The sequence below is a fragment of the Pseudomonas sp. NPDC089408 genome, assembly GCF_044749445.1.
In the GTDB taxonomy this organism is placed as follows: Bacteria; Pseudomonadota; Gammaproteobacteria; order Pseudomonadales; family Pseudomonadaceae; genus Aquipseudomonas.
This window is the reverse complement of record NZ_JBIVHY010000027.1, coordinates 1-56,851: the sequence shown is the minus strand read 5'-3', so window position 1 is coordinate 56,851 and position 56,851 is coordinate 1. Positions and strand designations below refer to the sequence as shown.

52 protein-coding genes and 2 pseudogenes (1 of these 54 cut by a window edge) are annotated in these 56,851 nt (G+C 63.2%); 42 read left to right on the top strand and 12 right to left on the bottom strand.

The genetic code is table 11. From position 1 onward, the window contains the following. The 26 genes from ACIP02_RS26195 to ACIP02_RS26070 form a co-directional block, all read left to right on the top strand. On the top strand, positions 1–3 hold the end of the coding sequence (locus ACIP02_RS26195; protein WP_400622563.1) for an alkene reductase. Its footprint begins 1,059 nt before the window's first position; only the last 3 of its 1,062 coding nucleotides appear in the window; the start codon falls outside the window, past its left edge; it ends in the stop codon at positions 1–3. Between the two features lie 35 nt (positions 4–38). Next, positions 39–1,901, top strand: coding sequence for a long-chain-acyl-CoA synthetase (locus ACIP02_RS26190; protein WP_400622561.1), 1,863 nt, complete (start codon positions 39–41; stop codon positions 1,899–1,901). After that, complete coding sequence (locus ACIP02_RS26185) at positions 1,894–2,982, top strand: MBL fold metallo-hydrolase (protein WP_400622560.1); 1,089 nt, start codon at positions 1,894–1,896, stop codon at positions 2,980–2,982. The genes ACIP02_RS26190 and ACIP02_RS26185 overlap by 8 nt, the downstream gene beginning before the upstream one ends. Positions 2,983–3,053: 71 nt before the next feature. Next, positions 3,054–4,730, top strand: coding sequence for a DUF1302 domain-containing protein (locus ACIP02_RS26180; RefSeq protein WP_400622576.1), 1,677 nt, complete (start codon positions 3,054–3,056; stop codon positions 4,728–4,730). 113 nt (positions 4,731–4,843) lie between these two features. Then, the gene (locus ACIP02_RS26175) at positions 4,844–6,055 is read left to right on the top strand and encodes a thiolase family protein (RefSeq protein ID WP_400622558.1); all 1,212 of its coding nucleotides are present in this window, start codon (positions 4,844–4,846) and stop codon (positions 6,053–6,055) included. A 5-nt stretch (positions 6,056–6,060) separates the two neighbouring features. After that, complete coding sequence (locus ACIP02_RS26170) at positions 6,061–7,008, top strand: OB-fold domain-containing protein (RefSeq protein WP_400622556.1); 948 nt, start codon at positions 6,061–6,063, stop codon at positions 7,006–7,008. A 218-nt stretch (positions 7,009–7,226) separates the two neighbouring features. Then, positions 7,227–8,132, top strand: a complete 906-nt coding sequence (locus ACIP02_RS26165; protein WP_400622554.1) for a VOC family protein — start codon at positions 7,227–7,229, stop codon at positions 8,130–8,132. Next, the gene (locus ACIP02_RS26160; protein WP_400622552.1) at positions 8,129–9,004 is read left to right on the top strand and encodes a CoA transferase subunit A; all 876 of its coding nucleotides are present in this window, start codon (positions 8,129–8,131) and stop codon (positions 9,002–9,004) included. Before ACIP02_RS26165 ends, ACIP02_RS26160 begins: the two co-directional genes overlap by 4 nt. An 11-nt stretch (positions 9,005–9,015) precedes the next feature. Further along, positions 9,016–9,813 carry a CoA-transferase subunit beta gene (locus ACIP02_RS26155; RefSeq protein WP_400622550.1) on the top strand — a complete coding sequence of 266 codons (798 nt, stop codon included), beginning with the start codon at positions 9,016–9,018 and terminating at the stop codon, positions 9,811–9,813. 15 nt (positions 9,814–9,828) lie between these two features. Then, positions 9,829–10,740 carry an enoyl-CoA hydratase gene (locus ACIP02_RS26150; RefSeq protein ID WP_400622548.1) on the top strand — a complete coding sequence of 304 codons (912 nt, stop codon included), beginning with the start codon at positions 9,829–9,831 and terminating at the stop codon, positions 10,738–10,740. Further along, complete coding sequence (locus tag ACIP02_RS26145) at positions 10,737–11,831, top strand: NAD(P)H-dependent flavin oxidoreductase (RefSeq protein ID WP_400622546.1); 1,095 nt, start codon at positions 10,737–10,739, stop codon at positions 11,829–11,831. The genes ACIP02_RS26150 and ACIP02_RS26145 overlap by 4 nt, the downstream gene beginning before the upstream one ends. Beyond that, positions 11,828–12,580, top strand: a complete 753-nt coding sequence (locus ACIP02_RS26140; RefSeq protein WP_400622544.1) for an enoyl-CoA hydratase family protein — start codon at positions 11,828–11,830, stop codon at positions 12,578–12,580. The genes ACIP02_RS26145 and ACIP02_RS26140 overlap by 4 nt, the downstream gene beginning before the upstream one ends. 9 nt (positions 12,581–12,589) lie before the next feature. Next, complete coding sequence (locus ACIP02_RS26135) at positions 12,590–13,750, top strand: acyl-CoA dehydrogenase family protein (protein WP_400622542.1); 1,161 nt, start codon at positions 12,590–12,592, stop codon at positions 13,748–13,750. Between the two features lie 9 nt (positions 13,751–13,759). Next, positions 13,760–14,818: an acyl-CoA dehydrogenase family protein gene (locus tag ACIP02_RS26130; RefSeq protein WP_400622540.1), complete on the top strand. Its 1,059-nt coding sequence runs from the start codon at positions 13,760–13,762 to the stop codon at positions 14,816–14,818. 3 nt (positions 14,819–14,821) lie between these two features. Next, complete coding sequence (locus tag ACIP02_RS26125; RefSeq protein WP_400622538.1) at positions 14,822–15,973, top strand: acetyl-CoA C-acetyltransferase; 1,152 nt, start codon at positions 14,822–14,824, stop codon at positions 15,971–15,973. Positions 15,974–16,005: 32 nt separating this feature from the next. Further along, positions 16,006–16,884 (top strand): SDR family oxidoreductase, encoded by an 879-nt coding sequence (locus ACIP02_RS26120; RefSeq protein ID WP_400622536.1) that lies wholly within the window; start codon positions 16,006–16,008, stop codon positions 16,882–16,884. Between the two features lie 393 nt (positions 16,885–17,277). Next, positions 17,278–18,063, top strand: a complete 786-nt coding sequence (locus ACIP02_RS26115) for an SDR family oxidoreductase (protein ID WP_400622534.1) — start codon at positions 17,278–17,280, stop codon at positions 18,061–18,063. A gap of 9 nt (positions 18,064–18,072) precedes the next feature. Then, positions 18,073–18,543, top strand: a complete 471-nt coding sequence (locus ACIP02_RS26110) for a MaoC family dehydratase (protein ID WP_400622533.1) — start codon at positions 18,073–18,075, stop codon at positions 18,541–18,543. Positions 18,544–18,551: 8 nt separating this feature from the next. Beyond that, on the top strand, positions 18,552–19,760 hold the full coding sequence (locus tag ACIP02_RS26105; RefSeq protein ID WP_400622531.1) for an acetyl-CoA C-acyltransferase: 1,209 nt from the start codon (positions 18,552–18,554) through the stop codon (positions 19,758–19,760). A 199-nt stretch (positions 19,761–19,959) separates the two neighbouring features. Then, positions 19,960–20,958 carry a WD40/YVTN/BNR-like repeat-containing protein gene (locus ACIP02_RS26100; RefSeq protein ID WP_400622529.1) on the top strand — a complete coding sequence of 333 codons (999 nt, stop codon included), beginning with the start codon at positions 19,960–19,962 and terminating at the stop codon, positions 20,956–20,958. Beyond that, the gene (locus ACIP02_RS26095; RefSeq protein WP_400622527.1) at positions 20,945–23,329 is read left to right on the top strand and encodes an RND family transporter; all 2,385 of its coding nucleotides are present in this window, start codon (positions 20,945–20,947) and stop codon (positions 23,327–23,329) included. Before ACIP02_RS26100 ends, ACIP02_RS26095 begins: the two co-directional genes overlap by 14 nt. A 47-nt stretch (positions 23,330–23,376) precedes the next feature. Next, entirely contained in the window at positions 23,377–24,627 is a 1,251-nt protein-coding gene (locus tag ACIP02_RS26090; protein WP_400622525.1) for a helix-turn-helix transcriptional regulator, read from the top strand. 132 nt (positions 24,628–24,759) lie between these two features. Then, positions 24,760–25,524 carry an SDR family oxidoreductase gene (locus ACIP02_RS26085; protein WP_400622523.1) on the top strand — a complete coding sequence of 255 codons (765 nt, stop codon included), beginning with the start codon at positions 24,760–24,762 and terminating at the stop codon, positions 25,522–25,524. Positions 25,525–25,547: 23 nt separating this feature from the next. Then, on the top strand, positions 25,548–26,381 hold the full coding sequence (locus ACIP02_RS26080; RefSeq protein ID WP_400622521.1) for an SDR family NAD(P)-dependent oxidoreductase: 834 nt from the start codon (positions 25,548–25,550) through the stop codon (positions 26,379–26,381). A gap of 118 nt (positions 26,382–26,499) precedes the next feature. After that, entirely contained in the window at positions 26,500–27,537 is a 1,038-nt protein-coding gene (locus ACIP02_RS26075) for a Rieske 2Fe-2S domain-containing protein (protein ID WP_400622519.1), read from the top strand. 24 nt (positions 27,538–27,561) lie between these two features. After that, positions 27,562–28,770 carry an MFS transporter gene (locus tag ACIP02_RS26070; protein WP_400622518.1) on the top strand — a complete coding sequence of 403 codons (1,209 nt, stop codon included), beginning with the start codon at positions 27,562–27,564 and terminating at the stop codon, positions 28,768–28,770. Between the two features lie 47 nt (positions 28,771–28,817). On the opposite strand, the pseudogene ACIP02_RS26065 reads toward ACIP02_RS26070, so the two are convergent. Continuing rightward, a pseudogene (locus tag ACIP02_RS26065) lies at positions 28,818–29,513 on the bottom strand (transcriptional regulator); the annotation flags it as partial. Between ACIP02_RS26065 and ACIP02_RS26060 the strand changes: the two are divergent. Together ACIP02_RS26060 and ACIP02_RS26055 are read left to right on the top strand one after the other, a co-directional pair. Beyond that, positions 29,504–29,704: pseudogene (locus tag ACIP02_RS26060) on the top strand (MAPEG family protein); the annotation flags it as partial. The pseudogenes ACIP02_RS26065 and ACIP02_RS26060 sit on opposite strands and share 10 nt — an antisense overlap. Before the next feature lie 72 nt (positions 29,705–29,776). Further along, entirely contained in the window at positions 29,777–30,010 is a 234-nt protein-coding gene (locus tag ACIP02_RS26055) for a hypothetical protein (RefSeq protein WP_400622516.1), read from the top strand. Between the two features lie 21 nt (positions 30,011–30,031). Here the strand turns inward: ACIP02_RS26055 and uvsE are convergent, their stop codons facing one another. From uvsE to ACIP02_RS26030, 5 genes are all read right to left on the bottom strand, one after another. Continuing rightward, on the bottom strand, positions 30,032–31,045 hold the full coding sequence (gene uvsE / locus ACIP02_RS26050) for a UV DNA damage repair endonuclease UvsE (protein ID WP_400622514.1): 1,014 nt from the start codon (positions 31,043–31,045) through the stop codon (positions 30,032–30,034). A gap of 18 nt (positions 31,046–31,063) precedes the next feature. Further along, positions 31,064–33,256, bottom strand: coding sequence for a xanthine dehydrogenase family protein molybdopterin-binding subunit (locus ACIP02_RS26045; protein WP_400622512.1), 2,193 nt, complete (start codon positions 33,254–33,256; stop codon positions 31,064–31,066). Next, positions 33,253–34,254 carry an FAD binding domain-containing protein gene (locus ACIP02_RS26040; RefSeq protein ID WP_400622510.1) on the bottom strand — a complete coding sequence of 334 codons (1,002 nt, stop codon included), beginning with the start codon at positions 34,252–34,254 and terminating at the stop codon, positions 33,253–33,255. The genes ACIP02_RS26045 and ACIP02_RS26040 overlap by 4 nt, the downstream gene beginning before the upstream one ends. Next, positions 34,251–34,757, bottom strand: coding sequence for a (2Fe-2S)-binding protein (locus tag ACIP02_RS26035; protein WP_400622508.1), 507 nt, complete (start codon positions 34,755–34,757; stop codon positions 34,251–34,253). The genes ACIP02_RS26040 and ACIP02_RS26035 overlap by 4 nt, the downstream gene beginning before the upstream one ends. A gap of 93 nt (positions 34,758–34,850) precedes the next feature. After that, complete coding sequence (locus tag ACIP02_RS26030; protein ID WP_400622506.1) at positions 34,851–35,231, bottom strand: termination factor Rho; 381 nt, start codon at positions 35,229–35,231, stop codon at positions 34,851–34,853. Positions 35,232–35,775: 544 nt separating this feature from the next. On the opposite strand from ACIP02_RS26030, the gene pstS reads away from it, so the two are divergent. From pstS to ACIP02_RS25985, 9 genes are all read left to right on the top strand, one after another. Continuing rightward, positions 35,776–36,807: a phosphate ABC transporter substrate-binding protein PstS gene (pstS, locus tag ACIP02_RS26025; protein WP_400622504.1), complete on the top strand. Its 1,032-nt coding sequence runs from the start codon at positions 35,776–35,778 to the stop codon at positions 36,805–36,807. A gap of 70 nt (positions 36,808–36,877) precedes the next feature. Beyond that, a complete protein-coding gene (pstC, locus tag ACIP02_RS26020; protein ID WP_201207020.1) occupies positions 36,878–37,843 on the top strand; it encodes a phosphate ABC transporter permease subunit PstC in 966 nt (321 codons plus the stop codon). Next, entirely contained in the window at positions 37,843–38,736 is an 894-nt protein-coding gene (gene pstA, locus ACIP02_RS26015; RefSeq protein ID WP_400622502.1) for a phosphate ABC transporter permease PstA, read from the top strand. The genes pstC and pstA overlap by 1 nt, the downstream gene beginning before the upstream one ends. A gap of 50 nt (positions 38,737–38,786) precedes the next feature. Further along, a complete protein-coding gene (gene pstB, locus ACIP02_RS26010; protein ID WP_016500238.1) occupies positions 38,787–39,575 on the top strand; it encodes a phosphate ABC transporter ATP-binding protein PstB in 789 nt (262 codons plus the stop codon). A gap of 94 nt (positions 39,576–39,669) precedes the next feature. Next, complete coding sequence (locus tag ACIP02_RS26005; RefSeq protein ID WP_400622499.1) at positions 39,670–40,368, top strand: hypothetical protein; 699 nt, start codon at positions 39,670–39,672, stop codon at positions 40,366–40,368. Next, a complete protein-coding gene (locus ACIP02_RS26000) occupies positions 40,368–40,967 on the top strand; it encodes a hypothetical protein (RefSeq protein WP_400622497.1) in 600 nt (199 codons plus the stop codon). The genes ACIP02_RS26005 and ACIP02_RS26000 overlap by 1 nt, the downstream gene beginning before the upstream one ends. A gap of 392 nt (positions 40,968–41,359) precedes the next feature. Then, positions 41,360–42,547 (top strand): porin, encoded by a 1,188-nt coding sequence (locus tag ACIP02_RS25995; RefSeq protein WP_400622495.1) that lies wholly within the window; start codon positions 41,360–41,362, stop codon positions 42,545–42,547. Positions 42,548–42,782: 235 nt separating this feature from the next. Continuing rightward, positions 42,783–43,946, top strand: a complete 1,164-nt coding sequence (gene nosP, locus ACIP02_RS25990) for a nitric oxide-sensing protein NosP (protein ID WP_400622493.1) — start codon at positions 42,783–42,785, stop codon at positions 43,944–43,946. Next, a complete protein-coding gene (locus ACIP02_RS25985; RefSeq protein WP_400622491.1) occupies positions 43,915–45,813 on the top strand; it encodes a NahK/ErcS family hybrid sensor histidine kinase/response regulator in 1,899 nt (632 codons plus the stop codon). The genes nosP and ACIP02_RS25985 overlap by 32 nt, the downstream gene beginning before the upstream one ends. Positions 45,814–45,901: 88 nt before the next feature. Here ACIP02_RS25985 and ACIP02_RS25980 read toward each other — a convergent pair whose 3' ends face one another. The 6 genes from ACIP02_RS25980 to ACIP02_RS25955 all read right to left on the bottom strand — a co-directional run bounded on the left by ACIP02_RS25980 (position 45,902) and on the right by ACIP02_RS25955 (position 51,205). Next, complete coding sequence (locus tag ACIP02_RS25980; protein ID WP_400622489.1) at positions 45,902–46,567, bottom strand: response regulator; 666 nt, start codon at positions 46,565–46,567, stop codon at positions 45,902–45,904. 58 nt (positions 46,568–46,625) lie between these two features. Further along, the gene (locus ACIP02_RS25975; protein WP_400622487.1) at positions 46,626–47,186 is read right to left on the bottom strand and encodes a PQQ-dependent catabolism-associated CXXCW motif protein; all 561 of its coding nucleotides are present in this window, start codon (positions 47,184–47,186) and stop codon (positions 46,626–46,628) included. 280 nt (positions 47,187–47,466) lie between these two features. Further along, on the bottom strand, positions 47,467–48,258 hold the full coding sequence (locus ACIP02_RS25970) for an ABC transporter permease (RefSeq protein WP_400622485.1): 792 nt from the start codon (positions 48,256–48,258) through the stop codon (positions 47,467–47,469). Beyond that, positions 48,255–48,995 carry an ABC transporter ATP-binding protein gene (locus ACIP02_RS25965; protein ID WP_400622484.1) on the bottom strand — a complete coding sequence of 247 codons (741 nt, stop codon included), beginning with the start codon at positions 48,993–48,995 and terminating at the stop codon, positions 48,255–48,257. Before ACIP02_RS25965 ends, ACIP02_RS25970 begins: the two co-directional genes overlap by 4 nt. Beyond that, on the bottom strand, positions 48,992–49,981 hold the full coding sequence (locus tag ACIP02_RS25960; RefSeq protein ID WP_400622482.1) for a YVTN family beta-propeller repeat protein: 990 nt from the start codon (positions 49,979–49,981) through the stop codon (positions 48,992–48,994). Before ACIP02_RS25960 ends, ACIP02_RS25965 begins: the two co-directional genes overlap by 4 nt. 30 nt (positions 49,982–50,011) lie before the next feature. Further along, positions 50,012–51,205 carry an ABC transporter substrate-binding protein gene (locus ACIP02_RS25955; RefSeq protein WP_400622480.1) on the bottom strand — a complete coding sequence of 398 codons (1,194 nt, stop codon included), beginning with the start codon at positions 51,203–51,205 and terminating at the stop codon, positions 50,012–50,014. A gap of 150 nt (positions 51,206–51,355) precedes the next feature. Here ACIP02_RS25955 and ACIP02_RS25950 point away from each other — a divergent pair, with 150 nt between their 5' ends. From ACIP02_RS25950 to ACIP02_RS25930, 5 genes are all read left to right on the top strand, one after another. Further along, positions 51,356–52,630 (top strand): histidine kinase, encoded by a 1,275-nt coding sequence (locus tag ACIP02_RS25950; protein ID WP_400622479.1) that lies wholly within the window; start codon positions 51,356–51,358, stop codon positions 52,628–52,630. Then, positions 52,630–53,268 carry a response regulator gene (locus tag ACIP02_RS25945; RefSeq protein WP_400622477.1) on the top strand — a complete coding sequence of 213 codons (639 nt, stop codon included), beginning with the start codon at positions 52,630–52,632 and terminating at the stop codon, positions 53,266–53,268. The genes ACIP02_RS25950 and ACIP02_RS25945 overlap by 1 nt, the downstream gene beginning before the upstream one ends. A 162-nt stretch (positions 53,269–53,430) precedes the next feature. Further along, entirely contained in the window at positions 53,431–53,904 is a 474-nt protein-coding gene (locus ACIP02_RS25940) for a MarR family winged helix-turn-helix transcriptional regulator (RefSeq protein WP_400622475.1), read from the top strand. A 30-nt stretch (positions 53,905–53,934) separates the two neighbouring features. Continuing rightward, a complete protein-coding gene (locus ACIP02_RS25935; RefSeq protein WP_400622473.1) occupies positions 53,935–55,128 on the top strand; it encodes an efflux RND transporter periplasmic adaptor subunit in 1,194 nt (397 codons plus the stop codon). Beyond that, positions 55,125–56,660, top strand: a complete 1,536-nt coding sequence (locus ACIP02_RS25930; RefSeq protein WP_400622471.1) for a DHA2 family efflux MFS transporter permease subunit — start codon at positions 55,125–55,127, stop codon at positions 56,658–56,660. The genes ACIP02_RS25935 and ACIP02_RS25930 overlap by 4 nt, the downstream gene beginning before the upstream one ends. The last annotated feature ends 191 nt before the right edge of the window (positions 56,661–56,851 follow it).

Sequence of the window (56,851 nt, the reverse complement as noted above, 5' to 3'; positions counted from 1 at the left end):
TGAGCGGTCCATGAACAGCCGGTTATTCGGAGAACGGGATGAACAATTTCAGTAACCTCAACCTGCGGCCCGCCGACGCGCTCGGCCCGGTACCGCGCGAGCACACGCAGGCCATTCTGGATCGCCGGGCCGAGGCCAGTGCGCGCATCAAACCGGCAGACCGCTACACCTTGGCTGACCGTGTGGAAGAGCAGGCACGCCGGCATGGCGAGCGGCCTTTCATCATTTATGGCGACCAGCGCCTGAGTTACGCCCAGGTCAATGCCCAGGCCGACCGCTTGGCCCATGTGTTCCACGCACGCGGCCTGCGCCCGGGCGATGTGTGCGCCCTGGCCATGGAAAATCGCCCTGCATTCTTCTGCTGCTGGTTTGCCCTGGCCAAGTTGGGCGTGGTGGCAGGCTTCGTCAACACCCAGGTCAGTGGCCGGCCGCTGGTGCACGCGTTGCAGTCCATCGCCGCCAACGCGGTGATCGTGGGCGAAGAGGTGCTCGGCAACTTCATTGCCACGCCAGGCTTGCCGAACGTGCCATTGTGGCTGGCGGCGGACAGCGAGCGGCCCTGGCCAGCCGCCATGCCCGATGAGCTCGATACCGGCCTGGACGCTGCCATGGCCCAGGCACCGGGTACGCCGTTTCCCCGCGATTTGCGTGCCGACCTGCCGGCAGAAACGCCAAGCCTGCTGATCTTCACCTCTGGCACCACCGGTTTGCCAAAGGCGGCCCGCTACAGCCACATGCGCTGGATGTCCACCGGCGACATCATGGAAGTGACCCTGCAAACCACGCCGCAAGACGTGTTCTATTGCTGCTTGCCGTTGTATCACGGCGCTGCCGCCACATCGGTCACCTCCACCGCACTGAAAACCGGTGCGGCCATCGTGGTGCGCCGCAAGTTCAGTGTGCGGGAGTTTTGGGGCGACGTGCGCCAGCACCGCATCAGCGTGTTCCAGTACATCGGCGAAATCTGCCGTTACCTGCTTAACCAGCCTGAAGTGCCCGGTGAGCAGGATCACGGGCTGCGCTGCATGCTGGGCGCCGGGTTGTCGCGCGAAACCTGGCAGCACTGGGTGCAGCGTTTTGGACCGATTCAGGTGTTCGAGGGCTGGGGCTCTACCGAATCCAATGCCAATCTGGTCAACGTCGACAATTATGTGGGTGCTTGCGGTCGTGTTCCGTACTGGGACAAAAGCAATTTGCGGCTGGTGCGCTATGACGTGGAAAGCGACAGCCACCCACGGGACGAACAGGGGTTCTACCAGCTGTGTGAAGCGGGTGAGGTGGGCGAAGCCCTGGGCTACATCATCAACCACCCTGACATTGGCGGCGGGCGTTTCGAGGGGTACACCTCGGCCGAGGCCACTGCCAGCAAGATACGCCGCAACGTGCTGGTTGAAGGTGATGCCTACTGGAGTTCGGGCGACCTGCTGCGCTATGACGAAGACGGCTACTTCTACTTCGTTGACCGCATGGGCGACACCTTCCGCTGGAAGAGCGAGAACGTTTCGACCCAGGAGGTGGCCGCCGCGCTGGGTGATTTCCCGGGCCTTGAACTGATCAACATCTACGGCGTGCAGGTGCCCGGCCAAGAGGGGCGCGCGGGTATGGCGGCGGTGCTGATGCAGCCGGGGCAGCGTTTCGATCCGGCGGCATTCTACGCCCTGACCGAGCAGCGCTTGCCGCGTTACGCCGCACCGGTGTTTGTCCGCGTGTCGGCCGCAGCCGACCTGACCAGCACCTTCAAGCTGCGCAAGGTTGACCTGCAACGCCAAGGCTACGCGCCCAGCGCATTCAGCGACCCGTTGTTCATTCGTGACGAAAGCAGCCGCAGCTACATGCCCTACAGCGCCGACGTGCTGGCCCGCGCCGGCCTGGCGGCCTTTGCCGGTGATGCCAGTGAGTAGCCTGGACGCGCAGGGCCATGAGTGGCGGGCGGGCCTGCGCTTCCCGTGGCCCGTGCCGCCGGCCAATGGCGAGGTGCAGGCGGTAGCCGAGGGGGTGTTGTGGTTGCGCATGCCGCTGCCATTCGGCCTCGATCACATCAACCTCTACCTGCTGCGCCACGGGCAGGGCTGGGTTGCCGTGGATACCGGCCTGAACAACCGGCAAACCCGCGAAATCTGGGAGCGGCTGTTCGAGCAGGCGCTGGGCGGCTTGCCGTTGCTGGCGGTGATCTGCACGCACTTTCACTCCGACCACGTGGGCGTGCTGGGCTGGTTGACCGAGCGCTTCCGCTGCCCGGTGTTCATGACGGCCAGCGAGTACCAGGCGATGCACCAGCTGGGTGGGCAGGGCGATGCCGGCAGCAGTTGGGCGTTCCGTGCGCATTACCAGAAAGCCGGGTTCAGCGCCGAGCAGACCGAAGCGCTGTTCCCGTTGTTGAACTCGGCACACTTTCGCCCCGAAGTGCCCACCAGTTTTCACCGCTTGCGCGAAGGCAGCGAGCTGCGCATCGGTGGCCGCCTTTGGCAGGTGCGAATTGGCCGTGGGCATTCGCCAGAGCATGCCTGCCTGTACTGCGTTGAAGACCAGTTGCTGATCGCAGGCGACCAGGTGCTGCCAAGGATCACCTCAAGCGTGTGCGTGCAGGTCACCGAACCGGATGCGAACCCCTTGCGTGAGTGGCTTGAGTCCCTGGAGCACTTGCGCAGCGTTGCGGATGACGTGTTGGTGCTGCCGGCCCATGAACGGCCGTTCTTCAACCTGCACCTGCGCCTTGACCAGTTGCGCGACCACCACCACGCGCACCTGCAGCAAGTGCTGGGCGCGTGCACCTTGCCGCGTAGCGCCGCAGAGCTGATGGCGGTGCTGTTCCCCAAGGTCAGCGGGCGGTTCGATGAGCTGATGGCCCTGGGCGAGACCCTGGCGCACATCAACTACCTGATTGCCCAGGGGCAATTGGGGCGTGAAGAAGTTGCCGGGGTATTGCGCTATAGCCGCACACCTGACGGTGTCGAGGCTAAGCCGGTACTCGGGCAGCTATGAGCGAACGGTGAAACAGAAGTGCTGTTTTGCACTCAAGCGCGGCCGTCGGGTCGTATAACGGGAGAGGCATGGTGACGTATAAAAACAACAACAAGTGTACTGGCCCAGCTGTTCAGGGCTTTGCGTTATCGGGGCTGATGGTGGCGATCGCGATGGTGTCGGCGCCTGCTTGGGCAGGGGAAACCATCGAGTTCGATAACGGCGCGACGCTCGACTGGACCGTGACCACCAGCTATGGCCTTGGCGTGCGCCTGGAAAGCCCGGACAAAAACCTGCTGACGCTCAACGGCGACGATGGCGACCGCAACTTCGACAAAGGCAGCCTGGTCACCAACCGCATCGGCGCGCTGGCCGAGATGATTCTGCGCAAGGACAATTACGGTGCGGTGCTGCGTGCCAGCACCTTCTATGACGATGTGTACCACCGCAGCAACGATAACGACTCACCGGGCACGGTCAACAAAGACGGTGACTTCAACGAGTTTACCAGCGACACCAAATACTACAGTGGTGGGCGCAGCAAGTTCCTCGATGCCTATGTATTCGGCGGCTGGCGTTTCGACAATGACTCGATGCTGGATGTCAAAGCCGGTCGGCACGTGGAGTCCTGGGGTGAAAGCCTGTTCTACCCGGGCGTCAGCGGCGTGCAGAGCCCGTCCGATGCGGTCAAGGCGGCGCAACCCGGGGTTGAGGTAAAGGAAGTGCTGTTGCCCGTCGGGCAGGTGTCGGCGTCTTATCGCCTTAACCCGCAGCTCAGTTTTGGCGCCTATGTGCAATATGAGTGGATGGGCACGGAGCTGCCACCGGTGGGCAGTTACCTGTCGACCACTGACGTGGTGGGGCCGGGGCGTGAGTTCATCCTGGGGGCCGACGGCTCGCGCATCAACTACCGCGGTACCGATGAGCCGCGTGACAGCGGCCAGTGGGGGGGGCAGGTGCGCGTGCGCCCGGTGCAGGCACTGGAGCTTTCGCTGTTCCATGTCAATTACCACGACAAGAACCCGGCAACCGCGTTGGTCGGCTATCGCGCCGTTCCGGCTGGCCCCGGTGCATTTTTTGGCGCCCCTGATGGCTATCGCATCACCTACTTCGAAGACATCAAGCTGACCGGTATGAGTGTGTCGACCAAGATCGGAGAAACCCAGGTGGGCGGCGAGTGGTCCTACCGCGATGGGGCGCCGGTCATGGTCAATACCGGCCTGGGCCCCACGCCGGCACGCGGCAAAGGGCAGCAGATGCAGCTGTCAGCCATCCGTATCCTCGGTGACCGGCCGTGGGCCAGCCAGACCACGCTTACCGCCGAAATTGTCCACGTACGTGTCGACAGCGTGGATGAGGCGTCCGCCGCACCCAACCTGTTGGGCCTGGGCAATGCTTTGATCCCGGCCATGCGCCCGTTGGTCCAGCCCTCGAATGACTACACCTACAAGACCGCTTCGGCCTGGCGCAGCAAGACCGCCAGCGCGTATACCGTGGGCGCATCATTCAGCTACCCCAACGTGTTCGAAGGCTGGGACCTGGAGGTGCCGGTGAACTTCTCCAACGTGTTCAGCGGTGCTACGCCGATGGCGGGGACCATTTCCGGGCTGCAGGGCGATCGGCGGCTGAGTGTGGGCACAACCTTCAAGTACCTGGGTAACCTCGAAGTGGCCCTGCGGGTAACCAGCTACCTGGGCGATGCCGACCCGGTCAAACGCTTGCTGGCCGACCGTGACTACGGTTCGCTTTCGGTGAAGTACAGCTTCTGAAGCGCCAGCGCCAACGGCCGATAGTCAAAACGGACGATTACGCCACCCGTTCAGGTGTGGCATCGTCAGCGTACAACAAAAACCTGATTCACAAGCCTTCAAGTGAGGGACACATGGGTCTGAAAGGTCATGCGGCGATTGTAGGCGCCGCCCAGTACAAACCGGAAAAATACGCTACCGCGCCACGCATGTTCCACCTTGAGCAAGTCGCCGACCTTGCCGCGCAAGCCTTGCACGACGCAGGCCTGCGCGCCGAAGACCTGGACGGCCTGGTGATCAACGGGCCGCATTTTCATGAAGCTTCGGTATTCGTGCCGGCCATGGCCGCCGAATACCTGGGCCTTAGCCTGAACTTCGCCGAAGTGGTCGACCTGGGCGGGTGCACGTCCGTGGGCATGGTATGGCGGGCCGCCGCCGCCATCGAGCTGGGCCAGTGCCAGGCGGTACTGTGCGTGCTGCCTGCGCGCCTGGCGCCCATGGGGCCGGATGAAGACCCGGGCGCCATGGCCCGGGCCATGCGTTACGGTGGCCACAGCACGGCCTTCGGCGCCCCCGAGGCCGAGTTCGACCTGCCGTACGGGCACATGGGGCAGAACACCGGCTATGCCATGATTGCCCAGCGTTATGCCGCGCAGTATGGCTACGACCCGGTGGCCCTGGCCAAGATCGCCGTGGACCAGCGAACCAACGCCCTGGCCAACCCCCAGGCGATGTTCCATGGCCAGCCACTGAGCATCGAGCAGGTACTGGCCAGCAAGCGCGTTGCCGACCCGCTGCACATACTCGAAATCGTCATGCCGGTGGCCGGTGGTGCGGCCATGATCATCGCCTCCAAAGAAGTGGCCGCGCGTGCGCGCAAGCGGCCGGCATTCATTACCGGCTTTGGCGAACACCTGGCGTTCAAGTCGCCTTCCTATGCGCAGGACATGCTCAATACCCCGATAGGGCCTGCCTCGCAACGTGCCTTTGCCATGGCCGGGCTCAAGCCTGCCGACGTGCATGCGGCACAGATCTATGACTGCTACACCATCACGGCCCTGCTGACGCTGGAAGATGCCGGGTTCTGCGCCAAGGGCGAGGGTATGCGTTTTGTTCGTGAGCATGACCTGACCTGGCGCGGCGACTTCCCGATGAACACCCACGGTGGCCAGCTCAGTTTCGGTCAGGCCGGTGCGGCGGGGGGGATGTCACAGGTGATCGAGGCCGTGACGCAAATCAGTGGCGAAGCCGGCGAGCGGCAGCTAAAACGCTGCGACAGTGTCTATGTCTCTGGCACCGGTGGCGTGATGAGCGAGCAGGCCGCATTGATACTTCAGGGAGCGTGACCAGCATGTCGAACAACAAGCCAATGCCGGTGCCCACGGAAATTTCGGCACCGTTCTGGGAGGGCCTGAAGGCCGAGCGGCTGTTGATCCAGCAGTGCGACGCCTGTCACCGCTGGGTGTTCTACCCGCGGCGTCATTGCCCTGGCTGCTTTGCCCATGCGCTGAGCTGGCGTGAAGCCAGCGGTGGCGCCAGCCTGTACAGCTTTACCGTGGCGCGCATCGCCACGTTGCCCGACTTCGCCGATGAGATGCCGCAGCTGCTGGCGGTGGTCGAACTCGACGAGGGCGTGCGTATCAACACAACGTTGGTGGGCCTCGACGAAGCGCAGATTCACATCGGCATGCGCCTGAAACCCGTGTTCGCCGAAGTCGACGCCAAGGGCACGCGCTTGCTGCGTTTTACCGGCCCGGACATCGACGTGGCAAGCCTGCAGCGTGTGGCCGGGCTGGCTACGGCACACGCTTCCCCCCCTGCGCAGGTTACGGCCGTGCGCAAGGTGGCCATGGACGACGAAGCGGCGCTGCAAAGCCTGGTCAGCGAAGCCTTTACCGACTGGAGCAATGAAATTGTCATCGATCAGGCCCTGATCGATGCCTTTGCCACCCTGTCGGGCGATGACTACTGGATCCACACGGACCCGGAGCGTGCGCGCAAGCAAAGCCCGTTTGGCGGCACTATCGCCCACGGTGCGCTGGTGCAGGTGCTGCAATCACGGTTGAAGTTGCCCTTGGGTTTCGAGATCACCGGGTTCAGCACCATGGTCAACTATGGTTCTGACCGCCTGCGTTTCCCCGCACCTGTGCCAGCCGGGTCGCGGGTGCATGCGCGGGCAAGGGTCAAGCAGGTGGTGCAGGGCAAACGTGGCACGCAGTTGACGCTGGAAGTGAATACCCATGTGGTTGGCAGCGACCGCCCTTCGGTCATCAATGACCTGGTGATTCTGTACCTGTAGCCGTCTGGCTCATTTAACCGTTGGCCCGGCATTGCCGGAGACCGGGGCGCATTGCGCCCCTTTTTTTGCCACCTGGGTCTGCCGGGTGCGCCTCGCTTATCCCGGGTATCAGCTGTTTTGCCACCAGATCAGAGGCTTAGTCTCAACGGACGATGAGGCGCTCGTCCGCGCTCCGCACAATGAACACCATCAAAGGTGCAGTCACTGGGGAGCATGGCATGATGGATATACGGGGTCTGAGCTACTTCGTTGCTCAAATCGAAAACCTCAGTCAATGGCAACGCTATGCCGAAGACGTGCTGGGCATGATGGTGACACCCGCGCCCGGCGGCGGCCTGTATGTGAAGATGGATGAGCGCCCGTTTCGCATGTTGATCGTTGAGGGCGCTGCTGCGGGTTATGTCGCTTCCGGCTGGGAACTGGCCAGCGAACGCGCCTTCAATGCCGCCATCCAGGCCCTGGACAAAGCCGGGGTGCACTGGGCCACCGGCACGGCAGCCGAGATTGAACAGCGCGGCGTACAGGCATTGGTCTGCGTCATCGACCCGTCCGGTAACCGCCACGAGCTGAGCTGGGGGCACCGCTCCGATTGCCTGCCGTTTGTCTCGCCGCAGGGCGTGCCGCGCTTTCTGACCGGCGACATGGGGCTGGGCCACACCGTGCTGCCGGCCCCTGACTTCGAGGCCACCCTGGCGTTCGCCAAGGATGTGCTGGGTTTTGAACTGTCGGACATCTTCAATTTCTGCCCGGACCCTGCCGCGCCGCCCATTCGCATTCATTTCCTGCACTGCCAGAACAGCCGTCACCACTCCCTGGCACTGGCCGAGTTCGCGGTGAGCTCGGGGTGCGTGCACGTCATGGTCGAAGTCGACTCGATGACCGAAGTCGGCCGTGCCCACGACCGGCGCCAGGCCCACCAGGTGCCGCTGTCGGCCACCCTCGGCCAGCACCTGAACGACTTGATGACCTCGTTTTACATGAAGACCCCGTCCGGCTTCGACCTGGAGTACGGCTACGGCGGCCTGCAAGTGGACTGGGCCGGGCACTCGGCCTTCGAATTCACCCGCGTAAGCCTGTGGGGGCATGACTTTTCGGTCGGCCAGCAGCAAGGAGATGTGCAATGAACAAGCAAATGACGGCGGCCGATGCGGTGGCCCAGCTGCGCGATGGCATGACCATCGGCTTTGGCGGATGGGGCCCGCGGCGCAAGCCGATGACCATCGTTCGGGAAATCCTGCGATCTACGGTCAAGGACCTGACCGTGGTGGCCTATGGCGGCCCCGAGGTGGGCATGCTGTGCGCGGCCGGCAAGGTCAGCAAGCTGGTATTCGGCTTTGCAACGCTGGATGCCATCCCGTTGGAACCCTATTACCGCAAGGCGCGCGAAGCCGGTGAGCTGGAACTGCTGGAGGTCGATGAAGGCATGTTCCAGTGGGGGTTGCGGGCAGCCGCCATGCGCTTGCCTTTTCTGCCAACCCGTTGTGGCCTGGCAACGGATGTGACGGCGCTCAACCCTGGGTTGAAAACCATTGAGTCGCCCTACGACGACCGCGAAGTGCTGCTGGCCATGCCAGCACTGAACCTGGATGTGGCATTTGTTCACGTCAACGTCGCCGACCGCCTGGGCAATACCCTGGTGACCGGGCCTGACCCGTATTTCGATCACCTGTTTGCCCGCGCCGCCCAGCAGTGCTTCGTGTCCTGCGAGACGCTGCATGAACGCCTGGAACTGAGTGCCGAGCAAGCGCGCAGCAACACCTTTGAGCGCTACCTGGTAAGCGGCGTGATTCACGCCCCGTTTGGTGCGCACCCGACGTCGTGCCCGCCTGCATACGGCTGGGACTTCAAGCACTTGAAAGAATATGCCGCCAGCGCCGCCGAAGCAGGCGGCTGGCAGGCCTACATCGATGCGTTCGTGGCGCCGGGCGAGCTGGCGTATCACGACAAGAATGGCGGTGCCGCACGCATGGGCACATTGCCCCTGCCGGTGTTCTGAGGAGGATGGACATGTCGAGCAACTGTGAATTTACCCTCGCCGAACTGCTGATCGTGGCCGCCAGCGAGGCCTGGCGGGGCAATGGCGAATGGCTGGCGTCGGGCCTGGGTGTGATTCCACGGCTTGGCGCAAGCCTGGCCAAACTCAGCCACAGCCCGCAACTGCTGATGACCGACAGTGAGGCGTTTCTGGTTGAAGAGCCTATCCCGCTGGGGCCGCGCGGTGACTACGTGCCCAGGTACTCGGGTTACCTGAGCTTCGAGCGGGTGTTCGAATGTGTCTGGGGTGGCCGTCGGCACGCCATGATCGGCCCAACCCAGATTGACCGCTGGGGCCAGAGCAACCTGTCCTGCGTAGGCGACTACCGGCAACCCAAGGCAGCCATGCTCGGCGTGCGGGGCTTGCCCGGTAACAGCATCAACCACATCAACTCGTTCTTCGTGCCCAACCACAGTACCCGCGTGTTCGTCGGTGGCGAAGTGGACATGGTGTCGGGCGTGGGGTTCAAGGCCGAGCGCTGGCCGCAAGGGGTTCGCCGTGACCTGATGGATATCCGTCTGGTTGTCACCGACCTGTGTGTCATGGACTTCGAGGGCCCGCAGCGAGCCGTGCAGGTGCGCACGTTGCACCCTGGGGTGAGCTTTGAGGAAGTGCAGGAAAAAACCGGCTTCCCGCTGCTCAGGTCGCCGTCGCTGGCAGAAACCGCGCACCCGACGGCAGAGCAACTGGCGCTGATCCGTCGGCTTGATCCTCACGATTACCGCAGCACGGCAATCAAGGGCAACCCTGCTGGCGTACGCCCGGCGTAAGGGGAAGGACAGAGCATGAACAGCACAGACAGCGAATTTGTCCAGCGTGAAGACCATGCGGTCTACGAAACACAGGAACCCGTGCTGTACAGCGTGGCCGAGGGGATCGCGACGCTGACCATGAACCGGCCAGGCTTCAATAACGCACAGAATTCGCAAATGACCTACGCACTGGATGCGGCGCTGCGCCAAGCCGTGAATGATGACGCGGTCAAGGTTATCGTGCTGCGCGGCGCGGGCAAGCACTTCTCTGCCGGCCATGACATCGGCACGCCAGGGCGCGACATCAACAAGCCATTCGAGCGCGCGCACTTGTGGTGGGACCACACCAACAAACCGGGCGGCGAGCAACTGTACGCCCGTGAGCAGGAAGTGTACCTGGGCATGTGCCGGCGCTGGCGCGAACTGCCCAAGCCAACCATAGCGATGGTGCAGGGCGCTTGTGTGGCCGGCGGCTTGATGCTGGCCTGGGTCTGCGACCTGATCGTGGCCAGCGATGACGCGTTCTTCCAGGACCCGGTGGTGCGCATGGGCATACCCGGGGTGGAATATTTTGCCCATCCCTACGAGCTGAACCCGCGCATTGCCAAGGAGTTCCTGTTCACCGGCGAGCGCATGGGCGCCGACCGTGCGTACCACATGGGCATGGTCAACCGCGTGCTGCCACGTGCCGAGCTGGAGCAAGGCACCTACGCACTGGCTGCGAACATCGCACGCCAGCCGCGCATGGGCCTGGCCTTGACCAAGCAGGCCATCAACCATGTAGAAGACCTGCAGGGCAAGCGCACGGCAATGGACGCTGCATTTGCCTGGCACCACTTTGCCCATGCCCACAACGAGCTGCTCAGCGGGGACAAGCTTGGCGGCTTTGATGCCAAGGCCATGGCCCAGGCCAACAAGCTGGCCGCCGGCGGAGAGCAAGCATGAGCCGCTGGCTGGCAACGCCACTGACAGAGGCGTTGGGGTGCCGCTACCCCATCGTGCAAACGGCCATGGGCTGGGTGGCAGACGCCAACCTGGTGATCGCCACTACCCGGGCCGGTGGCTTCGGCTTTCTGGCTGGGGCAACCATTGCAGCCCAGGCCCTGGAGGGTGAAATCAACAAGGTGATTGCCGCCACTGGTGGCAGCAATTTCGGCCTCAACTTCCACATGTTCCAGGACAACGCCGCGCAGTGCGTCGACCTGGCCATCCGCTACCGCTTGCGTGCGGTCAGCTATGGCCGTGGGCCGGACAAACAGACCATTGCCCGCTTCAAGGCTGCCGGGGTGCTGTGCATCCCCACCGTGGGCGCGCTCAAGCATGCGCTCAAGGCGGTAGAACTGGGTGCAGACATGATCACCATCCAGGGGGGCGAGGGCGGCGGCCACACCGGCGGTGTACCCAGTTCAATCCTGTTGCCGCAGGTGCTGGATGCCGTGTCGGTGCCGGTCATCGCTGCCGGGGGCTACTCCACCGGCCGGGGCCTGGCCGGCGCGCTGGCCGCGGGCGCGGCAGGCATTGCCATGGGCACGCGGTTCTTGATGAGCAAGGACTCACCGACGCCGCCGGCCACCCTGGTGCACTACCTGAAGGTCAACGACCCGCAGAGGGTGCGAGTGACCACGGCGGTCGACGGTATGCGCCACCGCATGATCGACAACCCGTTCATCCAGCGCCTGGAGCAGGCCGGGCCGCTAGGGCGCCTGCGCATTGCCTTGCGCAGTGCCTGGAAATGGAAGCAGCACACCGGCATGAGCCTGCTGCAGGTGGCGTCAATCCTGCGCCAGGCACTGAAAGACGACCCCGCTGCGTTGTCGCAAACGGTCATGGCTGCCAACCAGCCGGTGCTGCTGCAGCGCTCGATGGTCGATGGTGTTCCGGACGAAGGCATCTTGCCCAGTGGCCAAGTTGCAGCAGCCATCGGCGAACTGAAAAGTTGCCAGCAACTGATTGAAGAAATTGCCGAGCAGGCTGAGCAATGCCTGGAAGCCTTGCTGGCACGCCAACCCGCTGAACTTTGGAGAGAGCCATCGTGACTCACGCATTCATTACACAGATCGAAGCGGGCATCGCCGAACTGGTGCTCGCCAAACCGCCGGTCAACGCCTTGAACAGCCAGGAGTGGATGGACCTTGCCAACCACGTTGAGGCCCTGGGTGACGACCCGCGGGTGCGGGTGATTGTGATCCGTGCCGAGGGCCGCGGCTTTTGCGCCGGCGTCGACATCAAGGAACTGGATGCCCACCCCGAGCGGATCGTGGCGGTCAACGCCGGTAATTATGCCGCGTTCAAGGCCGTACATCGCACCCCGGTGCCGGTCATTGTTGCCGTGCATGGCTTTGTGCTGGGTGGGGGGATCGGCCTGACAGGGGCGGCCGATATCGTGGTCGCTGCCGACTGTGCCACGTTTGCCTTGCCGGAAGTCGACCGCGGCGCGATGGGCGGGGGCGCACACCTGCAACGGCTGTTCCCGGTGCAGAAGGTACGCTACCTGTTCTTGACTGGCGACAAGATTGGCGCCGCCGAGGCCGCCCGCTACGGCTTTATCGAGCGTGTGGTGCCCAAGGAACAGCTGCGCGAAACCGCCCTGGAAATCGCCGCCAAAATCGCCGCCAAGAGCCCGGCGATGATCCGCATTGCCAAGGAAGCCCTCAACGGCATCGAAGACGGCAACCTTGAAGACAAATACCGCTGGGAGCAGGGCTTTACCCTTCAGGCCTATACCAGCCCGGATTCCGCCGAAACCCGCCGCGCCTTCGTCGAAAAACGCGACGCGAAGTTCTGAGAGAGCGCCATGGAACTAGCCTATACCGCAAAGCAGAAGGCCTTCCGCCAGGAAGTCCGTGAATGGCTGGCCGCCAACCTGCCGACCAGCCCCCTGGGCAGCTACGACACCCGCGAAGGCTTCGAGCAGCATCGCGCCTGGGAGGCCAAGCTGTTCGAGCATCGCCTGTCGATGGTGATGTGGCCCAAGCACCTCGGTGGGCGCGGGTGCGACCTGATCGAATGGCTGATTTTCGAAGAAGAGTATTACAGCGCTGACGCCCCCATGCGCATCAACCAGAACGGCCAGCTGATGCTTGGCCCCACCTTGATGGAGTTCGGTACCGAGGCGCAGAAGCAACGGTTCTTGCCGCGGATGGCGTCGAGCGTCGACATGTGGGCGCAAGGCTGGTCCGAACCCAACGCGGGCTCGGACATGGCCGCAATCACCAGCAAGGCCATCCGGGAGGGTGACCACTACGTGCTCAACGGGCAAAAGACCTGGTCGAGCCGGGCGCTGTTCGCCGACTGGCTGTTTGGCTTGTTCCGCAGTGACCCGCATTCAAGCCGGCACCACGGCCTGTCGTTCATCATGGTGCCACTGGATGCGCCGGGCGTGACCATTCGGCCGATCAAGGCGCTGAATGGCAAAAATACCTTTGCTGAAGTGTTTTTCGACGATGTCCGCGTGCCGGTCGAAAACTGCATCGGTGCAGAAGGCCAGGGTTGGCAGGTGGCAATGGCTACCGCTGGCTTCGAGCGTGGCTTGCTGCTGCGCTCGCCAGCGCGCTTCCAGGCCACGGCGCGCAAGCTGGTACAGCTGTACCACGCCCACCGCGCCAGCGCAGACCGCGACCCGAGCATCCGCGAAGCAGTGGTCGACGCCTGGCTGGGTGCAGAAGGTTATGCCCTGTCCTCCTACCACACCGTTGGCCGCTTGAGCCGCGGTGCGCAGATTGGCGCCGAGTCGAGCATCAACAAGATCATCTGGTCCGAGCTGGACCTGCGCATGCATGACACCGCCATGCGCATCCTTGGGGCTCACGGCGAACTGCTCAGCAGTGCGCCGCAGGCGGTTGCCGGGGCCTGGCTCGAGGGCTTCCTGTTCGCCCAGGCCGGGCCGATCTATGCCGGTACCAACGAAATCCAGCGCAACATCATTGCCGAGCGCATGCTCGGCCTGCCGAAGTAGGAGCCGGCCATGGACTTTACCTTTACCGATGATCAGCTCACCTTCCGTGAAGCCATCAGCCGCTTTCTGATGACGGAGGCGGCGCCGGAAATGCTGCGCCAGATCTGGGAAACCGACGCCGGCCGGTCTGCCGATTTACGCGGCAAAATCGCCGAGCAAGGGCTTACCGCGTTGTCGGTGCCCGAGCAGTTTGGCGGTTTGGGCATGGACGATGTCGCCTGGTCGCTGATGACCCAGGAGCTGGGGTACTACGCCATCCCCGATTCACTGGCCGATACCGCCTATGTGGTAACGGGCCTGTTGAACGGCCTGCCTCCCGGCTGCCCGGTGAAAGCCAGCTTGTTGCCGCGCATTGCCGACGGCAGCGTGCGCATCGCCATTGGCCACCCGATCAACCCGCTGGTGCCCGATGCACCGTTGGCCGAGTGGTTGATTCTGGCCCATGGCGATGAGGTACACGCGGTGCCGCGTGCGCAGGTGGATGTGCAGCCCAACGCCAGTATCGATGCCTCGCGGCGGCTGGGCAAGGTCAGCTGGAACCCCAGCCCCGACACGCGCCTGGTCGGCGGCGAGCAGGGCCGCGCGCTGTGGGCCGAAACGCTGAACCGCGGTGCCTTGTCGGTAGCCGGCCAGCTGCTGGGCCTGGCCCAGCGGATACTCGACCTGTCGGTAGACTACGTGGCCCAGCGCAAGCAGTTCGGCAAGCCGATTGGCAGTTTCCAGGCGGTGAAGCACCACTTGGCCGATATTGCCAGCAAGATCGAATTTGCCAAGCCTGTGCTGTACCGGGCCGCTTACGCGCTGAGCAAGGGCGAGCAAGGCGCAGATGTGTATGTTTCGCAGGCCAGGCTGGCCTGCTGCGAGGCCAGTTGGCTGGCCGCCCGCCACGGTATCCAGGTGCACGGGGCGATGGGTTACACCTGGGAGGTCGACCTGCAGATGTTCATGAAACGGGTGTGGTCGCTCGACCCGTCCTGGGGTGACCGTGCCACGCACAAGTCCCGTGTCGCCGCCTACGTGCTCAGTGATCAGGCCCGGCTTGGGCCTGGCGCAACATTCGAGGATTGAGCCATGCCCGAAGCCTATATTGTCGACGCCCTGCGCAGCCCTACCGGCAAGCGTAAGGGCAGCCTTGCCCACGTGCATGCGATTGACCTGGGCGCACACGTCCTGAAGGCGCTGGTCGAGCGCAATGCCGTACCGGCCGAAGACTATGACGATGTCATTTTCGGCTGTGTCGACGCCATCGGCTCGCAGGCCGGCGACATCGCCCGGACCAGTTGGCTGGCCGCCGGCTTGCCGCTGAACGTGCCGGGCACCACGGTGGACCGCCAGTGCGGTTCTTCGCAGCAGGCGCTGCACTTTGCCGCCCAGGCGGTGATGAGTGGTACCCAGGATGTGGTGGCGGTGGGCGGGGTGCAGACCATGACGCAAATCCCCATTTCATCGGCCATGCTGGCCGGCCAGCCGCTGGGTTTCAGCGACCCGTTTTCCGGCAGCCTGGGTTGGCAGGCGCGCTTCGGCAACCAGCCGGTCAACCAGTTCTATGCGGCGCAGCGCATTGCCGATCACTGGCAGCTTAGCCGCCAGGCCATGGAAGCGTTCGCGTTACAAAGCCACGCGCGGGCATTGGCCGCAGCCGATGCGGGTTACTTCGCGCGGGAAATCGTGGCATGCCAGGGGCTGGCACACGATGAAACGCCGCGTGTCAGCAGCCTGGAAAAAATGGCCAGCCTGGAACCGGTAAGCCCGGAGTACCCGTCGATTACGGCGGCGGTATCGAGCCAGACCTGCGACGCCTCCGCGGCCTTGCTGGTGGTTTCGGCGGCAGCGCTGAAACGCTACAACCTGACCCCCAGGGCGCGTATTCACCATTTGTCGGTGCTGGGTGATGACCCGATCTGGCACCTCACCGCGCCGATTGCCGCAACCCGCGCGGCGCTGAAGAAGGCCGGCATGCGCATGGCCGACATCGACCTGGTGGAGATCAACGAAGCCTTCGCCTCGGTGGTAATGGCCTGGGCCAAGGAACTGGATTACGACCCTGCGCGCACCAACGTCCACGGTGGCGCCATCGCCCTCGGCCACCCGCTTGGGGCCACCGGGGCGCGCCTGATGACCACCTTGCTGCATGCGCTGGAGCGCACGGGCGGGCGATACGGGCTGCAAACCATGTGCGAGGGCGGTGGCCAGGCCAACGTCAGCATCATCGAACGGCTCTGAAGCCGCCTACACCCAACAACAGGAGCACCTCCATGGGTATTTGTGACGCCCGTACCGTGATCATCACCGGCGCTGGTGGCGGCCTGGGCCGTGCCTATGCACTGGCATTTGCCGCCGAAGGCGCCAATGTGGTGGTCAACGACATCCGTGCTGACGCCGCACAGGCGGTTGCCGCCGAGATCTGTGCCAAGGGTGGCCAGGCCATTGCCAACGATGGCGACATCACCACCCTGAACACGGCGCAGCAGATTGTGGATGCCGCGCTGGCAGCGTTTGGTGAAGTCCATGTGCTGGTCAATAACGCCGGGGTCTTGCGCGATCGCATGTTCATCAGCTTGTCCGAAGAAGACTGGGACCAAGTGATGCGCGTGCACCTCAAAGGCCATTATTGCCTGGCCAACATCCTTGGCCGGCGTTGGCGGGACCTTGCCAAGGCCGGTTCGCCTGTGGCTGCGCGCATCATCAATACCAGCTCTGGTGCGGGCCTGCAGGGCTCGATCGGGCAGTCCAACTATTCGGCTGCCAAAGGCGGTATTGCTTCACTGACGCTGGTACAGGCGGCAGAGCTGGGCCGCTACGGAGTCACTGCCAATGCCCTGGCGCCGGCGGCGCGTACCGCGATGACCGAGAGCGCGATGCCGGACATGGTCAAGAAACCCGAAGACGACAGCTTCGACGCCTGGGCGGCAGACAACGTTGCGCCTTTGGTGGTGTGGCTGGGCAGTGTCGAGTCCGGGCACGTCAGCGGCCAGCTGTTTGAAAGCCAGGGCGGGCGGATTTCCCTGGGCGACGGTTGGCGCACCGGTGTGACGCGTGACAAAGGCGCGCGCTGGGAGGTGGGCGAGGTGGGTGATGTGGTAGCAGCCATTCTCGACGAAGCGCCCAAGGCACAGAAAGTCTGGGGCAGCTGAGCGTATGCCTTGGGTATTGCAGCGCCTGTGAGACCGAGCGCCGCCCGCGCGGCGCTTCGCGGCACAAGGCCGCTCCCACAGTCTGTTTCGGGCCAATCACTCCTGTGATTTCACCGCTGGCCGCCTTGTTTGTTCCCTTCGATATTGAAGGGGGTGCCGCCGCTTTTCATCAATCTCCAGCCATGCACCCAGGGGGCGCGTGCCACAGGCACAGGTTTAATTGGCCCGAAACAGATGTGGGAGCGGCCTTGTGCCGCGAAGCGCCGCGCGGGCGGCGCTCGATTGCATTGGCGACGCTTAAGGCAGGGCGAACACCCCGTCCGTTTTGACGATGTGCCCGATGATCGCGAGCCTTATACCTGTCGGAAAGCTTATCCGTCAGAGGTATACATCGTGAAGCAAGCCCCTCCTTATGTGCCCGGCCACCAGTTGCTGGCGGGCAAGTCCGTACTCATTACAGCCGCTGCTGGCGCCGGCATCGGCTATGCCGCAGCCAAGCGCTGCGCCGAAGAAGGTTGCCGGGCATTGATGGTGTCCGATGTCCACCCGCGTCGCCTGGAACAGGCGGTTGAGCAGTTGAAGGCCGACACCGGCTTGCAGGCCGTGTACGGCCAGTTATGCGACGTCACCGTCGAGGCCGAGGTGCAGGCGCTGGTCAGTGCCGCTGAACAGGCACTGGGTGGCGTCGATGTGCTGATCAACAACGCAGGCCTCGGTGGCCAGAAGCGTGTGGTCGATATGAGCGACGAAGAATGGCTGCGGGTCATCGACGTCACCCTCTCCGGCACCTTCCGCATGACCCGGGCAATGTTGCCCCACATGCAGCGTCGCGGTAGCGGGGCAATCGTCAATAACGCCTCGGTGCTGGGCTGGCGCGCGCAGAAGGAGCAGGCGCATTACGCCGCGGCCAAGGCCGGGGTCATGGCGTTGACCCGCTGCAGTGCCCTGGAGGCCGCCGAGCATGGGGTGCGCATCAATGCGGTGTCGCCGTCGATCGCCTTGCACGACTTCCTGAAAAAGGCTGCCAGTGAGGAACTGCTGGGCCAGTTGGCCGGCCGTGAGGCCTTTGGCCGCGCAGCCGAGGTGTGGGAAGTCGCCAATGTGATGGTGTTCCTGGCCAGCGATTACGCCTCGTACATGGTCGGCGAAGTGCTGTCGGTCAGTTCCCAACAGGCGTGAGGGTAGGCAATGAGCACACGATTCAGCAGTGCAGCGCAGCTTTTGGCCGCCCAGGGCCTGGACCTGGGCGTGACCGAGTGGCTGGAAATGACCCAGGCGCGGGTCAACCTGTTCGCCGAGGCAACCGGCGACCGGCAATGGATTCACGTCGACCCGGCGCGTGCGGCCAGCGGCCCGTTCGGCGCGTGCATCGCCCACGGTTACCTGACCCTGGCCCTGGCCAACCTGTTCATGCCGCAACTGATGACCCTGGAGAACATGGCCATGGGCGTGAACTACGGCACTGACCGCGTGCGCTTTCCGGCGGCAGTGCGTGTAGGCAGCCGTGTGCGCGGCCACGGCCAGCTTGTCAGCGCCCAGGTGATCGATACCGCGGTGCAGGTGGTGGTGCGCATCACCGTACAGATCGAAGGCGCCGAGCGCCCCGGCTGCGTGGTCGACACCATCAGCCGCTACACCTTCAACCCCGTAACCGAGTGAGCCTGAACATGAGCATGAATGACGTTGTTATCGTTGCCACGGCGCGTACTGCGCTGACCAAATCCTTCCGCGGCTCGTTCAATGACACAGAGGCGCCGGTGCTGGGGGGGCATGTGGTGCGTGCCGTGGTGGCGCGTGCCGGCATCGAGCCGGCCTCGGTGGAGGATGTGATCATGGGCGCCGCCGTGCAGCAAGGTACCCAGGGCTACAACATCGGCAGGCTGTGTGCCTACACCGGCGGCTTGCCCGAGAGCGTGCCAGGCATGGCCCTGGACAGGATGTGCGCCTCTGGCCTGATGAGCATCGGCGTGGCGGCAAAGAACATTCTGGCCGGTGAAATGAACATTGTTGTCGCCGGTGGCGTCGAGTCGTTGTCGCTGACCCAGAACAAGCACAAGAACACCTACCGCAACCAGTCGCAGGCCGTGCTGGCGTGCACGCCTGCCGCCTATATCCCGATGATAGAAACCGCCGAGATCGTCGCGCGCCGCTACGGCATCAGCCGCGCGGCGCAGGATGACTACGCACTGCAAAGCCAGCAGCGTACGGCCGCAGCGCAACGCGATGGTTTGTTCGCTGACGAAATCGTGCCCCTGACTGCGCAGCAGCAACTGTTTGACAAAGAGGGCCAGCCGGCCGGGCACCAGCAGGTGCTGGCTGATCGCGACGAGTGCAACCGCCCCTCGACCCGGGCCGAAGACCTGGCGGCGTTGAACCCGGTGTGGAAGAACGGCCAATGGGTTACCCAGGGTGAGTTCATTACCGCCGGCAATGCCTCGCAATTTTCTGATGGTGCCTCGGCCAGCCTGCTGATGAGCCGTGCCCAGGCTGTTCAGCACGGCCTGCAGCCGTTAGGCGTCTACCGCGGTATCGCGGTGGCCGGTTGTGCGCCCGAGGAAATGGGCATTGGGCCCGTGCTGGCGGTACCCAAGCTGCTCAAGCGTTTCGGGCTGACGGTCGCCGACATCGGCCTGTGGGAAATCAACGAGGCTTTCGCATGCCAGGTACTGCACTGTCGCGATGCCCTGGGCATTGCCCCAGAGCGCCTGAACGTCAATGGCGGGGCCATTGCCATCGGCCACCCGTTTGGAATGTCGGGGGCACGCATGGTCGGCCATGCGCTGCTTGAAGGGCGCCGCCGGGGCGTGCGCTACGTGATAGTGGCCATGTGCATTGGCGGCGGCATGGGGGCCGCGGGGCTGTTTGAAATCAGCTGATCGGGAATCGGCATGCCAGTTGCCGGGTTAGGCCATTTGGACGATGCCCCGGCAGCCAGGCAGGCCGACTATCTACACACCTCAGTCAACACCGGTTGTAAGCGCTGCCCCGTGGGGGTAGCGATTCACTACTACAAGAACAAGAGGGTGGCCGTATGGAGATTGTCGAGCGCCTGGATGTTGCTGCAAGGAGTCGCCCATGCGCCAACTGATTGCTTATCTGGTGTGCATCACGGTCGCCGGGGTGGTTGCACTGGCATTTACGCCTCGTGAGCCAAAGCCTGTTGCCGATACCGAGCTGAACACCGCTCGCATGCAGGTCAACGGCCTGCTCAACCTGGGCAAGCGCCAGGTTGCTGTCGGCGAGCGGGGCACCATCCTCATCAGCGAAAACCGCGGGCAAACCTGGCAGCAAGCCACGGTTCAACCGCAACGTCATATCTCACTCACCGGCCTGGCCGCACTTGATGGCGAACACCTGGTTGCGGTGGGCCAGGACGGCTGGATCCTGCGCTCACAGGATGCCGGCGCCAGCTGGCAGGAAGTTCATCTGGAAGCTGACACCGGCGAGCCGCTGCTTGGTGCCTGGGCCGCGAGCGGGCAACAGGTGTTTGCGTTCGGCAGCTACGGCAAGTTCTACCAGTCTGACGACGCCGGGGCGAGCTGGCAGGCACTGCTGTTGCCGGTTGACCGCGCGCACCTCAACGCAATGGACGGCGACCGTACCGGGCGGCGCATGCTGGTAGGTGAGCAGGGGCTGGTTATGCGCAGCGCCGACAGTGGCCAGCACTGGCAGCAGTTGCCTGCGTTCTACAACGGTTCACTGTTTGGCGTGGTGCGCCTCAGCGCTGAGCGCTGGGTCACCTATGGCATGCGCGGCAATGTGTTCGTTACCGACAACTTTGGCGAGACATGGCAAGCCATCAAGGTCGACAGCAGCCAACCGCTATATGGGCATGTGCTGTTACCCGGTGACGCCGGGGTACTGATTGTGGGTGCCGGCAGTGCGATGGTGCGCCTGGATGGCAAGGGGCGCCTGCTGGCAAGCCAGCGTCAAGCGGGGTTGGGCACGCTGACCTCAGCCATTGTCGTCGGCACCGGCCAGGTGCTGGTGGCTGGCGAGCGTGGTGTGTTCCAGGGGAACGGCAATCCTGTTGCCGCCCTGAATCAAGGGGAGTCGCTTCATGAAGCACGCTGATACCTGGGTGACACGCACGGTCGAGCGCTGCGCCGACCTGTTGCTGGCCCACCGCAAGTCGCTGTTGACCCTGTTCGTGCTGCTGACCCTGGGCTTGGGCTACAGCGCCACGCATACCCGGCTCGACCCCGGGTTCAACAAGCAGATCCCGGTGCGTCATGAGTACATGCTCAACTTCCTGGAGTTCAGCCAATACTTCACGGGTGCCAATCGCTTCCTGGTCAGTGTGCGCTGGAAAGGCGAGGGCGATATCTACAACCCGCAGTTTCTCGACACCCTGCGCAAGGTCACTGACGATGTGTTCTTCATCAACGGCGTCAGCCGCGCCAGTGTGACCTCCCTGTTCACGGCCAATGTGCGCTACATCGAGATCACCGAAGACGGCTTTTTTGGCGATGTGGTGGTGCCGCCGCGCTTTACCGGCACCCAACAGGACTTGGCCCAGGTGCGCAACAATGCCGCGCGTTCCGGGCAAGTCGGCCGCCTGGTGGCCAACGACCTGAAGTCGGCGATGGTGCGTGCCGACCTTCAGGACACCGACCCGCAAACGGGCACCGCTGTCGATTACGTTGATGTGGCCCAGCGCCTGGAGGCTATTCGCGCCAAATACAGCAGCGACCAGGTTGAAATCAACATCGTCGGTTTCGCCAAGCTGGTGGGCGACGTGGTTGATGGCTTGATGACGGTGATGGGGTTCTTTGCCGTCGCGTTCCTGATCACCGGCGTGTTGCTGTGGCTGTATTCACGCTCGCTGCGCCTGACCGTGGTCGCCTTGCTGGTGGCGTTGTTACCCGTGGTGTGGCTGCTGGGCCTGCTGCCGCTGATGGGGCTGGGCATCGACCCGATGTCGATATTGGTGCCGTTCCTGATTTTCTCCATCGGGGTATCGCATGCGGTGCAGATGACCAACGCCTGGAAACAGGAAGTGCTGGCCGGCAAGGATGCGTTGCAGGCCGCACGGCTGGCCTTCTGCAAGATCTTTATTCCGGGCTCGCTGGCGCTGTTGATGAATGCCTTGGGTTTTGCCGTGATCATGCTGATCGATATCCCGATCGTGCATGAACTGGGCGTAACCGCGTGTATCGGGGTGATGCTGATGATCGTCACCAACAAGCTGATGTTGCCGATCATCATTTCTCACTTGCGCCTGGGGCGTGGGGCGCTGAACCAGGTGCGGCAGGCGCCGCGGCATCCGCTGTGGTGGCGACTGTCGGCGCTGGCCGAACCGCGTCCGGCGCTGGCGGTGCTGGTGGTCAGCCTGATGTTGCTGGGTGTTGCCGTGGTCAAGGCGCGGCAGCTGGAGGTGGGCGATGTCGGTGCAGGTGCCCCGGAACTGCGTGCCGACTCGCGCTACAACCTGGACAACGCCAGCATCATTGGCAGTTACTCCATTGGCCTGGATGTGCTGGCTGTGTTCGTCCAGGCGCAGGGAGTGGAAGAGGCCTGCCTGTCGCCAGCGGTGATGCGTGCGGTAGAGGCGTTCGATTTCCAGATGCGCAGTGTCGCCGGGGTGCAGTCGGTGCAGAGCGTGGCCGGGTTCGGCAAGACCGTGATCGCCGGCAACAACGAAGGCAACCCGCGCTGGGCCGCGATTCCGGGCTCGTCCCGCGGCTTGAGCCAGGGCGCCCGGGCCTATGTACCGGATGACGGCCTGGTGACCGATGGCTGCCAGCGCATGCAGATCCTGGTGTTCCTGACCGATCACGATGGCGCCACCGTGGCCCATGTGGTGAGTGAGGCCAAACGCATCATCGCCCAGGTCCAGGTGCCGGAAATCGAGTTTGTTCTGGGCGGGGGCAACGTCGGGGTGATGGCAGCTGCCAACGATTCCGTCAAGCGTGCCGAAGTGGTGATGCTGGTGGCGTTGTTCGGGTCGGTGTGGTTGTTCTGCTGGCTGACGTTCGGTTCACTGCGCGCAGTACTGTGCATCCTGGTGCCGCTGGCGATCGTGGCGGTGCTGTGCAATGCACTGATGGCGATGCTGGGTATCGGCCTGAAGGTCGCGACGCTACCGGTGATGGCACTGGGCGTGGGGGTAGGGGTGGACTACGGCATCTACCTGTATGAGCGCATTCAGCACGAGATGGCTGAAGGAGCCGACTTGCGCCAGGCGTTCTACCAGGCCATGTGCCAGCGCGGCACGGCGGCGGTTTTCACCGCCCTGACCATGTCGATCGGCGTGTGCACCTGGGCCTTTGCGCCGCTCAAGTTCCAGGCTGACATGGGGGTATTGCTTTCATTCATGTTTCTGGTAAATGTGCTGGGTGCGATCTTCCTGCTGCCGGCGCTGGCGGCCTGGTTCAACCAGGGCAAACCTCTCGTGGTGGCCAAGGCGCGCCGTACACCGCATGCGCAACTGGTCAAATCATAACAATAAGAACGGGCACGGCCTTGGCCGCGCCCGCGAGGAGACGGGCGATGGGAAATTCCAGCTTGAGCATGCAAGCGTTGGCCGACATGGGCCTGGAGCTTGACGAATATGACCGGCTTGTTGGCGAATTTTACGACGGTGCGCTGGACCACAAGCTGATGGCCAAGTCGTTGCGCCACATTCGCAGCTTGTTCCAGGCCAACTACGTGACCCTGATCCTGCGGGTACCCGAGCAACCGGACATGGGCTTGATGATCGTCGTTGGCGACATCGAAGGTGAAGGCGAGGTCAGTTACTGGGCCTACCCGCAAGGCATGACGCCATTCAGCAACCAGCCGCTGGACAGCGTGTTCACCGTCGAAGACCTGATGAGCGAAGCTGAGTGGACCGGCTCGGCCTACTTCAAGACATTTTGCGTTCCTCAGGACATCTACCATGTCATGGGCGCTGATATCTCGACGCCTGATGGCGGCAAGCTGCGGTTTCGCATTACCCGGTCGAAAACCGTGCCGAAATTTTCCGCTGCAGAGCGTGCCCTGTGCGAAATGTTCCTGCCGCATCTGCGCCGGGCCATGCATGTGCACAACCTGCTCGACCGAAGTGAGTCGATCAGTGAGCTGTACTCCCAGGCGATCAGCCGGCTGTCGGTGGCCACCATCGTGCTTGACCAGAACGGAAGCGTGCTGCGCCTGAACCCGGTGGCCAGAGAGCTGCTTGACCGCGCAGACGGCCTGAAGATGGTCGGTGGTCGCCTGGAGGCCACCTATCCCAGCGACAACCGTGAGCTGCAGCGGTTGGTGCGCAGTGCATTTGCCCGTGAAATGGACAACGAAAAAGTCAGCGCCGCCGCCGAAGCGATGTCGGTGGCGCGGCCTTCGGGCAACGTCAACCTGGGGGTAGTGGTCGAGTCCATCTGCACCCAGGACTGGGCCGAAGGCAAGAGCAAACCGGTGGTGGTGGTGTACATACGCGACGCCGTTGGCCGCTCCATGGCCAATGAGACCGTGACCAAGCAGCTGTTCAACCTGACCCGTGCCGAAACCGCCCTGGCCATGGAGCTGGCCAACGGCCTGTCGCTTGAAGAAGCCGCTGAAGTGTTGAACGTTCGTCGCAATACCGCCCGCGCCCACCTGCGTTCGATCTTTTCCAAGACCGGCGTACGCCGCCAGACGGAGTTGGTGCGCATCATCCTCAACAGCGTGGTCGCCTTGGGAAAGCCCAGGTTGTCCCCGTCGGCGGCCGATAGGCTCGAGGCGCCTGCCTTGAAGCTGGCCCCGCCGGTGCGCCACAGCGCCTGAGCGCCTTTTACCACAACCCCAGCGCCCCGCGTCTGCTTGCAGCCCGGGGCGTTTTAGTCCGTGCGGACGATGTTGCCGGGCCGGCCCGCCACCAATACTCGACCCCACCATCACTTATCGAGGAAGTACGTTATGCCAGTTACAGCCGTCAGTGGTTCTGCGTCAGGAATCGGCGCAGCCGTGTGCCAGGCGCTGCGCGCCGCGGGCCATCGCGTTATCGGCATCGACCGTGCAGAGGCGCAGGTCGTTGCCGACCTGTCCACTGCACAAGGGCGCCAGGCTGCCATCACGGCGGTGCTGGAGCAGAGCGGGGGTGTGCTCGACGGCCTGGTGTGCTGTGCCGGGGTGGGCTCCAGCGCGCTGTCCAATACCATCATTGCGGTCAACTACTTTGGCGTCAGTGAACTGCTTGATGGCCTGGCCGATGCCTTGGCCAAAGGCCAAGCCCCGGCAGCGGTGGTGATTGGCTCCATCGCGGCTACCCATGCCAACCCAGAGCAACAACCGATGATTGCGGCCATGCTTGCAGGCAATGAGGCGTTGGCACTGGAGCAGGCCAATGCGCTGGAGTTGTCACACGTGGCCTACGCCTGCTCCAAGTATGCCGTCACGGCCAATGCCCGCATCAAGGCTGTGCAATGGGCCAAGCAAGGGATTCGTCTGAACGTGGTTGCCCCCGGTGCAGTCGAGACACCGTTGCACCAGGCCTCGTTGAACGACCCGCGTTTTGCCAAGGCAGTGCGTGAGTTTGTCGCGCCCATGGGGCGCTCCGGCCACCCTGAGGAAATTGCCCAGGTGGTGGCATTCCTGCAGTCGGCACAGGCCAGCTTCGTGCATGGCACTGTGGTCTTCGTTGATGGCGGCATGGATGCCATGGTGCGTCCGGCCCGGTTCTGACCATTGCCTGCAGGAGGCTAGCCATGACCCAAGTGGCATTCATTACCGGTGCCAGCCGCGGCATCGGGCGCGAAACTGCAATGGCGTTCGCCCGGGCGGGGTTCGATGTGGCCATCAGCGCGCGCACCGTAGCAGAGGGCGCGCAGGCTGAGCATCGCCTGCTCGATGCCCGGGGCGTACCGTTGCCGGGCAGCCTCGACAGCACCGCCTCAGCCATTCGTGCGCTGGGGCGCCAGGCCCTGATAGTGCCGATGGACCTGCTGGACAGCGATTCGGTGCTCGCCGCAAGCCAGGCGGTGCTGGCAGCCTATGGGCGGATCGACGTGCTGGTCAACAACGCGATCTATCAGGGCAATGACCTGAACGCAGCCTACATGTCATTGCAACCACAGACCCTGGAACGCGTGTTCAAGGGTTATGTGCTGGCGCCACTGCTGCTGACCCAGGCGGTACTGGCGGCGATGCTTGCGCAGGGCGTGGGTGTGGTGATCAACGTCACCTCCGGCGCAGGCGAAAGCGACCCGCCGGTGGCCGCGGCGCAAGGTGGCTGGGGCTACGCCTATGGTGCCGGCAAGGCCGCGGTGTCGAGGGCAGCCGGGGTGATCGCGACAGAACTGGGCGGGCAGGGGATAAGGGCATACACGGTCAACCCCGGTGTAGTAACCACCGACGCGCTCAAGGCCACGCTGGGCGAAAGCGGCCTGCTGGCCTTGCGCGTCGGCACGGCACCGCCGCATGTGCCAGCGCAGGTGATGGTGTGGTTGGCCACCTGCGAGCAGGCAGCACGCTTTCAGCGGCGCACCATCGCTGCACAGCCGTTTGCCCTGGAACACGGTATCGTCGACGACTGGCGATAGCCGCAAGCACAGCTCGTGACCTGCTCATCTAGTCCATGCGGAGGATGAGCAGTCGGTGCTGCTCGTTGAAGATTGACCGGGCAAGTTACCGGGGATTTTCACACGAGGAACAATAACAATGACCAAGCTCGCAGCAATCAACGTCGACAGTGTTCTGGCACCTCGCTTCGGTCGAGGCTGGCATTGCCTGGGTGAGGCTGCCGACTACCGTGACGGCCAGCTGCATACCCTGGACATCTTTGGCACTCGCTTGTTGGCCTTTGCCACGTCCAGCGGCCAGATCAGCGTGATCGATGCACACTGCCCACACATGGGCGCAGACCTTTCCCGCGGGACACTGGAGAATGACAGGGTGGTCTGCCCGTTCCACCATTGGCAATACGATGCCAGCGGCAAATGCGTGGAAATCCCTTACTGCAAGCGCATCCCGCCCAAGGCCAAAACCCGCAGCTGGCTGACGTGCGAGGAAAACAACCTGTTGTTCGTCTGGAACAACCCGGAAGGCAAGGCCCCGGCAAGCGACGTGGTGATACCGCACCTGCCCGAGCAGGACAGCGATGAGTGGTTGCATGACTGGCACATGGACAAGCTGATCATCGAAACCAACCCCCGTGAACTGGTCGACAACCTGGCGGATGCCCAGCACTTCGGCCCGGTGCATGGCACGCCGACCAAGTATTTTGCCAACGTCTTTGAAGGCCACATCGCACAGCAGATCTTTCATGGCGATTCCGAGCGCCTGGGCGGCGACCTGGTAGCGGAGTCGGCCTACTACGGGCCTGCCACCCACTTCACCCGCATGCGCGCGGTTTTCGAGGGCATGGAAATCCATTCGATCCTGCTCAACTGCCATGTACCGATCACGGCCAACAGCTTCGAGCTGCGCTTCGGCTGCATGGTCAAGAAGATCGAAGGCTGGAGTGAGGAACAGAACCGAGCCCTGGCCCAGGATTACGTGCTGCGCAACCGTGAGTCGTTCTATCAGGACGTGGATATCTGGGCGCACAAGGTCCGGGTCAACAACCCGGTGCTGGCAGAGGGCGATGGCCCGGTCTATCAGCTGCGCGAATGGTACGAACAATTCTTCATGGACGAAGCCAGCGTGCCCGCCGCAATGGCCGAGCGCCGTGAAATCATCACAGTCGACAAGCACTGATCACCCGCCAGGCAGGAACACGCAATGAACATGAGTGGCCGTAGGACGCTGGCGATCATGCTGGCTGCAAGCTTTGCCTCGACGATTGGCGGGTTGCCGTTCAATACCTTGCCGATCCTGCTTGGCGCGATGGTCGACAGCCTTGGCTTCAGCATCGAGCAGGTTGGCCTGCTGGGCTCGGTATGCTTTGCCGGGTATCTGCTCGGCACGTTGGTGGCGGTGATGTTGATCGACCACCTGAACTGGCGCTGGTTGACCTTGGCCTGTGCCCTGGGCGCGGCAACGGCGTACGGCATGTCGTCATGGCTACCGGCGGCGGTGCAGCTGCCGATATGGGCGCTGATCGGTTTTTTTGCCGCTTTGATGACGTGCCTTGGCATGCGCATCATGGGGCAGATGGCCAACAAGGAGCGGGCCTTGGGCATGCGCCTGGGCATCGAGCTTGGCGTTGTCGCAGCGGTGCTGTTTGCCTTGCCGTCGCTGGTGATTACGCACTTTCAGTACGCCGGTGCAGCCGTGATGCTGGCGGTGGTTATCGTGCTGCTGAGTGTCAGTGCGCTGGCGTTGCCCAGGCGCCAGGACTTCATGGTTGAAAGCAGCGCGAATCACACGGGTTCGCTGCTGTCGCGTTTCGCCTTTCCGCCGGCAGCCTATGTGGCCTTGGTGTGTTTCTTCCTGTTTGGTAGCGGGCAAATCGGCCTTTGGGCGTTTCTGGAGCGCTTGGGCCATGGCCTTGCCTTGCAGCCAACGGAAATGGGCACTGTATTTGCGGTGCTGAAATTGCTGGGCGGGGCGGCGGCGCTGGCCTTGGCATTGGTGGGTGACCGCTTGGGTGTGCGCATACCCCATCTGCTGGTTTTGGCGGTGTTGGGGGTTGGTTTGTTGTTGCTGGGCAATGCCGAAGGCTTTCTGAGCTATGCCCTGGGGGCCTGGATCTGGGAGGTAGGCTTCACCTGGGGCTGCGTTTATCAGACGGCAGCCATTGCCCGCCTGGACAGCAGCGGCCGATCGATCATGTTGATTCCGGGCGCCTTCGCCTTGAGCTCCATGGCCGGGCCGGCGCTGGCCGGCAAGTTGCTCAGCCAGGGCTATAGCGAACTGCTGTGGCTTGCGGCCCTGTGCGCATTGATCCCGGTGCTGGTGTTTTCCGGGTTGCTGGCGCGACGCTTGCAACGTTTGCAGGAAGATACCGTTACCCGCACGATACTGCCCCAGGCACAGCGCGTCGCCTAGCCGTCGCGCTCTGGCGGGCGGTGTCAGCGCTGTGCCAAGGGCTGTGGTTACGGTTGTTGATCAATGGCCGACCACTGGTCGAAGGCCGCCTGCATCCTTTGCCGGGTCTGGGCGTCAGCGGGGATCAAGTGCTCGATGCGCAGCGATTGCACCGTGATGTCCTGCGGCATGCCGAAGGTGGTAAACGTGGACAAAAAGCCCAGTTCGCCATAGGCGGTGGTCAAACGGGTCAGCAGCACGGGTGTGGCCGCTGCCGCATCCAGTGGGCTGCCCGGGGCCGGCAAGCTACGCATGCGCGCTGCCAGCACCGGGTTGCCGGCGGCCTCCCTGGACGCGCGTTGCCAGGCCGCAGCGCGGATTTCTGGCGCATTGGCCAAGTGGTCACCCAGCCCGCCTGGGCACAGCAGTGTCTGCAGCAGATTAAGGCCGGTCGCCGGCTGTGCGGTCACGCCGGCCATGGCCAGCAGCAGCCCGGTGCTGGTATTGGCGGCGATCACATCCCAGTTGCTGTCGATGACGATCGCCGGTGCAGGGTTGTTCACCTGCAGGATGTGTTCGATTGCAGTATTCACCAATGCCAGTTCTGGCGCATCGAGCGGCGAGGCGGCGTAGCGGGGTGCGTACCCGGCGGCGACGAATACCGCGTTGCAGTGCTCCAGCGGCGCACCAAGCGCCGATAACAGAGCATGCAAGGTGCTTGGGCTGGCCTTGGCGCGCCCGGTTTCCACACAGCTCCCTTGGCGGGCTGGCTGTGGCGCTGAACGCACCCGCGCAACCGATACTCTGGCTGAGCATTACGTTCACCTTTGCCAGGGTATTGCATACGCTGGCCTATCTGTTCGGCCTGCAGCCATGGCGCACGCTGTTCTACGGCGTCGGGGTTATTTGCCTGCTGGTTTTTTGTGCACTCATCGCAGCGAAGATTTGTAGCTGACCCAAAATATTGCATGAGTCATCTTGATGCTTTCACATAGCGGTACTAATACTTAAGCACTGCCGAAGAGGGATGATCATGCAGACGCGTTTCGTTGTGGTTCCCGCAGTGCCAATCCAGAAAGAGGTCTACCCTCGGCGGCTCGGTTTTCCCGCCGCGTTGGGGGAGGGCTATGACCTTTATGACACGCATGACAAGGTGCGCCTGAGCCTGAACTTTTCCACCCGTGCCCAAGCGGAATTCGAATGCGTGTGCCGCAACCGCTGCCGCGATGCCGATGATGCCGATATTGTCGGCATTGGTTGAGTGCATGCCGCGGCCAAGGCATCAGGCGACGTAGCGGCAGTAATAGTCCAGCGTGGCCAGGTTTTTGTCCTTGGCCTCGAACATGATGTCGAACCGCTCGAGAAACTGCAGCGCGTAGCGGTTGGTCCAGTCGTTCCACATCTGCGCACTGTGCGCGTACAGGTCGCGCTTGTTGACCTTGTCCAGCAGTGCCGGAAGGGTCAGCTTGGTTCCAGCGTCAAAACCAAGCGCCTGCAGGTGCTCGGGCGGCTGTGAATAATGCATGACTGGCCGCACGCCCCGCCAACTGGCAATGATGCGCTCGACGCGCGGGTCGTTCGGGGCTATATAGTCGCCCTCATGGATCCAGCAATGGTGGATATCCAGCACCACGGGCGCCAGGTCGGCCACCGCCAGGCAGTCATCGACACCGTAGGTTTTTTCATCGTTCTCGAAGGTAATCACGTTACGCGCCACCTGCGACAGCCGTGGCCACACCTGGCGGATGCCCGCCGCACCCAGGCGTCCGGCAATGTGCACGTTGCACTTGAAATCCTGGAAGGTCTGGCCAAAACCCATCATACGGATCATGTCGCCGTGGTATTCGAACTCGGCCAGGCTGTTCTCTACGACTTCGGCACGGTCCGAACCGAGCACGCAATACTGGCCCGGGTGGAAGGACAAGCGAATGTTCTGCTCACGGGCCAGCTGGCCGATGGCGGCGAAGCGTTCGACCATCAGTAACTGGAGGGCTGGCTCACGGTATAGCGGGGCAACGGCTGGGTGGCTGTACAGCGGCAGCAGGTCGCTGCTCAGGCGCAACATGCGCAGCATGGGCTGCAGCTCGCTGACATAGGCCAGCAGGCGCAACTGGGCATCGAGGTTGTGCTGTACCAGCTCCAGTAGCTTGGCCCGAGCAGCCGCTTCGCCCGCGCCGGTCATCCAGCGCAGGGTGGTGGTGCGTGGGTTGAAGGTACGCTCGATGGTTTCCAGCGCCTTGATCGTCAGGCTGCGGTGCGGGTGGCGGTACATGCAGGCGAAACCAAGGCGTGGCATGAGGTACTCCAGGTGGGGTCAAAGCAGCGTGTCCAGCGTGATCGGGAATGTTCGCACACGCTTGCAGGTGGCATGGTAAATGGCATTGGCCACGGCCGCCGCCACGCCAACGATACCGATCTCTCCCACCCCTTTGGAACCCAGCTCATTCACCACCTCGTCATGCTCCTCCACGAATATCACGTCGATATCCGCTATGTCGGCGTTGACGGGTATGTGGTACTCGGCAAGGTTGTGGTTGAGGATTCGCCCCAGCTGATGGTCGGTTTGTGCCTGCTCCTGCAGCGCCATGCCCAGCCCCCAGACCACGCCTCCAAGAATCTGGCTGCGAGCGGTTTTCGGGTTGATGACGCGCCCTGCGGCGACGGCACTGACTACCCGGCTGACACTGATCGTGCCCAATTCTTCGTCGACCAGCACTTCTACGAATACCGCTGAATGTGTTGCACTGGAATACCGCTTGCGCTTGTCACTCGGCTGCGCCTCGACGTGCACCTCGAAAAACGCATGCTGGCTGCCGGCAAGCAGATCGGCGAGCCCGATCGATCGATTACCGGCCAGCAGACACCCGTGGGCGAAGCTGAACGCCGAATCTGCCAGCGACGCCAGGTCGGCGTGTTGCCGGCGCGCCTGATCGATTACGCAATCGCGCAGCGCCAGGCAGGCCTGGCGTACTGCCGAGCCGACCGAAGACACGGTGAAGGAGCCGCCCTGCAGTGGTGCGGTCGGCAATGAGGAATCGCCAAGCAGGAACGTGACATTGCCCACGTCAGTGCCGGCAGCATCCGCTGCGATCTGTGTCATCACCGTGTAGGTGCCCGTGCCGATGTCGGTGGTTGCGCTGCTGACGGTCAGGTGGCCTTGGGCGTCAAGGCGCGCCTTGGCACTGGCCTTCATCTGCATCGCTTCCCACACACCACCGGCCATGCCCCAGCCCACCAACTGCCTGCCGCGACGCATCGTCCCGGGAGCGAGGGGGCGCTTTGCCCAGCCAAAACGCTGCGCGCCCTGTTGGTAACACGCCAGCAGTGCCTTGCTCGAATAGGGTTTGCCTTCGTTGCCGTTGTGGCTGGCGAAGTTGCGCCGACGCAGTTCCAACGGGTCGAGCTGCGCTGCCCAGGCCAGTTCATCCATCGCGCATTCCAGGGCAAGCACACCAGAGCCCGCGCCCGGTGCGCGCATGTCCAGCGGGGTGTAGACATCCAGCGGTACCAGGCGATAGGTCAAGGCGACGTTGTCGCAGTGGTAGAGCATGCCGCTCCATTCCACCAGGTGTTCGGTGAAGTCCTCGAAACGCGACGTCTGGCCGATGGCATCGTGGGCGATCGCCTGCAACCTGCCATTACTGTCGGCGCCCAGGCGCAGCCGCTGCTGGGTGCGCGGGCGATAGCCGAAGGTAAACATCTGCTGGCGACTGAGGGTGACACGCACAGAACGTTTCAGGTACAGGGCGGCCATTACCGCCAGGGTCAACTGATATTGCGGGCGTAACCCCGAGCCGAAGGCACCCCCGACGAATGCTGCCTTTACCCTGAGCTGATCTTTGGGCAAACCGAACACATTATGCAGGTAGTCTTGGCAGTTTTGCGTACCCTGGGTCTTGTCATGGATCTCCAGCTTGCCGTCGACTTGGTAGAACACCGTCGACGCGTGGGGCTCCATCGGGTTGTGATGTTCGTTGGCGGTGAGGTAGGTGGCGTCAATGGCCACCGCTGCGTTGGCAAATTGCCCGGCAAAATCGCCTCGGGGCCCGGGCGTTTGCGCAGGCGCCTCATGTGCGGAGCCCATCACGCTCAGCAAGTCGGACTGGTGAGTGTCCGGCGTGTATTCGATCACTACCAGCGAACCGGCATAGCGCGCTATTTCAAGCGATTGTGCCACCACCAGCGCCAGGGGCTGGCCGCTATACAGCACACGGTCATTGAACAAGGGGCGGAATGGCGCCCCTTCGGCAGCGTCGGCGTCGTTGTAATCGTCATCGTAACTGGAAATACGAGGCCGGTTGCCATGGTCCAGCACGGCAACCACGCCCGGCACCTGCAGTGCCCGCGTGCTGTCTATGCGCAACACTCGCCCACGGGCGATGGTGCTGGACACCACGCTGCCATGCAGCAGCCCGGCTTCAGGGAAGTCCGCTGCGTAACGCGCCTGCCCGGTGACTTTCGCCACGCCATCCACACGGTCCAGAGGCGTTCCGATAACCTTGTTCATGCCGTCGCTCCCTGATCCGTTGCGCCAAAAGCCGCGTCACTCAACGCCCGGACAATGGCCCGTTGCGCGAGCTTGATCTTGAAGCCGTTATGGCTGAGAGGGCTGGCACCCTGCAACAGGCGTTCGGCTGTACGCGTGAAAAGTGCAACGGATGCGAGCTGACCACGCAGGCCAGCTTCCACCGCCGGGTCCCGCCAAGGCTTGTGGGCCACCCCACCCAATGCCACGCGGGCGTCCCGGATCAGCCCTGCATCGAAGGTCAAGGCAGCCGCCACCGATACCAGCGCGAAGGCAAAAGAGGCGCGATCGCGAACCTTGAGGTAGCGATAGTGCTGTGCAAACGCCGGTGGCGGCAGCTCGATGGCGGTGATGAGCTCTGCCGGGCGCAGGTGGTTGTCCCGCGCCGGCTCAGCGCCTGGCAGACGATGGAAATCGCTGAATGCGATCTGGCGATTCCCGGCAGGGCCTTGCACATGCACCACCGCCTCGAGTGCAGCCAGGGCGACGCACATGTCCGAAGGGTGGGTCGCGACGCAGGCATCGCTGGCGCCGAGGATGGCATGAATACGGTTCAGACCGGTGCGTGCCGGGCAGCCGCTGCCGGGATCGCGCTTGTTGCAAGGTGTGCCGGTGTCGTAAAAGTAGTAACAGCGCGTGCGTTGCAGCAGATTGCCGGCCGTGCTGGCCATGTTCCGCAATTGCGCGGAGGCGCCGGCCAGGATGGCATCGGCCAGCAAGGGATAGTGCTGCTGGATGGCTGGGTGCCAGGCCAGGTCGGCATTGCTGACCAGCGCGCCGATCAGCAGGCCACCACTGGCTGTTGTTTCGATGTTGGCAAGGGCCAGCCCGGTGATGTCGATCAGACGCTGAGGGCGCACCACGTTTTCTTTCATGAGGTCGACAAGGTTGGTTCCACCGGCAATGTACTGCGATGAAGCATTGGCGAGGCTTAACGCCTCGCTGATCGAGGTCGGTTTGTGGTAGCTGAACGGACTCATGAATTTTGCTCCTTCATCAGCGGCAACGCCTCTTCGACGGCTGCCACGATGTTGCTGTAGGCGCCGCAGCGGCACAGGTTGCCGCTCATCTGTTCACGGATGTCGACACGCGTTTCGGCGCGCCCTTCGTAAGCCATGCCGATAGCCGAGCAGATCTGCCCAGGCGTGCAGTAGCCGCATTGGAAGGCATCATGGGTGATGAAGGCGCGCTGCATGGGATGGAGTTTTTCGCCGTGGGCCAGCCCTTCGACAGTGACCACCTTGGCCCCGTCGCACATGACTGCCAAGGTCAGGCAGGCGTTGATCCGCCGCCCGTCTCGTATGACCGTACAGGCGCCGCATTGGCCGTGGTCGCAGCCTTTTTTACTGCCGACCAGGTCGAGTTGTTCGCGCAGCAGGTCGAGCAAGGTCGTCCACGGCAGTACATCCAGCGCCTGCTGTGTGCCATTTACGGTCATCTGTATGGGGCGCAGGTGGGCGCCCTCAGGGAGGGTTTCTCGCATGACAGGTCCTCACGGTTCGGGTTCGCACAGTGCGCTGTGTCTATGGGCTGGGACTGAACTGGCCAGGCAATTGTTCAGCCCGGGTGCGGTTGCTCAACCGTGTTTGCGCAACGCTTCTACCAATTCGGCCTTGGTCATGGTGGAGCGGCCCTTGATATCTTTGCTGCGCGCTTCTTTCATCAGGCTTTGTTTGCTCTGGGTTTCCAGTGAACTGCCCGAGGTACGCGAATGGCCCTGGCGTGACTTGGCTGCCCGCTTGGCCGAATCGGCGCGGGCGGCCTTCTTCTCGTTCGGCGGCGTGCTTTTTCCCGAGCCGCCTTTCTTCTCGCCGCCCCCGGATTGCTTGTTGACAGTGGCCCAGGCACGGGCTTCAGCCTCATCTTTCGACAAGCCCTTGTGCTCGTAGCCTTCCTCGATGTGCTCGGCTTTGCGCTTTTGCTTGTCGGTGTATTTGTCTTTATCGCCGCGTGGCATGGTCTTTACTCCCGCTGTTTGCCTGAGCGGTTGAAACCCTGCGCGGCAGAAGAGTGCCGGACAATGGACGAGCGGTACCTGGACTTCGGTTGGCCGGGCCTGCTGGAATATCCCTGGCCGTTTACCGCTGCAGTCGCCACCGTATTCGCGGGTGAACCCGCTCCTACATGGGTCGGTGATGCCTATAGATCGGTGGTTCGGCACAGGCCGTTGTAGGAGCGGGTTCACCCGCGAAGAGGCCGGGCCTGCTGGCCATTATCCCTGGCCGTTTACCGCTACAGTCGCTACCGTATTCGCGGGTGAACCCGCTCCTACATGGGTCGGTGATGCATATAGATCGGTGAGATCGGTGGTTCGGCACAGGCCGTTGTAGGAGCGGGTTCACCCGCGAAGAGGCCGGGCCTGCTGGGCAATATCCCTGGCCGTTTACCGCTGCAGTCGCCACCGTACAAAAAGCTCTATCACGCGGCCTGCCTTTCAACAGTCACAAAGCTGTAACACAGCTGATGCAAAGTGTGCCGGCCATCACACGGAGCGCTTTTAGATGATACGCCTGATGAAGTCTGCTGCACTCGCTGTTGCCGTCTCCCTTTGCGCCACTGGTGCAGCCGTTGCCGCAGAAAACATTCGCCTGACCGGTTCCGGCGCGAGCTTCCCTGCACCCATCTACCTGACCTGGTTCAAGGACTTCAGCAAGAAGACTGATGGCGTCACCGTTGACTACCAGTCCAAGGGTAGCGGCGCAGGCGTTCAGGACTTCCTGAACAAGACTGTCGACTTCGCCGCCAGCGACTCGGGCATGAGCGATGCAGACATTGCCAAGGTAGGCGAGGGCGTGCAGTTGCTGCCAATGACCGCCGGCGAAATCGTCCTGGCCTACAACCTGCCAGGCAACCCGAAAGGCCTGAAGCTGCCTCGCGATGTGTACTCCAACATCTTCCTGGGCAAGATCACCAAGTGGAACGACCCGAAGATCGTCGCTGCCAACCCGGAGCTGAAGCTGCCTGACCTGCCGATCACCGTGGTCGTGCGTGCCGACTCCAGCGGTACCAACGCCGTGTACACCAAGCACCTGTCGGCCATCAACGCCGATTTCAAGAAAGAGCTGGGTGAAGGCAACACCGTCAACTGGCCGGCCACTGACAAGTTCATCAAGTCGCCGAAGAACGACGGCGTAACCGCCACCGTTCGTCAGACCCCAGGCGCCATCGGCTACATCGAATACGGCTTCGCCAAGCTGGCCAAGGTCGACTTCGCCCAGCTGGAAAACAAGGCTGGCCAATACGTCGTGCCAAACGCCGAGAGCGGTGCCGAAGCGCTGGCTGCGGTGAAAATGCCTGAAAACCTGATCGCCACCCTGCCGGACCCGGAAGGCGCCAAGTCCTACCCGATCACTTCCTACACCTGGATGATCTTCCGCAAGGACAACGGCAACCCGGAAAAAGCCAAGGCCATGCGTGAAATGGTCGAGTACGGCCTGACCGAAGGCCAGAAGATCGCCGACTCGATGGGTTACATCCCGCTGCCACCGTCGGTTGTCGACCAGGTGCGTAAAGCGTCTGCCAACATCCAGTAAAACCCAGGCGCTCCCGGCATCGACATGAAGCCATGCCGGGGGTGTTTGTCCCCAGTCCCGGAACTTGCCCATGAACACACCTTTTGCCATACCGGATAACCCCGACTCCGCGTGCCAGCCACCGTCTACGAAAGACTTCCTGGTCGATCGCACCTTCCGTGCGCTTGCACGTATTGGTGTGGTGCTGGTGCTGGCGCTGGTCTTCGCGCTGGTTTACGAAGTGGGCCGCAAGGCACTGCCCGGCATTGAAAAGCACGGCTTCGACGTGCTGTTCGGCACCGTCTGGGATGTCAACCAAGGCAAGTACGGTATTCTGCCAGCGATCTGGGGCACACTTTACAGTGCCTTCATCGCACTGTTGATCGCCGGTTTCTTCGGCGTCAGCATGGCCATTTTCCTCACCCAGGATTTCCTTCCGGCCAGGCTTGCCGCGGTGTTTCGCACCATCGTCGAGCTGCTCGCCGCCATCCCCAGCGTGGTCTACGGCCTGTGGGGCATCTATGTGGTCATCCCCGCTATTCGCCCGCTGACCACCTGGCTGAACAGCGAGCTGGGCTGGATCCCGTTTTTCGGCACCTCCCTCAGCGGGCCTGGCCTGCTGCCAGCGGCACTGGTCCTGGCGATCATGATCCTGCCGACCATTGCAGCGGTGTCCCAGGACGCGCTGACCAGCGTGCCGATGAAAACCAAGCAGGCTGCCTACGGCATGGGCACCACCCATTGGGAAGCCATCCTCAAGGTAATGGTGCCATCCGCCGCTACCGGCATCTTCGGTTCGCTGGTGCTGGGCCTGGGGCGCGCACTCGGCGAGACCATGGCGCTGGCCATGCTGGTCGGCAACGCCAACACGCTGTCGCTTTCCCTGTTCGCCCCGGCCAACACCCTGGCGGCGCTGCTGGCGCTGAACTTCCCGGAAGCCGGCCCGAACGAGATTGAAGTGCTGATGTATGCAGCCCTGGTGCTGATGTTCATCACCCTGCTGGTGAACGTGCTTGGCTCGATGATCATGCTCTACGCCCAGCGGGGTAACAAATAATGACTGACCTGACGACCCCTGTGGCCGCGTTGCCCAGCCTGCAGCGCAAGCTGGAAGGCCGTGCCCTGCGCAGCCTGATCCTGACCAGCCTGGCCTGGTTCGCAGCCCTGGTGGCCAGCGTGCCGCTGATTTCCGTGTTGTACATGCTGATTACCCGCGGTGGTGCACGGCTCAACCTGGAAGTGTTCACCGAGCTGCCACCCACCGGCTTCGAGATGGGCGGTGGTTTTGGTAACGCCATGGCCGGTACCTTCGTCATGGTCGGCATCGCCGCCGCCATCGCAGTACCGGTTGGCATCCTTGCCGCCGTGTTCCTCGCCGAGTTGGGCCCCGAGAGCAAGCTGGCCAACACTGCGCGCTTTGCCGCCAAGATGCTCACCGGCCTGCCGTCGATTCTGGCAGGTGTATTCGCCTACGCCCTGGTGGTAATGACCACCGGTACCTACTCGGCCCCGGCCGGTGGTGTGGCCCTGGCCGTGCTGATGCTGCCGATCGTGGTGCTGACCGCCGAAGAGTCGATGAAGATGGTGCCCAAGATCATGAAGGACGCCGCTTATGGCATGGGCTGCACCCGTGCGCAGGTGATCTGGAAGATCGTCCTGCCCACCGGCCTGCCGGCCATCCTCACTGGCGTAATGCTGGCCGTGGCCCGTGCCGCCGGCGAAACCGCGCCGCTGCTGTTCACCGCGCTGTTCAGCAACTACTGGATCTACCACAGCGGCGAGTTGGCGGTAATGAACCCTACTGCCTCGCTTGCCGTACTGATCTACAACTTCTCCGGCATGCCGTTCGACAACCAGCTGGAGCTCGCCTGGGCGGCCTCGCTGGTACTGGTCATGATCGTGCTGGTCATCAACATCCTTAGCCGTGTATTCGGCAAACCCAAGTATTGAGAAAGGGAGCATCCAACTTGAACGTATCCACTGCGCAAAGAGCCGCTCCCATGGTCAGTGAAGCAACCCCGATCGTCATGGACTGCAAGCTGGACAAGATCTTCTACGGCAACTTCATGGCGGTGCGTGACAGCCACGTGCCAATTCGCAAGAACGAGATCACCGGCTTCATCGGCCCGTCCGGCTGCGGCAAGAGTACCGTGCTGCGAAGCCTCAACCGCATGAACGACCTGGTGAAGGGCTTCCGTTTCGAAGGCCACGTGCATTTCCTTGGCCAGGACGTCTACGGCAAGGGTGTCGACCCGGTTGTGGTGCGCCGCTACATCGGCATGGTGTTCCAGCAGCCCAACCCGTTCTCGATGAGCATCTTCGACAACGTAGCCTTCGGCCTGCGCCTGAACCGCTACAAGGGCGACCTGGGCGACCGCGTGAAGCACGCCCTGCAAGGCGCTGCGCTGTGGGACGAAGTGAAGGACAAGCTCAAGGTCAGTGGCCTGTCGTTGTCCGGCGGCCAGCAGCAGCGCCTGTGCATTGCCCGTGCCATCGCCACCGAGCCAGAAGTGCTGCTGCTGGACGAGCCGTGCTCGGCACTCGACCCGATTGCCACCCGTCGGGTGGAAGAGCTGATGGTCGAGCTGAAGAAGGACTACACCATCGCCCTGGTGACTCACAACATGCAGCAGGCGATCCGTGTGGCCGACACCACGGCGTTTTTCTCGGTAGATATTTCCCAGGGTAGCCGCACCGGCTACCTGGTCGAGATGGGCCCGACCGCGCAGATCTTCCAGAACCCGCGCGAACAGCTGACCAGTGACTACATCAGCGGCAAGTTCAGCTGAGCCACGCCGAGCCAAGGTGGCCGGGTGTTGCAACCAGGGAGGTTGCAACACCCGGCCGCGTTACCTTCCGTTAAAGTGTTACCCGGGATTTCCAATGCGAGCGACGCGTCGTCTAGATCTTTCAGCGGTAGAGCGCGCACTGCGCGAGGTGCAGAGCCGCTTTGCCGAACTGAGCCAGCACTTCACCGAACCGCGCGACCCGTTTACCGACGAGGTGCTGCTGAATGTAGTTGAAGGCTATGCCCTGATTGACGATTATGTCGCTCGCGGTATCGACCTGTTCGACCTGCAACAGCTGAACCTGATGCTGGAAATCAACGCCACCGTGCTGTGCGGCAGCGACCCGGCCCGGCGCCTGGAGTTCGCCCCGCACCTTGCCGCAACCGAGGCGCACTTTTTCAACAACGTGGAAGGTGGCATCAAGGATTTGTACAACTGGTACTGCTCGTATGGCAGTGACTCGATCTGGAAGCGGGCGGCCGGTGTTTATGTACGTATTCTCAGCAAGCCGCAGCTGTTCATCGAAGGCAACAACCGCACGGGTTCGCTCATTGTCAGCTACTTGCTGATGCGTGCCGGGCTGCCGCCATTCGTGCTGTCGCTGGACAACGCCGAGGGTTACTTCAACCCGTCCTCGGTCATACGCAACTCCGCTAAACACGGTGTCAAGGCATTGTACGAATTACCCAAGATCAAGAAAAAGTACGCCGCTTTCCTTGAAGCGAAGGCGCCTGAGCCCGGCAAGTTCTTCCTGCGCGGCACGCACGTGCCTGCCTGTGAGGGGGGCCGCTGATGCAACAGGTATCCCTGCTGGAGCGCGGGCGGCAGGCCATCGAGCGCAAGCTCATGCGCGGCCAGGTACGCATTTCGTTCGATATCGACGACACGCTGGTCTGCCAGCCCGAACACGCTGCGGCCGAAGACAGCAAGTTGCCGGGCTTTGTCCATCGCTGGCTGGGCGAGCCCCTGCGCAGCGGCACGCGTGAACTGATCCGCGACCTGCGCCGCCAGGGTTGCAGCATCTGGATCTACACCTCGTCGGGGCGTACCCCGGCCTACATCCGCCGCTGGCTGATGCTCTATGGCATTCATGTCGACGGTGTGGTCAACAGTGACCGGCACCAGCACATCCTGGCCCAGAACGGGCTGGAAAATTCGCCGTCCAAGCTGCCATCGGCGTTCGATATCGATCTTCATGTGGACGATTCCGAAGGCGTACGCCTGGAAGGCGTCGACCACGGTTTCCGCGTGGTGGTGGTGTGCCCGAAGGATGAGCACTGGGCACAGAAGGTGAAGGCTGCGGCGGTCGATGTACAGGCCCGCCTGGCCTGGCAGCAACCGCACCGCTATGAAATGCCCGCTTGCCAGCGTTCGCAGGCGCTGGCTTCCTGATCGGTCGCTATGCCAGCTACCGTGTAGCATTCTTCGCGGGTAAACCCGCTCCCACAGGTTTTGCACATTATCGATGCATTGCACGGCACCTGTGGGAGCGGCTTTAGCCGCGAACACCGGCAACGCCGGTGCCATCCACCGTGCAGCCTCGACATACCCGTTCTTTCAAGTGACCGTCTCAAGCCGTTCATACAGCGGTACTGATACCCGTCTGCTACTCATGTCTACACCTGAAGTCTTGCACCCAGTCCCAAACAGGTCCCGGGACCAAATCACCGCACCACACCCTCCGCCCCAAAGCACCCGTCAGCTCACGCCAAAGCAGCGTTCCTGGCTATCAGCCCACTTCTGATAATCGCCTCCGACATCCCGTCCCCCGTTTGGAGCGCGCCATGCACAACAACAATAAGCACCTGCCGCCTCGTTTCCTCGCCGCCGCCATCGCCAGCCTTTCTGCCCTGGGCCTGAGCAGCGTTGCCGAAGCCGAGATCATGCTGTACGACAAGGAGCAGACGACGTTTTCCACTGACGGCTACATCAACGCCTTCTACGTCAACAGCAAGGTCGACCGCGAAGGCGAGCAATTCGACCGCCGCCAGTCGCGGGTGAAGATGGGCTTCCTGCCCAACTACATCGGCTTCAACATGGGCAAGCAGGTGGACGACCTGAAGCTCGGCGCGCGTGCCTCGTTCTGGGTCACCATCAACGACAGCGAAACCAACGGCACCGACACCGCAATCGACGTGCGCCAGTTCTATGGCACGGTGGCCAACCCTGAGTGGGGCGAAGTGCTGATCGGTAAAGACTTCGGCCTGTTCGCCCGCTCCAACATCCTGCTCGACGAGTTGCTGGCCGGTTACGGCCAGGTCAGTGACACCCTGGGCCTGGTGGATGGCGGCGGGGTGTCGTTCGGCAATATCGGCAGCGGCTACCCGTACCCGTTTCCTACTTCGCAGATCACCTACCGCACGCCAGTAATGGACGGCTTGCGGGTGGCGGTAGGCATCATGGACCCGGTGGACACCAACGACAGCAGCCCGACCGGCAAGGCCTACCAGGAAAACCCGCGCACCGAGAGCGAGATCACCTACCAGTTCGACCTCGGCGGGGCGCAGATCTACAGCTGGGTCAACGGCAGCTACCAGAGCTCCGACAACACCGACTCGTCGGTGGAGACCGTCACGTCCAAGGGCGTGGGCTATGGAGTGCAAGCGAAGATGGGCGGCTGGTCGCTGACCGGCTCGGGGTTCCAGGCCAAGGGTATCAACCCGTTCTTCACCAACAACGCCGGTGAGCCAGTGCTGCGCAATGTGGACAGTGACGGCTACCTGCTGCAAGGCTCGTACAAGTTTGGCAAGAACCGCGTGGCGCTGTCGTACGGCAAGACCAAGGACGATGGCAACGGCGCGGTAGGCAGCGGTGCCGACTATGAGACACGTGGCGTGGCGTTGTTCCATGACGTCAACGACAACCTCAAGCTGGTGGCCGAGTACAACCAGTTTTCCATCGACGGGCATGAAGGCAGTGCGCAGAACGAAGATACCGATACCTTGGCAGTGGGGGCGGTGTTGACCTGGTAAATCCCCGGGGCTGCTGTGCAGCCCTTTCGCGACGCAAGGCCGCTCCCACATGTGAGGGCGTGCGCAGGACATTGTGGGAGCGGCCTTGCGTCGCGAAGGGCCGCGCAGCGGCCCCGGTAATTACAGGTGACAACATTACTTCCATGGAACCCCCCACCCACTACCCAAGTAGCATTCGTCCCCCGTACCCCCCTTCGTACACTGACCCCTCAGCCACCCCGCGCCGGAGACCACGATGCAACAGGCTCATTACGACGGTGTGGTCAGCGCCATGTCCCAGGCCACCGATGCCACGCTGGCTGCCCAGGAGCTGGCGCGGCAGCTGTTGCACCCGCACTTGGGCCTGGTGCTGTTCTTCTGTTCTGCCGAATACAACCTGCAACAGCTGGCCGAAGCGCTGGAGCAGTGCTTTGGCGGTATCCGGCTGGTCGGTTGCACCAGCGCCGGCGAAATCACCCCGCAGGGCTACGGCCGCAACTGCGTGACAGCGGTGGGCTTCGATCACCGGCAATTTTCCATCGCCACCGGGCTGATCGATGAAATGGAGCACTTCAGCCTGATCGATGCTCAACAAATGGTCGAGCGCCTGGTCGGCACCTGCCGCAGCAATTCCCTGGCGCCGATCAAGGGCCACAGCTTTGCCCTGACCCTGCTGGATGGCCTGTCCAGCCGCGAGGAAATGGTCCTTGCTGCGCTCAGCGCTGCCTTGGGCGACATCCCTCATTTTGGCGGTTCGGCCGGTGACGACAACTACCTCAACCGCACCCACGTGTATTACGGCGGCGCGTTTCACAACGGTGCCGCCGTGGTGGTGCTGGTCAACACCTGGCTCGACTTCGAGGTGTTCACCACCCATCACATCCAGCCGCGCCAGGAAAAGCTGGTGGTGACCGGTGCCGACAGTGCCCAGCGCCGGGTTTTCGAGCTGAATGCCGAACCCGCGGCCGAAGAATACGCCCGCCATATCGGTGTGCCGGTGGCGGCCCTCGACCACAGGGTGTTTGCCGCCCACCCGCTGGCCGTGCGCATTCACGACCAGTACTACGTGCGGGCGATCCAGCAAATGCACGCCGACCTGAGCCTGAGCTTCTACTGCGCCGTGGAGAACGGCATCGTGCTCACGGCGATGACCCCCGGCCCGCTGCTGCCTAACCTGCACCAGCTGTTCGACGGCTTGCATCAGCGCCTCGGGCCGCTGCTGCTGACCATCGGCTGTGACTGCTTCCTGCGGCGCCTGGAGCTGGAGGGCCGGCACGACCTGGAGCCAGTCGGCGCGTTCTTGCGTGAGCAACGGGTGATCGGCTTCAACACCTACGGAGAACAGTTCAATGGCATGCACATCAACCAGACCTTCACCGGCGTCGCCATTGCCCGCAACCGGCCTCCTGTCGGTCGCTGAACTGCAGGCCGAGGTGACCCGGCTGCAGCTGCAGAACCACAAGTTGCAGCGCATCAATGGGGCGTTGATCGAACGCATCGAGTCAGGGGTAACCCGTGGCAACGACCCTTATGCCGCCTTCCAGCATTCGGTGGTGCTGGCCGAACAGGTGCGCGAACGCACCGATGCCCTGAGCCAGGCGATGGCCGAACTCAAGGCGGTCAACCACCTGCTCAGTGAAGCCCGGCAGCGGGCCGAGACCGCCCACCAGCACCAGATTCGCCTGATCACCGACAATGTCCCGGCACTGATCGCCTACCTGAACGCCGACCTGGTCTACGAGTTCACCAACAAGGTCTATGAGGAGTGGTACTGCTGGCCACGCGGCGTCATGCTGGGCCAGAGCCTGCGCGAGGCGCACAGCGAGCAGCATTACCAGCGCCTGGAGGCCTATGTGGCGCGGGCGCTGGCGGGTGAGAGCGTCACCTTCGAGTTCGCCGAAACCAACATCAATGGCCAAGAGCGTTACATGTTGCGCTCCTATGTGCCCAACCGCCTGGCCAGCGGCGAGGTGGTGGGCATCTTCGTGCTGATCCGCGACATTACCGAACGGCGCAATACCGCGCAGGCGCTGCACCAGGCCTATCAGCACCTGGAGCAACGCGTGCGTGAGCGCACCGCCGAACTGACCAGCCTCAACGACCAGTTGTTGCGCGAAATCGAAGAGCGCAGCCGGGCTGAATCGCGCTTGCGCGAGGCCAAGCGCGAAGCCGAACAGGCCAACCTCTCCAAAACCAAGTTTCTCGCGGCGGTCAGCCACGACCTGCTGCAACCGTTGAACGCGGCGCGGCTGTTTACCAGTGCCTTGCTTGAAAACCGCGAGCCGCACGCCAGTGCCCACCTGGTGCGCAATGTCAGCAACTCGCTGGAAGATGTGGAAAACCTGCTGGGCACATTGGTGGACATTTCCAAACTCGATGCCGGGGTGATCAAGGCCGATATCGCCCCGTTCGCCCTCAGCGAGCTGATGGACAACCTGGCCGCCGAATATGCCCAGGTGGCGCGCAGCGAGGGCTTGGCACTGCACTTCGTGGGGTGCTCTGCCGTGGTGCGCAGTGATATCCAGTTGCTGGCGCGGATCCTGCGCAACCTGCTCAGCAATGCTATCCGCTACACCCGCAGCGGGCGTGTGGTGCTGGGTTGCCGGCGCCTGCGAGGCGGCCTGCGGATTGAAGTGTGGGACAGCGGCATCGGCATTGCCGAAGAGCACCTGGACGAGATGTTCCTGGAGTTCAAGCGCGGTGACGTGCAGCGCCCGGACCAGGACCGCGGGTTGGGCCTGGGCCTGGCGATCGTCGAGAAGATCGCCGGCATTCTTGGCCACCGGATTCGTGTTCGCTCCTGGCTGGGCAAGGGTTCGGTATTTGCCATCGAGGTGCCGTTGAGCGCCACAGCACCCAAGGCCCAGCCGAGCCAGGTGCTTTGCGAACCGATGTTCGAGCGCCTGCGCGGGGCGCGGGTGTGGGTGCTGGATAATGACGCGGCCATTTGTGCCGGCATGCGCACCCTGCTTGAGGGCTGGGGTTGCAAGGTGATTACCGCGTTGTCGGAGGAAGACCTGGCGCGCCAGGTGGACAACTACCACGCCGAAGCCGACCTGCTGATTGCCGATTACCACCTGGACAATGACTGCAATGGTGTCGACGCCGTGGCGCGGATCAATGCCCGGCGCACCCAACCACTGCCCGCATTGATGATTACTGCCAACTACAGCAACGAGCTCAAGCTGCAGATTCGCGAGTTGGGCCATACCTTGATGCACAAGCCGGTGCGGCCGTTGAAGTTGAAGACAGCGATGAGCCATTTGCTGGGCAGCAGCATTTCGTAGCTGCCGGCCTATTCGCGGGTAAACCCGCTCCTACAAGGGACTGCGATCGTTGTAGGAGCGGGTTTACCCGCGAATCGGCCGGAACAGGTCAACGCCGCAGGTAATCAGCGAAATCGATATCCCCAGCACTGAGAATCGCCTGCACCCGGTTGTGCACATTGAGCTTGCGCAATATCGCCGAAACATGCGCCTTGACCGTGGTTTCGGCGATATCCAGCGTGTAGGCGATCTGCTTGTTCGATTCGCCCTTGGTCATGCGCTCAAGCACCAGCAGCTGCTTGCGGGTGAGGGCCTGGAGCATTTCCGGCGGGAAGCTCGGGGCATCGTTATGGCGCCTGCTGGTGCTGCTTTTCTGGGCGCGAATGATGTCGGGTGGCAGGTAGACATTGCCGTTGAGGATCTGCTCAATCGCTTCAATCATTTGCGAACGTGGCGATGACTTGGTGATAAAGCCTACGGCGCCGTAGGTGATGGCCTGCAGCACGATCTGCTTTTCCTGCTCGGCCGAAACGATCACCACCGGCGTAGTCGGCGCTTCGTTACGCAGGGTGATCAGGCCATTGAGGCCATGCATGCCGGGCATGTTCAGGTCGAGCAGGATCAGGTCCAGGTCTTCATGCGCCTGGGTCAGGGCCAGGGCGCTGTCCAGGTCGGCGGTTTCCATGACCTCGCTGCCCGGGAAACCATCGCTGATGACGTTATGGATGGCTTCGCGAAACAGGGGGTGATCGTCGGCAATCAGAATTTTGTACATGGCCTTTTCACCTTGTTTTTATTGGATGGAGCAGGGCACGCAGACGCAGGCAAGCATGTCAGGGGAAGGGCACCGGTTGCGCCGGCTGCAGCGGCAGGTTGGCCTGCTGCCAGGCGTCCAGGCCGTCGCGGTACCAGTACAGGTTGTTATAGCCAAGGGCTTTAGCGCGTTTTACCGCGTTCCAGCTCAGCCAGCAATCAGAGCGGCAGTAGAACACCACGGGTTGCTCCGGGTGCCCGGCCGTGGCTTTTGCCAGGTTATGCACGAAGTACGCCTGCCAAGCCGGGTTCAGTTCGCCGTCGCCGGTGTTGGCCAGCCACAGGCTGCCGGGGAGGTTGGCGTGGGGGGCGTCTTCGATGAAACGGCCTTGCAGCCACTGGCGGCGGTAGACGTCGATCAGCACCGGCCTGGGGTTCTGGCCCAACAGACGTTGCAGAGCGGTGGTGTCAATGACCTGGCCGCCCTCGACCTGCTGCGGGGTCGGGCTGCGGTAGAGGCTGGTGCGATAGCCTTCGGCAGAGAACAGCGGCGTGCTGTCGGCGTGGGCAATGCCCAGCGACAGGCTCAACGAAAGTGCCGCCAGCAAAAGGCGTGGCAGCCGGGGCAGGGCACGTGGCATGGGGTTTTTCCTTTTTGTTATAGGCCCATTACATGCCAGTGGCGGTGCTTTGTGAATGCGACGATAGACAGTAAATGCGGTACTAAAGTAGTAGAGAGGGTAAACACTGCATCAGCCTTGACGCGGGCCCCTGTAGGAGCGGCCTTGTGTCGCGATCGGGCTGCGAAGCAGCCCCAGCAATTCAGGCGTCGAAGCTGAAATTTTTGGGGCTGCTTTGCAGCCCGATCGCGACACAAGGCCGCTCCTACAGGGATCGCATTTGCAGGATCGCTTCTATTAGTCAGCGCGGCTTTCGCAGCGCTGCATGCTGGGGGTTGAAGGTAAGGATCGCCAGCAGCGTGAACAGCGCAGTCAACCCCAGGCAAACCGCCAGTGCCAGCAGGTTCAGCCGTTCATACAACGCAAACCGCACCAATTCCACGGCATGGGTAAACGGGTTCACCGCACACAACCCGTACAACCATTCGCTGGCTTCGCGCATCTTCCACAGCGGGTACAGCGCCGAAGACAGGAAAAACAGCGGGAAAATCACGAAATTCATTACCCCGGCAAAGTTCTCCAACTGGCGGATGGCATTCGACAGCAACAAGCCCAGGGCGCTGAGCATGAAGGCCACCAGCAGCAACGCCGGCAGTGCCAGCAGCAACCCCGCAGCCGGTGGCTGCACGCCGTACACCCAGGCGATGGCCAGGAAGGCATACACCTGCAGCAGTGAAATCAGCGAGGTCGCCAGCAGCTTGCTACCCAGCAGGAACGGTCGCGGTAAAGGGCTGGTCAGCAGCACGCGCATGCTACCCATCTCGCGGTCATAAACCATCGACAACGACCCCTGCATGCCGTTGAACAGCAGGATCATGCAGGCCAGGCCGGGGATGATGTACACCTCGTAGGGGATGTAGGTGGTGTAGGGTTCGATGATCGCGATGCCCAGCGCTGCGCGAAAGCCGGCGGCGAACACCAGCAACCACAGCAGCGGGCGTACCAAAGCACTGAGCAGGCGCGTGCGTTGCAACACGAAGCGCAGCCATTCGCGCAGCATGATGCCGTTGAAACATTGCCAGTAAGCGTTCATCGGGCATGGGCTCCTGTGGGCGCGCTGGTCAGGCGGGCAAAGGCGCTGTCGAGGTCGCCGCCGTGCTCCAGGCTCAGCGCATCGGCGGTGCCGCTGGCCACCAGGCGACCCTGATAGAGGATCAGCAGGTCGTCGCTGGGTTGTACTTCGTCCAGCAGGTGGGTGGCCCACAGCACGCTTAGCTGCTGCTCGCGGCACAGCCGCCGCAGGTGCTGGTTGAGTGCCAGGCGGCTGGCCGGGTCGAGGCCGACGCTGGCTTCGTCGAGCAACAGCAGGCGCGGTTCGTGCAGCAGCGCGCGGGCAATTTCCACCCGGCGGCGATGGCCGAGGTTCAGCTCGCGCACGCGATCATGGCGGCGTTCGCCCAGGCCCTGGCGAGCCAGTTCGGCCTCGACCCGCTGGCTGCTCTGGCGCCGCGACAAACCATGCAGCGCGGCGTGGTAGCGCAGGTTCTGCTCGACGCTCAGGTCCAGGTCCAGGGTGCTTTGCTGAAACACCACGCCCAGCTGGCGCAGGGCTGTGCGCGGGGCGTCGCGCAGCGAGCCGCCGCACACGCGGATATCGCCCTGCTGCACGTCGTACAGGCGGGTAAGCAGAGCGATCAAGGTCGACTTGCCGGCGCCATTGGGGCCCAGCAACGCGGCGAAGCGCCCGGGCGCGAGGCTGAAACCGACCTGCTTGAGCGCTTCACGCGGGCCATAGGCGAAGCTCACGCCACTGACTTCGAGGGCGTTCATGGTGTTACCACCACACCCCAAGGGTAGCGCCCGACCTTCACCGACTTGAGCACTTTCAGGGTTTTTGCGTCAATCACCGACACGTCGCCGCTGACCCCGTTGGTCGCCAGCAACTGGCTCTGATCCGGGGTGAACGCCAGCTGCCAGACCCGCCGCCCGACCAACAGGTAGTCAAGCACCTCAAAGGTTTTGGCATCAATCACCGCTACATGGTTGGCCGGGCCGAGGGCGACGAAGGCGTACTTGCCATCGGCGCTGAGCTTGATGCCCACCGGCTGGACCTTGTCCGGGTGCACGCCCTTGATCTGGAAGTTCAGGGTTTTCAGCACCTGGCGCGTGGCCACGTCGAGGATGGTCACCGTGCCGCCGATTTCCGCCGAGGCCCACAGTTTTGTCCCGTCCTGGTTGAACTCGACAAAGCGCGGGCGCTGATCGACCAGGGTGCTGTCGGCCAGGGTCTGGGTGCTGGTGTCGATCCAGTGCAGCATGTTGGTGGTTTCACTGGTGTTGACCGCCCACTTGCCGTCGGGGCTGACCGCCATGCCTTCGGGCTCGATGCCGACATCGATCTGCCCCAGCACCTTGTCGGTCACGGTGTCGATCACCGTCACCAGCGCGTCGTCTTCGTTGGACACGTACAGCCAGCGGTCGTTGGGGTGCAGGGCGAACTGCTCGGGGTCTTTGCCGGAGGGCAGCTCCTTGATGATCTTGCGCGTGGCCACGTCCATCACCTGTACCCGGTCGGAATCGCTGGCGCAGATGTACAGCAGCTTGTTGTCATGCGACAGCAGCAGGCCGCGCGGGCGTTGGCCCACCGGCAGGGTATCGGTGACCCGCAGGGTCTGCATGTCGATCAGGCTGAGGCTATTGTCCTTTTCGTTGGACACCCAGGCGGTGGCGGCCACGGCGTGGCCGCTGGCCAGCGCCAGGGCGCCCGTCAGCAGGCTGGGGTAAAGCAGGGCCCGAGGGAAGAGGGGGCGGCGCATGGCGAATTCCTTGTTGTTGTGATTGTCGGCTCAGGGGTAGCTGCAGGTCACTTCGGGCTTGTCATAGCCCAGGCTGTCCATTTCGTTGAAGGGGTGCAGGAAGCCTTCCTGTGGCGAGGTGCTGACCAGGGCCCGCGGTTGCACCAGCGGGATCGGTTGGCGCAGTTCGCCGTTCCAAGGCCGGTAACTGAGCTTGCGGCCCTTGAAACCGTCCAGCGGCAACTGCTCGCTCAGCAACAGTTGCTGCACCGCGCGCGGCTCGCCTTGGCGCAGCTTGCTGACCGCACTGGCGACGCTGCGCACGGCCATCCAGGCAGCAAAGTCGCGGTCGTTCATCCAGCGCCCGGCCTGGGCTTCGAAGCGCTTTTGCAGCTGCGCCGCACCAAAGGTTTCCACGGTCTTGTGCCAGCCAGTGGGGGTCAGCCCCTGGGTGCCGGCCACCGGGCGCGGGTACCAGGTCTGGTAGGGCAGGTATTCGCCAAAGTCGCCGCGCTCGTCGGCCACCAGCACCACGTCGTATTCGGCGGTTTGCGTGAACAGCGGCATGTCGGCCTGGGCGCTGCGGCGCTGGTCGTTGTCGAAGGTCCAGGTTTTTTCCGCCACCAGTTGTACCCCAAAGCGCTTCGCCGAACGGCGCAGGGCGGCGGCGTAGGCCCGGTCGTCTTCGGTCTGGCCGACCACCAGCAAGGCCCGTTGCCATTTGCGCAGCACCAGGAACTGCACCAAAGCATCGGCCAGCATGGCCCGGCCCGGCAGGCTGTGCAGCACATTGCCCAGGCACTGGTTGCTGCGCAGGCTGTCGTCGGGGCTGCCGGCATTGAACAGCAGGCTATCGGGCAGCGCGGCAGACAGCGCGCGCAGGCTGGTGGCCGGGGCATTCACCACGAACAGGCGCAGGCCCTGGTCGTGCTGGGCCTTGGCCGCCTGCAGCAAGGCCTCGGGGCTGTCGACGCTGGCACTGGCCAGCTGGTACTGCTGCTTCAGAAAGCGCCCGGTGCTGTTGCTGTCGACAATTGCCAGTTCGGCGCCTTGCAGCCCGGCATCGTCGGGTTCGGGGATGACAGTGGACAGCAGCGGGCCAGGGTCGGGGCGGTAGCCCAGGTAGCCAATGCGCACTTGCAACGGCTCAGCAGCCTGGCCTGGTGCGGCGGGTGCGACAGCAGCCGCAAACGTCGCAGCCAAGGCCAGCAGGCAGGTCAGGGCAAGGTGGGCAGGCTGGCGCATATCACACTCCACGGCAGATGGCGCCAGCATAGGAAGCGCGTCGGCAACAGGAAATATGCAGAAAGTACCGCTCGGGCGGTACCAAGGTAGTAAATTCGCGCGGCTGCTGCGGTTTTACGATGGACCGCAGCGCCCCTGAAGAGAACCGCCATGCGCCTCATCAACCTGCCTGCGCTATGGCGCATCAACCTTTGGGTCACTGGCTGCTTCGCCCTGCTGACAGTGGCCTGTGCCGGGGTGCTGCTGCACCAGGCGCTGGCCGACGTCGAGCGTGAGCTGCAGTCTGCCGAAGCCGTGGTGACCTACCTTGCCGACAGCACCGCGCGCGACCCGGCCAGCCTGCAACCGAGCCTGACGCAGAACCTGCGCCATGTGCGGGTGCACTGGTTGGCAGCGGGGCAGGCAGCGCCGTTGTCAGGCCAAGCCGGTATCGATGCCTGGCTGGGCCGCCAACTGTTCGGCGAACGCCACCGCAGTAGTCGGCTGCTGGAGCTGGATGATGGGCACCGGGTGCTGATAGCCGTGGATGCGCGCGATGAAATCGACGAAGTCTGGGATTCGTTGCAGCAACTGCTGAGCCTGTGCGGGCTGGCGTTGTTGTTGAGCCTGGTGACCATTCGCTGGGCCGTGCACCGGGCCATGGGTTTGCTGGATAAGCTGTTGGGGGCATTGCGCCAGGTTTCGGCCGGGCAACTGACGGCGCGCCTGCGCGAGGCCGGGCTGCCGGAAGCGCGCCAGTTGGCGGAGCACTTCAACCGCATGGCCGCAAACCTGGAGCAGGCCCGTGCCGACAATACCCAACTGACCCAGGCCCTGCTGGCGGTACAGGAGCAGGAACGTACCCGGCTGGCGCAGACCCTGCACGACGATCTCGGGCAATACCTGGCCGGTATCCGCGCCCAGGGCTGCTTGCTGCGCTTGGCTGCCGACCAGCCCGCGGTGGTCGAGCAGACAGCGCAGGCGCTGGAGCTTAACTGCGAGCGTTTGCAGCAAGGCTTTCGAGCGCTGGTGCATGACTTGTATCCGGTAGCGCTGCAGCACATGTCGCTGGCCGAAGCCTTCGGTGTGTTGGTCAGCCAGTGGCAGGCCAGCCAGGGTATCGATTGTCGCCTGCGGGTGGGCGAGCATCTGCCAGCGCTGCCCGGGCCGAGCAGGACGCATTTGTACCGGCTGCTGCAGGAGGCGCTGACCAACGTCGCGCGGCATGCCGGTGCCAGCCAGGTGCGGGTGCGCCTGCAGCGTAGCGCCAAGGGTTTGCGCCTGTGGGTGCGTGACAATGGCCGCGGTGCGCAGCAACCCCAGCGCCCCGGGGTTGGCCTGCACTCGATGGCCGAACGCGCCCGTAGCCTGGGCGGTGACTTGCGCATCCTCAGCCGCCCGGGTGGCGGCTGGGCGCTGGCCCTGAACATTCCCAAGGAGCTGTGATGAATATCGTATTGGTCGATGACCATGCCGTGGTGCGCCAGGGCTATGCCAGCCTGTTGCGGGCGGTGTTGCCGACAATGCAGGTGCGCGAGGCCGCCAGTGGTGAAGAGGCGCTGGCCCGGGTGCAGGAACAGGTGCCTAACCTGGTGATCATGGACTTTGGCCTGCCGGGCATCAGCGGGCTGGAAACCACCCGCCGCCTGCGCCAGCGCCTGCCGCAACTACGGGTGTTGTTCTTCAGCATGCACGACGAGCTGCCGCTGGTGCGCCAGGCGCTGGAGGCAGGGGCTTCGGGCTACCTGACCAAGAACTCGGCGCCCGAGGTACTGATCGAGGCGGTGCAGCGCGTGCTGGCCGGGCATGCCTACATAGAGCAGCCATTGGCTACGCAGCTGGCATGCACTTCACCCCAAGGCGAAAGCGACCCGCGCCTGCAGCGCATGACCCAGCGTGAGCTGGAGATTTTCACCATGCTGGCCAAGGGCACCCCGGCGCGAGTGATTGCCGAGCAGCTGTGCATCAGTGCCAAGACCGTGTCCAACCACCTGACCTTGCTCAAGAGCAAGCTGCAGGTCAGCTCGCATGCCGAGCTGGTGCATGTGGGGATTGACCTCGGGTTGGTGCGGGTGGCGGGGTAGCGTTCCGGCCGTCCGCTCATGGCTTCAGCAAGGCTGCAAGGGCCCTGCATCGAAAGCGCCAGAAGCAGCAAATGATGAAATTTTCCATAGCTAGCTAATCAAGGCTTTGACATTCACTGCCTAGGCAGTAATATTTTTACACAATTTCCCGAGCAGTCACCGATGGCCCACTTCTCCCCCGAAAACTTCCAGACCTGCGCCATCGGCATGCTGCTTGGCCGCGCGGCGATCCTGAAGGATCGCATTCTCGACTGGCACCTCGAGTCAGAGGGCGTCACCGCCGCGCAGTTCAAGGTGTTGATCATCGTTACCCAGTACCAGGTGGACACACCGGCCGAGCTGTGCCGCTACCTGGGCCTGGACAGCGGCTCGATGACCCGCATGCTCGACCGCCTCGAGCAGAAGGAATTGATCGTGCGCAACCGCTGCGCCGACGACCGCCGCCAGGTGCGCCTGGCGCTTAGCGCCGACGGCCAGCGCCTGGCCGACCGCCTGCCGGAAATCGGCGCCGCCGCCATGAACGAATTGTGCGGCGTGCTGGCACCAGAAGAGCTGGAAACCTTGGAAGGCCTGCTGGCCAAGGTCCTGCTCGCTGCTGGCGACCCGTTGACGATCCGCCGTTTCGGCGACCGTTGATCCCTGTCACGAATTATCCAAGGTATTGTCATGGCCACTCCCGCAGACACCCCGACTCCCACCGCAGCACCCGAGCCGTCGCGTAAGCGCAAGGCCTGGCTGCTAGGCCTGCTGTTGCTGGTGGTCCTTGCCGCTATCGGCACCTGGGCCTGGTACAGCCTGGTCGGCCGCTGGCACGAAAGCACGGACGACGCCTACGTGAACGGCAACGTGGTGGAGATCACCCCGCTGGTCACCGGCACCGTCACCAGCATTGGCGCCGATGACGGCGACCTGGTGCATGCCGGCCAGGTGCTGCTGCAATTCGACCCGGCCGACAGCGAAGTGGCCCTGCAGTCCGCCGAAGCCAAGCTGGCGCGCAGCGTGCGCCAGGTGCGTGGGCTATACAGCAACGTCGATTCGCTCAAGGCCCAGCTGGAAACCCGTCAGGCCGAACTGCGCAAGGCGCAGCAGGACTTTAACCGGCGCAAGGTGCTGGCCGACAGCGGCGCGATTGCCGCCGAAGAGCTGTCCCATGCCCGCGATGACCTGAGCGTGGCTCAAGCTGCCGTGAACAGCGCGCGCCAGCAGCTCAGCACCAGCAGTGCGCTGGTCGACGACACCGTGGTGTCCTCGCACCCCGAGGTCATGGCCGCTGCCGCCGACCTGCGTCAGGCCTACCTCGACCACGCCCGCACCACGCTGGTGGCGCCGGTTACCGGCTACGTTGCCAAGCGCACCGTGCAACTGGGCCAGCGCCTGCAACCAGGCACCGCGACCATGGCCGTGATCCCGCTGGACCAGGTGTGGATCGACGCCAACTTCAAGGAAACCCAGTTGCGTGACATGCGCATCGGCCAGCCGGTTGAAATCAGCGCCGACCTGTACGGCGGCGAGGTCAAGTACAGCGGCACGGTCGACAGCCTTGGCGCCGGCACCGGCAGCGCCTTCGCCCTGTTGCCGGCGCAGAACGCCACCGGCAACTGGATCAAGATTGTCCAGCGGGTACCGGTGCGTATTCACCTGAGCCCCGACCAACTCAAGGACCACCCGCTGCGCATTGGCCTGTCCACCGTGGTGGAAGTCGACCTGCACGACCAGAGCGGCCCGACGCTGGCCCAGCAGCCACCGCAGAAAGCCAGCTACACCACCCAGGTGTATGACCGCCAACTGGTCGAGGCCGACAACCTGATTGCCCAGCTGATTCATGAAAACAGCGCACCTGGCAAGACGGCGCAGCGATGAGCAACAACGCCGCTGCCCAGTTCACGCCGCCAAGCCTGCTGCTGACTACCATCGGCCTGTCGCTGGCGACATTCATGCAGGTGCTCGACACCACCATTGCCAACGTGGCCTTGCCGACCATTTCCGGCAACCTGGGGGTGAGCTACGAGCAGGGCACCTGGGTCATCACTTCGTTTGCAGTGAGCAACGCCATTGCTTTGCCGCTGACCGGCTGGCTAAGCCGGCGTTTTGGTGAGGTGAAGCTGTTCATCTGGGCCACGCTGCTGTTCGTGCTGGCATCGTTCCTGTGCGGTATTGCCCAGTCGATGCCGGAGCTGGTCGGCTTTCGTGTGCTGCAAGGTGTGGTTGCCGGGCCGTTGTACCCAATGACCCAGACGTTGCTGATTGCCGTCTACCCCCCGGCGAAACGGGGGATGGCCCTGGCATTGCTGGCGATGGTCACGGTGGTGGCGCCGATTGCCGGGCCGATTCTCGGCGGCTGGATCACTGACAGTTACAGCTGGCCATGGATTTTCTTCATCAACATACCGATCGGCCTGTTCGCCGCTGCCGTGGTGCGCCAGCAGATGCGCACGCGGCCGGTGGTCACCAGCCGCCAGCCAATGGACTACATCGGCCTGCTGACGCTGATTGTCGGCGTGGGTGCGTTGCAGGTGGTACTGGACAAAGGCAACGACCTGGACTGGTTCGAGTCGTCGTTCATCATTGTTGGCAGCTTGATTTCGGTGGTGTTCCTGGCGGTGTTCGTGATCTGGGAGCTGACCGACCGCCACCCGGTGGTCAACCTGCGCCTGTTCGTGCACCGTAACTTCCGCGTTGGCACCATTGTGCTGGTCGGGGGCTATGCGGGGTTCTTCGGGATCAACCTGATCCTGCCGCAATGGTTGCAGACGCAGATGGGGTACACCGCGACCTGGGCAGGCCTGGCGGTCGCGCCGATCGGCTTGCTGCCGGTGATCATGTCGCCGTTCGTGGGCAAGTATGCGCACCGTTTCGACCTGCGGGTGCTGGCGGGGCTGGCGTTCCTGGCGATCGGTACCAGCTGCTACATGCGGGCCGGGTTCACCAGTGAGGTGGACTTCCAGCATGTGGCGTTGGTGCAGTTGTTCATGGGGATTGGTGTGGCGCTGTTCTTTATGCCGACCCTGAGCATCCTGTTGTCCGACCTGCCGCCGCACCAGATTGCCGACGGTTCGGGGTTGGCGACCTTCCTGCGGACGTTGGGCGGGAGTTTTGCGGCCTCGTTGACGACGTGGATCTGGATTCGGCGGGCGGACCAGCACCATGCCTACCTGAGCGAGAACATCAGCCAGTTCGACCCGGCGACGCGGCATACGCTTGAGCAGCTGGGCGGGGCCAGCCCGCAGAGTTATGCGCAGCTGGAGCAGATACTCAACGGGCAGGCTTACATGATGTCGACGGTGGACTACTTCACCTTGATGACCTGGGTGTTTGCCGGGTTGATCCTGTTGGTGTGGTTTGCCAAGCCACCGTTTACCGCCAAGGCGGGGCCGGCGTCGGCAGGGCATTGATGCAGGATTGAAGCAGCATCTGACAGCGATGCTCTTGCTTTTGCTTTTGCTCTTGCTCTTGCTCTAGCTTCTAAGCGCGCGGTAGTCCAGGCGACACAGATTGCGACTTCAGGAGGCCGAGCGAAGGGCTTGCGGAGGGAGGTGACGGGCATGGATGCCCGTCAAGCGCTGAGGCCCCAGGGATGGGGCCT

What these genes read in the sequence shown, in the direction of transcription:
- ACIP02_RS26190 (WP_400622561.1), top strand. Translation starts at nt 39, where the DNA reads ATGAACAATTTCAGTAACCTCAACCTGCGGCCCGCCGACGCGCTCGGC.
- ACIP02_RS26175 (WP_400622558.1), top strand. Translation starts at nt 4,844, where the DNA reads ATGGGTCTGAAAGGTCATGCGGCGATTGTAGGCGCCGCCCAGTACAAA.
- ACIP02_RS26170 (WP_400622556.1), top strand. Translation starts at nt 6,061, where the DNA reads ATGTCGAACAACAAGCCAATGCCGGTGCCCACGGAAATTTCGGCACCG.
- ACIP02_RS26165 (WP_400622554.1), top strand. Translation starts at nt 7,227, where the DNA reads ATGATGGATATACGGGGTCTGAGCTACTTCGTTGCTCAAATCGAAAAC.
- ACIP02_RS26160 (WP_400622552.1), top strand. Translation starts at nt 8,129, where the DNA reads ATGAACAAGCAAATGACGGCGGCCGATGCGGTGGCCCAGCTGCGCGAT.
- ACIP02_RS26155 (WP_400622550.1), top strand. Translation starts at nt 9,016, where the DNA reads ATGTCGAGCAACTGTGAATTTACCCTCGCCGAACTGCTGATCGTGGCC.
- ACIP02_RS26150 (WP_400622548.1), top strand. Translation starts at nt 9,829, where the DNA reads ATGAACAGCACAGACAGCGAATTTGTCCAGCGTGAAGACCATGCGGTC.
- ACIP02_RS26145 (WP_400622546.1), top strand. Translation starts at nt 10,737, where the DNA reads ATGAGCCGCTGGCTGGCAACGCCACTGACAGAGGCGTTGGGGTGCCGC.
- ACIP02_RS26135 (WP_400622542.1), top strand. Translation starts at nt 12,590, where the DNA reads ATGGAACTAGCCTATACCGCAAAGCAGAAGGCCTTCCGCCAGGAAGTC.
- ACIP02_RS26130 (WP_400622540.1), top strand. Translation starts at nt 13,760, where the DNA reads ATGGACTTTACCTTTACCGATGATCAGCTCACCTTCCGTGAAGCCATC.
- ACIP02_RS26125 (WP_400622538.1), top strand. Translation starts at nt 14,822, where the DNA reads ATGCCCGAAGCCTATATTGTCGACGCCCTGCGCAGCCCTACCGGCAAG.
- ACIP02_RS26120 (WP_400622536.1), top strand. Translation starts at nt 16,006, where the DNA reads ATGGGTATTTGTGACGCCCGTACCGTGATCATCACCGGCGCTGGTGGC.
- ACIP02_RS26110 (WP_400622533.1), top strand. Translation starts at nt 18,073, where the DNA reads ATGAGCACACGATTCAGCAGTGCAGCGCAGCTTTTGGCCGCCCAGGGC.
- ACIP02_RS26105 (WP_400622531.1), top strand. Translation starts at nt 18,552, where the DNA reads ATGAGCATGAATGACGTTGTTATCGTTGCCACGGCGCGTACTGCGCTG.
- ACIP02_RS26100 (WP_400622529.1), top strand. Translation starts at nt 19,960, where the DNA reads ATGCGCCAACTGATTGCTTATCTGGTGTGCATCACGGTCGCCGGGGTG.
- ACIP02_RS26095 (WP_400622527.1), top strand. Translation starts at nt 20,945, where the DNA reads ATGAAGCACGCTGATACCTGGGTGACACGCACGGTCGAGCGCTGCGCC.
- ACIP02_RS26090 (WP_400622525.1), top strand. Translation starts at nt 23,377, where the DNA reads ATGGGAAATTCCAGCTTGAGCATGCAAGCGTTGGCCGACATGGGCCTG.
- ACIP02_RS26085 (WP_400622523.1), top strand. Translation starts at nt 24,760, where the DNA reads ATGCCAGTTACAGCCGTCAGTGGTTCTGCGTCAGGAATCGGCGCAGCC.
- ACIP02_RS26080 (WP_400622521.1), top strand. Translation starts at nt 25,548, where the DNA reads ATGACCCAAGTGGCATTCATTACCGGTGCCAGCCGCGGCATCGGGCGC.
- ACIP02_RS26075 (WP_400622519.1), top strand. Translation starts at nt 26,500, where the DNA reads ATGACCAAGCTCGCAGCAATCAACGTCGACAGTGTTCTGGCACCTCGC.
- ACIP02_RS26070 (WP_400622518.1), top strand. Translation starts at nt 27,562, where the DNA reads ATGAACATGAGTGGCCGTAGGACGCTGGCGATCATGCTGGCTGCAAGC.
- ACIP02_RS26055 (WP_400622516.1), top strand. Translation starts at nt 29,777, where the DNA reads ATGATCATGCAGACGCGTTTCGTTGTGGTTCCCGCAGTGCCAATCCAG.
- uvsE (WP_400622514.1), bottom strand. Translation starts at nt 31,045, where the DNA reads ATGCCACGCCTTGGTTTCGCCTGCATGTACCGCCACCCGCACCGCAGC.
- ACIP02_RS26045 (WP_400622512.1), bottom strand. Translation starts at nt 33,256, where the DNA reads ATGAACAAGGTTATCGGAACGCCTCTGGACCGTGTGGATGGCGTGGCG.
- ACIP02_RS26040 (WP_400622510.1), bottom strand. Translation starts at nt 34,254, where the DNA reads ATGAGTCCGTTCAGCTACCACAAACCGACCTCGATCAGCGAGGCGTTA.
- ACIP02_RS26035 (WP_400622508.1), bottom strand. Translation starts at nt 34,757, where the DNA reads ATGCGAGAAACCCTCCCTGAGGGCGCCCACCTGCGCCCCATACAGATG.
- ACIP02_RS26030 (WP_400622506.1), bottom strand. Translation starts at nt 35,231, where the DNA reads ATGCCACGCGGCGATAAAGACAAATACACCGACAAGCAAAAGCGCAAA.
- pstS (WP_400622504.1), top strand. Translation starts at nt 35,776, where the DNA reads ATGATACGCCTGATGAAGTCTGCTGCACTCGCTGTTGCCGTCTCCCTT.
- pstC (WP_201207020.1), top strand. Translation starts at nt 36,878, where the DNA reads ATGAACACACCTTTTGCCATACCGGATAACCCCGACTCCGCGTGCCAG.
- pstA (WP_400622502.1), top strand. Translation starts at nt 37,843, where the DNA reads ATGACTGACCTGACGACCCCTGTGGCCGCGTTGCCCAGCCTGCAGCGC.
- pstB (WP_016500238.1), top strand. Translation starts at nt 38,787, where the DNA reads ATGGTCAGTGAAGCAACCCCGATCGTCATGGACTGCAAGCTGGACAAG.
- ACIP02_RS26005 (WP_400622499.1), top strand. Translation starts at nt 39,670, where the DNA reads ATGCGAGCGACGCGTCGTCTAGATCTTTCAGCGGTAGAGCGCGCACTG.
- ACIP02_RS26000 (WP_400622497.1), top strand. Translation starts at nt 40,368, where the DNA reads ATGCAACAGGTATCCCTGCTGGAGCGCGGGCGGCAGGCCATCGAGCGC.
- ACIP02_RS25995 (WP_400622495.1), top strand. Translation starts at nt 41,360, where the DNA reads ATGCACAACAACAATAAGCACCTGCCGCCTCGTTTCCTCGCCGCCGCC.
- nosP (WP_400622493.1), top strand. Translation starts at nt 42,783, where the DNA reads ATGCAACAGGCTCATTACGACGGTGTGGTCAGCGCCATGTCCCAGGCC.
- ACIP02_RS25980 (WP_400622489.1), bottom strand. Translation starts at nt 46,567, where the DNA reads ATGTACAAAATTCTGATTGCCGACGATCACCCCCTGTTTCGCGAAGCC.
- ACIP02_RS25975 (WP_400622487.1), bottom strand. Translation starts at nt 47,186, where the DNA reads ATGCCACGTGCCCTGCCCCGGCTGCCACGCCTTTTGCTGGCGGCACTT.
- ACIP02_RS25970 (WP_400622485.1), bottom strand. Translation starts at nt 48,258, where the DNA reads ATGAACGCTTACTGGCAATGTTTCAACGGCATCATGCTGCGCGAATGG.
- ACIP02_RS25965 (WP_400622484.1), bottom strand. Translation starts at nt 48,995, where the DNA reads ATGAACGCCCTCGAAGTCAGTGGCGTGAGCTTCGCCTATGGCCCGCGT.
- ACIP02_RS25960 (WP_400622482.1), bottom strand. Translation starts at nt 49,981, where the DNA reads ATGCGCCGCCCCCTCTTCCCTCGGGCCCTGCTTTACCCCAGCCTGCTG.
- ACIP02_RS25955 (WP_400622480.1), bottom strand. Translation starts at nt 51,205, where the DNA reads ATGCGCCAGCCTGCCCACCTTGCCCTGACCTGCCTGCTGGCCTTGGCT.
- ACIP02_RS25950 (WP_400622479.1), top strand. Translation starts at nt 51,356, where the DNA reads ATGCGCCTCATCAACCTGCCTGCGCTATGGCGCATCAACCTTTGGGTC.
- ACIP02_RS25945 (WP_400622477.1), top strand. Translation starts at nt 52,630, where the DNA reads ATGAATATCGTATTGGTCGATGACCATGCCGTGGTGCGCCAGGGCTAT.
- ACIP02_RS25940 (WP_400622475.1), top strand. Translation starts at nt 53,431, where the DNA reads ATGGCCCACTTCTCCCCCGAAAACTTCCAGACCTGCGCCATCGGCATG.
- ACIP02_RS25935 (WP_400622473.1), top strand. Translation starts at nt 53,935, where the DNA reads ATGGCCACTCCCGCAGACACCCCGACTCCCACCGCAGCACCCGAGCCG.
- ACIP02_RS25930 (WP_400622471.1), top strand. Translation starts at nt 55,125, where the DNA reads ATGAGCAACAACGCCGCTGCCCAGTTCACGCCGCCAAGCCTGCTGCTG.